Source organism: Streptomyces lateritius, from assembly GCF_014649715.1.
Taxonomy (GTDB): domain Bacteria; phylum Actinomycetota; class Actinomycetes; order Streptomycetales; family Streptomycetaceae; genus Streptomyces; species Streptomyces lateritius.
Genome location: NZ_BMTO01000001.1, coordinates 459047 through 515677, shown reverse-complemented (window position 1 = coordinate 515677; position 56631 = coordinate 459047). Strand labels below are relative to the sequence as shown.

46 protein-coding genes, 1 tRNA gene and 1 pseudogene are annotated in these 56631 nt (G+C 71.5%); 23 read left to right on the top strand and 25 right to left on the bottom strand.

Features of this window, described 5'->3' with window-relative positions:
* Positions 1 to 261: 261 nt before the first annotated feature.
* The 4 genes from IE136_RS02405 to IE136_RS02390 form a co-directional block, all read right to left on the bottom strand.
* Positions 262 to 1686 (bottom strand): alpha/beta hydrolase, encoded by a 1425-nt coding sequence (locus IE136_RS02405; RefSeq protein ID WP_189599260.1) that lies wholly within the window; start codon positions 1684 to 1686, stop codon positions 262 to 264.
* 106 nt (positions 1687 to 1792) lie between these two features.
* Positions 1793 to 2674 carry a helix-turn-helix domain-containing protein gene (locus IE136_RS02400; protein ID WP_158986269.1) on the bottom strand — a complete coding sequence of 294 codons (882 nt, stop codon included), beginning with the start codon at positions 2672 to 2674 and terminating at the stop codon, positions 1793 to 1795.
* A gap of 63 nt (positions 2675 to 2737) precedes the next feature.
* Positions 2738 to 3223: a DoxX family protein gene (locus IE136_RS02395; RefSeq protein ID WP_158986271.1), complete on the bottom strand. Its 486-nt coding sequence runs from the start codon at positions 3221 to 3223 to the stop codon at positions 2738 to 2740.
* A 112-nt stretch (positions 3224 to 3335) separates the two neighbouring features.
* A complete protein-coding gene (locus IE136_RS02390; RefSeq protein WP_373308974.1) occupies positions 3336 to 4034 on the bottom strand; it encodes a class I SAM-dependent methyltransferase in 699 nt (232 codons plus the stop codon).
* Positions 4035 to 4220: 186 nt separating this feature from the next.
* On the opposite strand from IE136_RS02390, the gene IE136_RS02385 reads away from it, so the two are divergent.
* Positions 4221 to 4490, top strand: a complete 270-nt coding sequence (locus IE136_RS02385; RefSeq protein ID WP_189599259.1) for a DUF6343 family protein — start codon at positions 4221 to 4223, stop codon at positions 4488 to 4490.
* 19 nt (positions 4491 to 4509) lie between these two features.
* Here IE136_RS02385 and IE136_RS02380 read toward each other — a convergent pair whose 3' ends face one another.
* The 3 genes from IE136_RS02380 to IE136_RS02370 all read right to left on the bottom strand — a co-directional run bounded on the left by IE136_RS02380 (position 4510) and on the right by IE136_RS02370 (position 6622).
* Positions 4510 to 4875: a tetratricopeptide repeat protein gene (locus IE136_RS02380; RefSeq protein WP_158986277.1), complete on the bottom strand. Its 366-nt coding sequence runs from the start codon at positions 4873 to 4875 to the stop codon at positions 4510 to 4512.
* Positions 4876 to 5014: 139 nt separating this feature from the next.
* On the bottom strand, positions 5015 to 5620 hold the full coding sequence (gene coaE, locus IE136_RS02375; protein ID WP_158986279.1) for a dephospho-CoA kinase: 606 nt from the start codon (positions 5618 to 5620) through the stop codon (positions 5015 to 5017).
* Between the two features lie 63 nt (positions 5621 to 5683).
* Positions 5684 to 6622: a PAC2 family protein gene (locus tag IE136_RS02370; protein ID WP_189599258.1), complete on the bottom strand. Its 939-nt coding sequence runs from the start codon at positions 6620 to 6622 to the stop codon at positions 5684 to 5686.
* A gap of 272 nt (positions 6623 to 6894) precedes the next feature.
* Here IE136_RS02370 and IE136_RS02365 point away from each other — a divergent pair, with 272 nt between their 5' ends.
* A complete protein-coding gene (locus IE136_RS02365) occupies positions 6895 to 7842 on the top strand; it encodes a right-handed parallel beta-helix repeat-containing protein (RefSeq protein WP_158986283.1) in 948 nt (315 codons plus the stop codon).
* A gap of 100 nt (positions 7843 to 7942) precedes the next feature.
* On the opposite strand, the gene rpsA is transcribed toward IE136_RS02365, so the two are convergent.
* Positions 7943 to 9448 carry a 30S ribosomal protein S1 gene (rpsA, locus tag IE136_RS02360; RefSeq protein ID WP_189599257.1) on the bottom strand — a complete coding sequence of 502 codons (1506 nt, stop codon included), beginning with the start codon at positions 9446 to 9448 and terminating at the stop codon, positions 7943 to 7945.
* Positions 9449 to 9794: 346 nt separating this feature from the next.
* Between rpsA and IE136_RS02355 the strand changes: the two genes are divergently transcribed.
* Entirely contained in the window at positions 9795 to 10622 is an 828-nt protein-coding gene (locus tag IE136_RS02355; protein WP_158986287.1) for a class I SAM-dependent methyltransferase, read from the top strand.
* A 79-nt stretch (positions 10623 to 10701) separates the two neighbouring features.
* The gene (hrpB, locus tag IE136_RS02350) at positions 10702 to 13311 is read left to right on the top strand and encodes an ATP-dependent helicase HrpB (protein WP_189599256.1); all 2610 of its coding nucleotides are present in this window, start codon (positions 10702 to 10704) and stop codon (positions 13309 to 13311) included.
* On the opposite strand, the gene pgfA is transcribed toward hrpB, so the two are convergent.
* The 3 genes from pgfA to IE136_RS02335 all read right to left on the bottom strand — a co-directional run bounded on the left by pgfA (position 13295) and on the right by IE136_RS02335 (position 16362).
* Positions 13295 to 14272 carry a cell envelope lipid trafficking protein PgfA gene (pgfA, locus tag IE136_RS02345; protein WP_189599255.1) on the bottom strand — a complete coding sequence of 326 codons (978 nt, stop codon included), beginning with the start codon at positions 14270 to 14272 and terminating at the stop codon, positions 13295 to 13297. The two genes, hrpB and pgfA, sit on opposite strands and share 17 nt — an antisense overlap.
* 12 nt (positions 14273 to 14284) lie before the next feature.
* A complete protein-coding gene (locus IE136_RS02340; protein ID WP_158986293.1) occupies positions 14285 to 14425 on the bottom strand; it encodes an SPW_0924 family protein in 141 nt (46 codons plus the stop codon).
* A gap of 164 nt (positions 14426 to 14589) precedes the next feature.
* Positions 14590 to 16362 carry a lytic transglycosylase domain-containing protein gene (locus IE136_RS02335; protein ID WP_189599254.1) on the bottom strand — a complete coding sequence of 591 codons (1773 nt, stop codon included), beginning with the start codon at positions 16360 to 16362 and terminating at the stop codon, positions 14590 to 14592.
* 193 nt (positions 16363 to 16555) lie between these two features.
* Here IE136_RS02335 and IE136_RS02330 point away from each other — a divergent pair, with 193 nt between their 5' ends.
* Positions 16556 to 17428: a DUF4184 family protein gene (locus IE136_RS02330; RefSeq protein WP_189599253.1), complete on the top strand. Its 873-nt coding sequence runs from the start codon at positions 16556 to 16558 to the stop codon at positions 17426 to 17428.
* A 120-nt stretch (positions 17429 to 17548) separates the two neighbouring features.
* Here IE136_RS02330 and polA read toward each other — a convergent pair whose 3' ends face one another.
* The gene (polA, locus tag IE136_RS02325; protein ID WP_229818617.1) at positions 17549 to 20203 is read right to left on the bottom strand and encodes a DNA polymerase I; all 2655 of its coding nucleotides are present in this window, start codon (positions 20201 to 20203) and stop codon (positions 17549 to 17551) included.
* 178 nt (positions 20204 to 20381) lie between these two features.
* Between polA and IE136_RS02320 the strand changes: the two genes are divergently transcribed.
* From IE136_RS02320 to IE136_RS02285, 8 genes are all read left to right on the top strand, one after another.
* On the top strand, positions 20382 to 22664 hold the full coding sequence (locus tag IE136_RS02320; RefSeq protein ID WP_158986299.1) for an FdhF/YdeP family oxidoreductase: 2283 nt from the start codon (positions 20382 to 20384) through the stop codon (positions 22662 to 22664).
* A gap of 75 nt (positions 22665 to 22739) precedes the next feature.
* On the top strand, positions 22740 to 23249 hold the full coding sequence (locus tag IE136_RS02315) for a PaaI family thioesterase (RefSeq protein ID WP_158986301.1): 510 nt from the start codon (positions 22740 to 22742) through the stop codon (positions 23247 to 23249).
* Between the two features lie 245 nt (positions 23250 to 23494).
* Positions 23495 to 24379, top strand: a complete 885-nt coding sequence (locus IE136_RS02310) for a trypsin-like serine protease (protein WP_158986303.1) — start codon at positions 23495 to 23497, stop codon at positions 24377 to 24379.
* A gap of 715 nt (positions 24380 to 25094) precedes the next feature.
* Positions 25095 to 26327 carry a branched-chain amino acid ABC transporter substrate-binding protein gene (locus IE136_RS02305; RefSeq protein ID WP_158986305.1) on the top strand — a complete coding sequence of 411 codons (1233 nt, stop codon included), beginning with the start codon at positions 25095 to 25097 and terminating at the stop codon, positions 26325 to 26327.
* A 102-nt stretch (positions 26328 to 26429) separates the two neighbouring features.
* A complete protein-coding gene (locus tag IE136_RS02300) occupies positions 26430 to 27359 on the top strand; it encodes a branched-chain amino acid ABC transporter permease (RefSeq protein WP_158986307.1) in 930 nt (309 codons plus the stop codon).
* On the top strand, positions 27356 to 29197 hold the full coding sequence (locus tag IE136_RS02295) for a branched-chain amino acid ABC transporter permease (RefSeq protein ID WP_373308973.1): 1842 nt from the start codon (positions 27356 to 27358) through the stop codon (positions 29195 to 29197). Before IE136_RS02300 ends, IE136_RS02295 begins: the two co-directional genes overlap by 4 nt.
* 3 nt (positions 29198 to 29200) lie before the next feature.
* The gene (locus IE136_RS02290; protein ID WP_158986311.1) at positions 29201 to 30229 is read left to right on the top strand and encodes an ABC transporter ATP-binding protein; all 1029 of its coding nucleotides are present in this window, start codon (positions 29201 to 29203) and stop codon (positions 30227 to 30229) included.
* Positions 30226 to 30942, top strand: coding sequence for an ABC transporter ATP-binding protein (locus IE136_RS02285; protein ID WP_158986314.1), 717 nt, complete (start codon positions 30226 to 30228; stop codon positions 30940 to 30942). The genes IE136_RS02290 and IE136_RS02285 overlap by 4 nt, the downstream gene beginning before the upstream one ends.
* An 81-nt stretch (positions 30943 to 31023) precedes the next feature.
* Here IE136_RS02285 and IE136_RS02280 read toward each other — a convergent pair whose 3' ends face one another.
* Positions 31024 to 31683, bottom strand: a complete 660-nt coding sequence (locus IE136_RS02280) for an ANTAR domain-containing response regulator (protein WP_158986316.1) — start codon at positions 31681 to 31683, stop codon at positions 31024 to 31026.
* Between the two features lie 94 nt (positions 31684 to 31777).
* Here IE136_RS02280 and IE136_RS02275 point away from each other — a divergent pair.
* A tRNA-Leu gene (locus IE136_RS02275) sits at positions 31778 to 31860 on the top strand.
* 84 nt (positions 31861 to 31944) lie between these two features.
* A pseudogene (locus IE136_RS02270) lies at positions 31945 to 32537 on the top strand (helix-turn-helix domain-containing protein).
* 20 nt (positions 32538 to 32557) lie between these two features.
* Here the strand turns inward: IE136_RS02270 and pyk are convergent.
* Both pyk and IE136_RS02260 read right to left on the bottom strand, forming a co-directional pair.
* Positions 32558 to 33994, bottom strand: a complete 1437-nt coding sequence (pyk, locus tag IE136_RS02265) for a pyruvate kinase (RefSeq protein WP_189599251.1) — start codon at positions 33992 to 33994, stop codon at positions 32558 to 32560.
* A 145-nt stretch (positions 33995 to 34139) separates the two neighbouring features.
* Positions 34140 to 34814 (bottom strand): SIMPL domain-containing protein, encoded by a 675-nt coding sequence (locus tag IE136_RS02260; protein ID WP_229818595.1) that lies wholly within the window; start codon positions 34812 to 34814, stop codon positions 34140 to 34142.
* A 137-nt stretch (positions 34815 to 34951) separates the two neighbouring features.
* On the opposite strand from IE136_RS02260, the gene IE136_RS02255 reads away from it, so the two are divergent.
* Positions 34952 to 36748 (top strand): bifunctional metallophosphatase/5'-nucleotidase, encoded by a 1797-nt coding sequence (locus IE136_RS02255; RefSeq protein ID WP_189599249.1) that lies wholly within the window; start codon positions 34952 to 34954, stop codon positions 36746 to 36748.
* Position 36749: 1 nt separating this feature from the next.
* On the opposite strand, the gene IE136_RS02250 is transcribed toward IE136_RS02255, so the two are convergent.
* The 6 genes from IE136_RS02250 to IE136_RS02225 all read right to left on the bottom strand — a co-directional run bounded on the left by IE136_RS02250 (position 36750) and on the right by IE136_RS02225 (position 44567).
* Entirely contained in the window at positions 36750 to 38162 is a 1413-nt protein-coding gene (locus IE136_RS02250) for a lysine N(6)-hydroxylase/L-ornithine N(5)-oxygenase family protein (RefSeq protein WP_158986324.1), read from the bottom strand.
* Positions 38159 to 39562 carry a pyridoxal phosphate-dependent decarboxylase family protein gene (locus IE136_RS02245; protein WP_158986326.1) on the bottom strand — a complete coding sequence of 468 codons (1404 nt, stop codon included), beginning with the start codon at positions 39560 to 39562 and terminating at the stop codon, positions 38159 to 38161. The genes IE136_RS02250 and IE136_RS02245 overlap by 4 nt, the downstream gene beginning before the upstream one ends.
* 150 nt (positions 39563 to 39712) lie before the next feature.
* Positions 39713 to 42205 carry an aminopeptidase N gene (gene pepN, locus IE136_RS02240; RefSeq protein WP_189599248.1) on the bottom strand — a complete coding sequence of 831 codons (2493 nt, stop codon included), beginning with the start codon at positions 42203 to 42205 and terminating at the stop codon, positions 39713 to 39715.
* A gap of 69 nt (positions 42206 to 42274) precedes the next feature.
* The gene (locus IE136_RS02235; protein ID WP_158986330.1) at positions 42275 to 43264 is read right to left on the bottom strand and encodes an asparaginase; all 990 of its coding nucleotides are present in this window, start codon (positions 43262 to 43264) and stop codon (positions 42275 to 42277) included.
* Complete coding sequence (locus tag IE136_RS02230; protein ID WP_229818594.1) at positions 43264 to 43668, bottom strand: chorismate mutase; 405 nt, start codon at positions 43666 to 43668, stop codon at positions 43264 to 43266. The genes IE136_RS02235 and IE136_RS02230 overlap by 1 nt, the downstream gene beginning before the upstream one ends.
* Positions 43669 to 43679: 11 nt before the next feature.
* Entirely contained in the window at positions 43680 to 44567 is an 888-nt protein-coding gene (locus IE136_RS02225; RefSeq protein WP_158986332.1) for a helix-turn-helix domain-containing protein, read from the bottom strand.
* Between the two features lie 80 nt (positions 44568 to 44647).
* Here IE136_RS02225 and IE136_RS02220 point away from each other — a divergent pair, with 80 nt between their 5' ends.
* Positions 44648 to 46393: a glycoside hydrolase family 35 protein gene (locus IE136_RS02220; protein ID WP_158986334.1), complete on the top strand. Its 1746-nt coding sequence runs from the start codon at positions 44648 to 44650 to the stop codon at positions 46391 to 46393.
* 227 nt (positions 46394 to 46620) lie between these two features.
* Here IE136_RS02220 and IE136_RS02215 read toward each other — a convergent pair whose 3' ends face one another.
* On the bottom strand, positions 46621 to 47418 hold the full coding sequence (locus IE136_RS02215) for a S1 family peptidase (RefSeq protein ID WP_189599247.1): 798 nt from the start codon (positions 47416 to 47418) through the stop codon (positions 46621 to 46623).
* A gap of 145 nt (positions 47419 to 47563) precedes the next feature.
* Here IE136_RS02215 and IE136_RS02210 point away from each other — a divergent pair, with 145 nt between their 5' ends.
* Both IE136_RS02210 and IE136_RS02205 read left to right on the top strand, forming a co-directional pair.
* Positions 47564 to 48457, top strand: a complete 894-nt coding sequence (locus IE136_RS02210; RefSeq protein ID WP_189599246.1) for a hypothetical protein — start codon at positions 47564 to 47566, stop codon at positions 48455 to 48457.
* Positions 48458 to 48573: 116 nt separating this feature from the next.
* Positions 48574 to 50418: an ankyrin repeat domain-containing protein gene (locus tag IE136_RS02205; protein WP_189599245.1), complete on the top strand. Its 1845-nt coding sequence runs from the start codon at positions 48574 to 48576 to the stop codon at positions 50416 to 50418.
* A 36-nt stretch (positions 50419 to 50454) separates the two neighbouring features.
* Here the strand turns inward: IE136_RS02205 and IE136_RS02200 are convergent, their stop codons facing one another.
* The 3 genes from IE136_RS02200 to IE136_RS02190 all read right to left on the bottom strand — a co-directional run bounded on the left by IE136_RS02200 (position 50455) and on the right by IE136_RS02190 (position 52649).
* A complete protein-coding gene (locus IE136_RS02200) occupies positions 50455 to 50877 on the bottom strand; it encodes a guanyl-specific ribonuclease (protein WP_158986342.1) in 423 nt (140 codons plus the stop codon).
* A gap of 130 nt (positions 50878 to 51007) precedes the next feature.
* Positions 51008 to 51883, bottom strand: a complete 876-nt coding sequence (locus IE136_RS02195) for an SDR family oxidoreductase (RefSeq protein ID WP_158986344.1) — start codon at positions 51881 to 51883, stop codon at positions 51008 to 51010.
* Position 51884: 1 nt separating this feature from the next.
* A complete protein-coding gene (locus IE136_RS02190) occupies positions 51885 to 52649 on the bottom strand; it encodes an SDR family oxidoreductase (protein ID WP_158986346.1) in 765 nt (254 codons plus the stop codon).
* 68 nt (positions 52650 to 52717) lie between these two features.
* Between IE136_RS02190 and IE136_RS02185 the strand changes: the two genes are divergently transcribed.
* Genes IE136_RS02185 through IE136_RS02170 form a run of 4 tightly spaced genes read left to right on the top strand, consistent with a single transcriptional unit; the run spans position 52718 to position 56212 of the window.
* A complete protein-coding gene (locus IE136_RS02185) occupies positions 52718 to 53545 on the top strand; it encodes an enoyl-CoA hydratase family protein (RefSeq protein WP_189599244.1) in 828 nt (275 codons plus the stop codon).
* A complete protein-coding gene (locus IE136_RS02180; protein WP_158986350.1) occupies positions 53542 to 54399 on the top strand; it encodes a CoA transferase subunit A in 858 nt (285 codons plus the stop codon). Before IE136_RS02185 ends, IE136_RS02180 begins: the two co-directional genes overlap by 4 nt.
* Positions 54396 to 55166 carry a CoA-transferase subunit beta gene (locus IE136_RS02175; protein WP_189599243.1) on the top strand — a complete coding sequence of 257 codons (771 nt, stop codon included), beginning with the start codon at positions 54396 to 54398 and terminating at the stop codon, positions 55164 to 55166. Before IE136_RS02180 ends, IE136_RS02175 begins: the two co-directional genes overlap by 4 nt.
* Positions 55163 to 56212, top strand: a complete 1050-nt coding sequence (locus tag IE136_RS02170; protein WP_189599242.1) for an NAD(P)H-dependent flavin oxidoreductase — start codon at positions 55163 to 55165, stop codon at positions 56210 to 56212. Before IE136_RS02175 ends, IE136_RS02170 begins: the two co-directional genes overlap by 4 nt.
* Positions 56213 to 56631 lie beyond the last annotated feature (419 nt).

Sequence of the window (56631 nt, the reverse complement as noted above, 5' to 3'; positions counted from 1 at the left end):
GCGCCCGCGGCGTCCGGTGCGCTGGGATCGCAAGGCGGAGGGTCGCCCTCGTGCTGGGCGTACTCGGGTGATCCCGACAACGCGGCGAGTACGCGTGCCAGGCGTCGCGGGCCAGGCGGGACGTCACGGGACACGGCCAAGCGAGGCGCCCAGGAGGTCTCCGGGCCGGCGGTCGTCCGGCGGTGATCGCCCCCGAAGCGGCGCACCACGCCTGGACCCCCGTCCCGGACGTGGCACGCCACCATGGGCGCTCGAGCGGGCCTACCGCAGCAGGAACTCCTGCGCGGCGCGGGCTCCCGCGTCGCTGCGGCTCTGCGTGGAGTGCCCGGCTCCCTCGAGGACGACCAGTTCGGCCTTCGGGTGCGCGGCGGCGACCTGGCGCGCCCACTCCACCGGCGTCGACAGGTCTCGGTCCCCGGCCAGCAGCAGGACCGGCATGGTCAGGGTGTCTCCGGGCGCCGGCCGGTTGGGCCGGGAGGCGGGCCAGGGAAGGCAGGTCCGTGGAATGCCCTGACCGCCCGCCGTCTCCCGCTGAAAGGGCCACACGTCCGCCGGCCTGATCCGCTGCACCGCCCGCTTCAGGGCCCGCTCCCGCCCCTCGACAGGCGCGGAGGCGTCGCCCCAGGGCCAGCGTGAGTCGGCGCAGAGCGTGGCGGCGTGCAGACCGGAGCTGAAGTCGGCCGGGGTCTCTCCGGACGACCCGGCGAAGCCGGTGACGAGCGCGTCGAGCCGCGACCGGTCGCCGCCGGCGGAGGCGTGCAGCGCGTCCAGGATGCCGTACCGGGGGTTGTCGAGTTTCGGGTCGATGATGCTGGCGATCACGAGCAGGTTGAAGAGGCCGACACCGTTGTCGTCCCGTCGCACGACCTTCGCCAGGTCGCGGGCCGGGTCGAAGCCGCAGCGCTGTTCCCGGCATGCGGTGCGCAGCACCTGGGCGGAGTGGCCGAGGGAGTCCTCGTAGAGGACCCCCGCTCCGTCGAGCGGAACGACGGAGTCCAGAACGAGTCGGCGCACCCGCTGCGGGTGTGCGAAGGCGTACTGGGCCGCGGTGAAGGTTCCGTAGGAGACCCCGTCGACCGTCCAGGACGGCACGCGCAGGGCGCGCCGCAGGTCCTCCAGGTCGGCCACGGTGTCGGCGGTGGTGTAGAAGTCGCGGTTCCGGCCGAGGCTCTCGGCGCAGGCGGTGACTGCGGCGGCCGTGGGGGCGACGGTGTCGCTGCCGCCGACCTCCTTCTGCAGCGCGGGACAGTCGATGGCCGTCCCTCCGGTGCCCCGCTGGTCGATCATCACCAGCCGGTACTGCGCGAGCGCCTCGGGGAGGCGGGAGCGGATCCTCGGGACGAAGGGGACTCCCGGCTGCCCGGGCCCGCCGGTGAGGAAGAGCAGGGTGCCCCGCGGGGCGTCGGCGTCGCCGACGACGGCGGCCTGGAGCTTCAGGGCGCCCGGTGCGGCTCCGCTCCGGTCCAACGGCACCGTCAGATCCGCGCAGGTCACATCGGGCTGTCCGGGGCACGGGCGGTGGCCGGTGAGGCCGCGTGCCGCCGCCGGCCCCGCGTCCGAGGACACGGCCGTGGGTGGTGCGGGCACGGGCGGGGCGCCCGCCGCGCTGCCCGGTGACGAGCCGACGCACGCGGCGGCCGTCAGGACGGCCGCCATCGACGTACAGGCCCGGCTCAGAAGGGTCATCGTCGTTCCCCCGGTCGTAGAGCGGGGTGCCGCCGCTGTCACGGCACCGGCCGGTGTCCCGGCCGGTGCCATCCTGCGGGCCACCCGCCCGCACGGCGTTGAAGATTCATGCTCGATCCGCGAGAAGGGCCCGTACGGCGCTTGGTGCGTGGCCCGTGCGGCTCCGGCAGGTCCGCGTCAGATGGGCCTGGTCGGCGAATCCGTAGGTGTAGGAGAGGGTCCGCAGGTTCCTCTCGCCCTCTTCGAGGGCGTACAGCACGCCCCGCAGCCGCAGCTCGGTGCGGTAGCGCGTGAGGGTCGAGCCGGTGACGGCGTGGAAGACCCGGCTGAGGTGGTGCGGGGAGGCCCCGACCGTCCGGGCCAGCTCCTCCAGGGAGAGGCCCAGCGCCGAGGGGCCGATGGCCAGGGCGGCGCAGGTGTCACGGACCAGACGCCCGTGCACGCGCGCGGTGGAGGGGCGGGCCGCGGCGTCCGAGCGCCAGTGGCCGGCGGAGGCGGCCACTCCGTCCAGCAGCCGATGGAGCCGTTCGGTCAGTTCGAAGGGTTCGGCGCCGCGCCGGGCGGCCGCCAGGAGCGCCCGGTGGTGCAGGTCGGTGGCTGCGCTGACGGTGAACCTGCGGGTGGCCGGCAGGCCGTCGAAACGGTCGGCGAAGAGCCGCTCGTCGACGCGGATCTCAGTGGACCGGTCACCGGGGCCGACCGGGTGGGCGACGCGCTGCTCGTCGCCGGGGCGGGTCAGATAGCCGCCGGTCGGATCGACGAAGAACTCCTCGCCCTCGATCCGCCGCAGGTATCCCCCGGACCGATTGAGGACCACCGTGTGCCCCTCCGCATGACCCGTCCCGCCGAACGTGGTCCGGTCCTCGCAGCAGAGGATGTCGTGAACGGTGATCCCGGCGGTCTCGATCCGCTGCCGGAGCGCCCCGCGCCGCTCCCGTACCGCCTCGTGGCGGAGCAACTCCGCCACGGTGTCGCGGTGTTCCGTCATCCGCGCCTCCCCCGTCGGGGGGCGGAGCCCCCGTGCGGGTCGCATCCCCCGTGCGGCGCCGCTTCACACCCGGCGCCGCAGGACCAGCGCGAGGAGCGCCTTGTTGTGGTGGCGGCGCGTCCAGGCGACCAGGACGAGCGGCACGGAGAAGAGGAGGGGCGTCAGGGCGTACTGGCCGTCGAAGACCGTCATCTGGGTGATGAAGGCGCCGATCATCAGGCCGGTGAGCGCGGTCGCGGAGGCGCTCGACAGGATCGGGATCACCAGGGCGACGGCTCCGGCGAGCTCCAGGGCTCCGACGGCGTACATCAGCCAGTCGCCCCAGCCGATCTCGTCGAAGGTCTCGGCGGCCGACCAGTGGCCGACGAGCTTGGGCGAGGCGCTGGGGATCGCGAAGGCCAGCGCGAGGAGGATCTGGAGCACCCGTACGGAGATGTCGGCGCGGCGGCCCAGCTTCTTGGCACCGTCCCTCGGGGCGGAGGCGGTGGTCGGGGCGGCGGTGACGGGCGTGGCGGCGGTCGCGGCCGAGGCGGCGATGTCGGTGGTCATGGTGTCTCCCTCTTGTCGGCGCGCGTGTCGGTGTCGCGCGTTCGCTTTCACAGAGGTAGACGGCCGGGACGCCGGAAACTCATCGCCGTTCCACGTCCCGACGCGACCTTTTTCAGCGGGACTTGGGGCGCGCCCTCACCCATGTGCCGTCGTCCGTCAGATAGGTGTCGACGGCGAGCCCCGCCTCTCCCAGATGGCGCTCGAAGTCCTTCTTGCTCAGCGGCCGGGACCGGAACGTCTGGGTCCAGCGCGCGCCGTCCGGGAAGTCGTACTCTGCGAGGACCGCGTTGACGCCGTCCCCGACCGGCTCCGCCGACACGATCCGCACCGTGCAGCCCGCCGCGTCCCGCCGTTCACGGGGCACGTCCAGGTGCCACTCTTCGCCCTCGCGTTGGATCAGTACGCAGCCGTCGTCGCTCACATGGCGTCTGCAGGTCTCCAGGAGGGCCTGCCGGGTGCGGTGCTCGGCGGTGTGCACCAGGTACGAGGCCAGCATCACCACGTCGAACCGCCGCCCCAGGTCGAGTGACTCGATCGGGCTCCGGACGGCCTCCACGTCGGGCACGCTCTCCCGGAGCGCGTGCAGCATCTCGGCCGATTCGTCCACCGCCGTCACGGCGAACCCCCGCTCGACCAGAGGCCCCGTCACCCGCCCGGCGCCACAGCCCAGTTCGAGCAGGGTGGCGCCGGTCGGCACGGCGGCCTCGATCACGTCGGGTTCGTTCCCGACGGCGAGCCGCCGGTACACGTCGACAGCGCACCCGTCCGGGGTGATGGCTCCGGGGCCCGTCCCTTGGTGTCCTTCACGCATGCGTCCGCTCATGTCCCCGGAACGACCCGGTTCGGACGACCGTTCCCTCAGTGGCGCCGACTGCCCGTACACCGCCCGTTCGAGTGAACGGGAACCCGGTGGGGCACGCGTTGCCGTGCGCCTCGCGGGTAGACCTTCTGTAGGCCTCGGGGACTCTCAGGGGGGCCGGCAGGAGATGCGACCGTCATGCGTACGGGGAGTGAGCCGTCGACCGCGCGCAGTCCCCTGCGCATGCGGTTCTGGCTGAGTCTGTGGGGTCTGACCTGGGCCGTCTTCGGTACGACGGTCTTCGCCCTGGTCGGCAGGCCGGGCTGGGCGGCGGCCTGCGGGGTGCTGCTGGTGATCGTCGCGGTCGACATGTTCATGGTTCTGCGCCACCTCCGCCAGGGCCCCCACTGGCAGCCGGGGCGGGACGTCCCGCCGTACGAACCCGACCACGGCGGCAAGGGCCGCTGAGGCGCGCGTACGCCCCCCGTCAGCCCGTGTCGAAGCGGGCGGCCCGGAGGTACTCCGGCTTGGGGTCGAGCGCGGCCGCGAGCCGGAAGTGACGCGTGGCCTGGTCGGGGCGGCCCGAGCGCTGGAAGGTGCGGGCGAGCGCGAAGTGCGCGTACGCGTTGTCCGGCTCGCGCTCCAGGACGAGCTCGAACTCGAGCTGGGCGGGTCGCAGTTGAGCCGCGGCGAAGAAGGCTCGGGCGCGCAGCAGACGGGCCGCGGTGTTCTCGGGGTGGGCGGCGATCACCGAGTCCAGCAGCTTCACCGCGCCACGGGGGTCCCGCGCGGCGAGCAACTGCTCGGCGGCGCGGAAGTCGATGACGTGTGTCTCCGGGTTCCTTTCGGCCACGATGGCATCCTTCCCCTTGCTCCGGCGGTACAACATCGGGCGCGGCGGCCGTATTCCGTACCGGAACCGGCCGGACGGTCCGACTCTCGCCTCCCCCACCCCTACCCCGCCAGGAGGGCGGCGGATCGACCGCGGCCGTTCAGTCCTCGGCCACGACCCGCCGCTCCAGCTCTTCCCACACCTTGCGCACCTGGGGTGCCAGCGCCTCCAGCGGCCCGTCGTTGTCGATGAGGAGGTCGGCCACGGCCCGGCGTTGCGCGCGCGTGGCCTGGGCCGCCATGCGGGCGCGGGCCTCGGACTCGGTCATCCCGCGCAGCCGTACGAGCCGGTCGAGCTGCGTCTCGGGTGACGCGTCCACGACGACGACCAGGTCGTAGAGGGGGGCGAGGCCGTTCTCGGTGAGGAGCGGTACGTCGTGGACGACCACGTCGTGCGGTCCCGCCGCACTCTCCAGCTCGGCGGAACGGGCGCCGACGAGAGGGTGGACGATGGCGTTCAGGGCTGCCAGACGGTCCGCGTCGGCGAAGACGATCGAGCCGAGCTTCTGGCGGTCCAGGGTGCCCTCGCCGGTCAGGACGTCGGTCCCGAAGGCCTCCACGACGGCCGCGAGCCCTGGGGTCCCGGGCTCGACGACCTCGCGGGCGATCTTGTCGGCGTCGATCAGCACGGCTCCGTACGAGACGAGCAGCCGCGACACTTCACTCTTGCCGGCGCCGATACCGCCGGTCAGGCCCACCTTCAGCATGAGCGGCAGCTTAGGTCCCCGGCCGGGTTCGCGCCCGACCGGGGCCGTTGGGGCCAGTGGGGGTTATGCCTCGCCCTCCCGCTCGGCGAGGAAGCGCTCGAACTCGCGGCCCAGCTCGTCGGCGGACGGAAGGTCGACGGGCTCGGCGACCAGGCTGCCGCGGGTGGCGGCACCGGCCACGGCGTCGTACTGGTGCTCAAGGCCCTGGACGAGCGCGACCAGCTCCTCGTCGCCCTCGCCGATCTGGCGCTCGATCTCGGTCTGGGTGCGACGGGCCTCGGTGCGCAGGACATGCGCGATGCCCGGCAGGACGAGCCCGGTGGCGGCCGTGATGGCCTCCAGGACGGTCAGGGCGGCGTCGGGGTAGGACGAACGCGCCACGTAGTGCGGGACGTGGGCGGCGACGCCGAGGGTGTCGTGGCCGGACTCGGTGAGGCGGTACTCGACGAGCGACTCGGCGCTGCCGGGGACCTGGGCCTCGTCGAACGGGCTGCGGTGGCCGGGCATGAGGTCCGTGCGGCTGCCGTGCGGGGTCAGGCCGACGGGCCGGGTGTGCGGGACCCCCATGGGAATGCCGTGGAAGTTCACCGAGAGCCGCACGCCCAGGCGCTCGACGATCTGGCGGACGGCTGCGGAGAAACGCTCCCACTCGACGTCCGGCTCGGGACCGGAGAGCAGCAGGAACGGAGCCCCGGTGGCGTCCTGGACGAGCCTGACCTCGAGGGCGGGGGTCTCGTACGCCGTCCAGCGGTCGCGCCGGAAGGTGAGCAGCGGCCGCCGGGCGCGGTAGTCCACGAGCCGGTCGTGGTCGAAGCGGGCCACCACCTGGTGCGGCAGCGTGTCCAGCAGACGGTCGACGATCTGCTCGCCGGTCTCACCCGCGTCGATGTAGCCGTCGAAGTGGTACAGCATGACCAACCCGGCCGACTCCTGCGCCAGGGCCATGTCCACGACGGCCAAGCCCTTCTGGTCCCATTCGTACAAATCCTGGGGATCAAGCACGATTACCGCTCCTCCTCGCGTTCCTAGGAAAGAACGTCCCACGGGGGAGCGACATTCCCTCGCGCCATGAATTTCCGTGCGGGCAGCGCCTCTTCGTCGGTCCGGCGGCACTCGCGCGTGAGCTCGCGACTGGTGCTCGCGGGAGCCGCGACTGGTCCAGACCTTGACATGACCATGAGCCCTCCCTACCGTCTCGGAGCAGCACGGGTTCACCATCTCGCTCATCGTCCACGTATGAGAACCCCACGGAAGGGCACCCCATGCGACCCCCCATGCGCGCCCGATCGCTGCTGCTCCCCCTGCTGCCGGCCCTGCTGGCCGTGCCCCTCGTCGCCGCCCCGGCCTCCGCCGCGACCATCGAGGTCTCCACCGCGGCCCAGCTCAGGACGGCACTGACGAACGCCCGCCCCGGTGACACCATCCACCTCGCCGACGGCATCTACACCGGCAACTTCAAGGCCACCACCCCCGGAACCTCCTCCGCCCCGATCACCCTCACCGGCTCCTCGCGCGCGGTGCTCACCGCCGGCGGCGGCTACGGGCTTCACCTCAGCGGCGCCTCGCACTGGACGGTCAAGGGCGTGACCGTGACCGGCGGCCAGAAGGGCATCATGGCCGATGCTGCGAACGGGGTGGTGATCGACGGGGTGACGGTGCACGACCTCGACATGGAGGGGGTGCACTTCCGCAACTCCAGCCGGAACGGTGTCATCAAGAACTCGCGGATCTACGACACCGGCAACGACGGACGCGGTATGGGCGAGGGCGTCTACGTGGGGAGCGCGAACACCCTCTCCGACAAGAGCGACAACGCGCAGATCCTCAACAACACCATCGGCCCGGACGTCGGGGGCGAGGCCGTCGACATCAAGGAGGGCACCACCGGGGCGAAGATCATCGGCAACACCTTCGACGGCCGTGGTCTGACCGGCGCCCATTTCGACGACTCCTGGGTGGACGTGAAGGGCAACAACGTCCTGGTCGAGAACAACACCGGCCGCAACACGACCAACAACGGCTACGAGACCCACACCCAGCAGAGCGGCTGGGGCTGCGGCACGGTCTTCCGCGGCAACCGGTCGGACCTGACGGGCGCGACGGGCTCCAGGCAGCTCGCCGTCAACGTCACCAACCAGAGCGCCGGCTGCACGACGACGGTGTACAGCTCGAACACCGTCACCGGCGGCAAGGGACTGACGAACATCGCCGTCACCCCCTGACCGGGCGGCGCGAACGGCACGACGCGAACGTCACAAGGCCCGCCCCCCCGAAGGGAGCGGGCCTTGTGCTTCTCAGCCTGTCAGCTGGTGGTCAGAGCGTTCAGCTCTGGCCGCCGGCCAGCTTCTCGCGCAGGGCGGCGAGAGCCTCGTCCGACGCCAGGGCGCCGGAGTTGTCGTCCGACTCCGAGGAGTACGAACCACCCGAGATACCCGCACTGGCGTTACCGGCGGCCGGGGCGGCAGCGCCCTCGGCAGCGGCGGCCTCGTCGGCCTCGCGGGACTTGATGACCTGAGCCTGGTGCTGCTCGAAGCGCTGCTGCGCCTCGGCGTACTGGGTCTCCCAGGCCTCGCGCTGGGTCTCGTAGCCCTCGAGCCAGTCGTTGGTCTCGGGGTCGAAGCCCTCGGGGTAGATGTAGTTGCCCTGGTCGTCGTAGGACGCGGCCATGCCGTACAGGGTCGGGTCGAACTCGACCGAGGCCGGGTCGGCACCGAAGGACTCGTTGGCCTGCTTCAGCGAGAGGCTGATGCGACGACGCTCGAGGTCGATGTCGATGACCTTGACGAAGATCTCGTCGTTGACCTGGACGACCTGCTCCGGGATCTCCACGTGGCGCTCGGCCAGCTCGGAGATGTGGACCAGACCCTCGATGCCCTCGTCCACGCGGACGAACGCACCGAACGGAACCAGCTTGGTGACCTTACCCGGGACGACCTGACCGATCTGGTGGGTCCGGGCGAACTGCTGCCACGGGTCCTCCTGCGTCGCCTTCAGCGACAGGGAGACGCGCTCACGGTCCATGTCCACGTCGAGAACCTCGACGGTGACCTCCTGGCCGACCTCGACAACCTCGGAGGGGTGGTCGATGTGCTTCCAGGACAGCTCGGAGACGTGCACGAGGCCGTCGACGCCACCCAGGTCCACGAAGGCACCGAAGTTGACGATCGAGGACACGACGCCGGAGCGGACCTGACCCTTCTGGAGGGTCGTGAGGAAGGTCTGGCGAACCTCGGACTGGGTCTGCTCGAGCCAGGCACGGCGGGACAGGACCACGTTGTTGCGGTTCTTGTCCAGCTCGATGATCTTCGCCTCGAGCTCCTTGCCCACGTAGGGCTGGAGGTCGCGGACGCGGCGCATCTCGACCAGGGAGGCCGGGAGGAAGCCGCGGAGGCCGATGTCGAGGATGAGACCACCCTTGACGACCTCGATGACGGTACCGGTGACGATGCCGTCCTCTTCCTTGATCTTCTCGATGGTGCCCCAGGCGCGCTCGTACTGGGCGCGCTTCTTCGAGAGGATCAGGCGGCCTTCCTTGTCCTCCTTCTGGAGAACAAGGGCTTCGATCTCGTCGCCGACCTTGACGACCTCGTTCGGGTCGACATCGTGCTTGATCGAGAGCTCGCGGCTCGGGATGACACCTTCGGTCTTGTAACCGATGTCGAGCAGGACCTCGTCCCGGTCGACCTTCACGATGACGCCGTCGACGATGTCGCCGTCGTTGAAGTACTTGATCGTCTCGTCGATCGCGGCGAGGAAGGCTTCCTCGTTACCGATGTCGTTGACCGCAACCTGCGGGGTGGTGGCGGTGGTCTCGGTGCTGCTCGTCATGTGGGAAAGGGCTCCGGTTACGGACAGAAAGTCGTAGGTACTGCTACGCCGTGAGCCCGTATCGCACTGAAGAAGCCGGACAGCCAATGAAGCGCCTTCCCGCACGAGCGGGGGACGCCTCGAAAACCGAGGGGACATACAACAGGTGCGAGCGCGGCCTGCTCCGTCTGAGGCGCGCAGGCCCGCAGCGCAACCTTTAGCATACGGGGGCGGCCGGACAGGGTCAATGCGCGAAGCGCGCACCCGGGGTGGATCCCCGCAAATCCGGCACAACTTACGTCTCCCCCGGCCGTGTCGGCCCGGGGCGGCACCGCCGCGCTGAGCGCAAACTACAACGACGGGCGAGATGAACCAAGAGTACGAACAGGAAGAAGGTCCCGGGTTCGAGCCCGAGGCCACCCGCCGTGACGCGGGTGACGCGGAGAGCAGCCGGGCCAGCCGAGGATGGTGGGACCGGAACGCGGACGAGTACCAGAGCGAGCACGGGGCGTTCCTCGGGGACGACCGGTTCGTCTGGGGCCCGGAGGGGCTCGACGAGGCCGAGGCGGGGCTGCTGGGCCCGGCCGGCTCGCTCGAGGGACGGGACGTCCTGGAGATCGGCGCGGGGGCGGCGCAGTGCTCACGCTGGCTGGCCGCGCAGGGGGCCAGGCCGGTGGCGCTCGACCTGTCGCACCGGCAGCTCCAGCACGCGCTGCGGATCGGCGAGGACGTGCCGCTCGTCGAGGCCGACGCCGGGGCGTTGCCCTTCCGGGACGGCTCCTTCGACCTGGCGTGCTCGGCGTACGGAGCGGTGCCGTTCGTGGCGGACCCGGTGAAGGTGTTCCGGGAGGTACGCCGGGTGCTGCGGCCAGGCGGCCGGTGGGTCTTCTCGGTGACGCACCCGATCCGCTGGGCGTTCCCCGACGAGCCGGGGCCCGAGGGGCTCTCGGTCGCGTCCTCCTACTTCGACCGCACTCCTTATGTGGAGCAGGACGAGCAGGGCCGGGCGGTCTACGTGGAGCACCACCGGACGATCGGCGACCGGATACGGGACGTCGTGGCTGGCGGCTTCCGGCTCGTGGACCTGGTCGAGCCCGAGTGGCCGGCGTGGAACAGTCAGGAGTGGGGCGGCTGGTCGCCGCTGCGCGGAAACCTGATCCCCGGCACTGCGATCTTCGTCTGCGAGCGCGACTGAGAGCAGTTTTGTCATATGAACCGACTGGCTCTGTGGACAGCCGGGCCCGCCCTCGGCGGCGACGTACGAGACTGAGTGCGTGATCCGAAACGACGCACTCGACCGTCTCCCCGTCCGCCATGCCGTCCCCGAGCTGCTGCGCGCGCTCGACGGGCGCGGCACGGCGGTGCTGCACGCGCCTCCCGGCACCGGCAAGACCACGCTGGTGCCGCTCGCGCTCGCGGGGCTGATAGGGGACGGGCCGCGACGGCGGGTGCTGGTGGCCGAACCGCGCAGGATGGCGGTCAGGGCGGCGGCGCGGCGGATGGCGTGGCTGCTGGGCCAGGAGGTCGGCGAGGCCGTCGGCTTCTCCGTCCGAGGCGAGCGCAGGACAGGGCCCTCGACCCGGGTCGAGGTGGTGACCACGGGCATCCTGCTCCAACGCCTGCAGCGCGACCCGGAGCTGTCCGGTGCGGACGTGGTACTGCTCGACGAATGCCACGAGCGTCATCTGGACGCGGACACGGCGATGGCGTTCCTGGTCGACGTCAGGGCGACGCTGCGTCCCGAGCTGAAGCTGATCGCCGCGTCCGCGACGAGTGACGCGGAGGCGTGGGCGGAGCTCCTCACGGTCCTGGAGGGGAGCGGTCCGGCGCCCGTGGTGCGGGCGACGGGAGAGGGGCACGGGTACGGCGTGCACTTCGCCGCTCCACCCGCGGGGATCCGGCCGTCCCACGGCACCTGGGTGGATCCGGCGCTCCTGCGTCATGTCGCGGCGACGGTACGGCTGGCGATGGAGCGGCACGAGGGCGACGTCCTCTGCTTCCTTCCTGGCACGGGCGAGATCGCCCGGACGGCGGGGCTGCTCCAGGGTCTCGACGCCGAGGTGCTGCAGCTCCACGGCCGGGCGCCGACGGCGGTGCAGGACGCCGTGCTGCGCGGGCGGGAGCCGGGGGGAGAGCGGCGGGTCGTCCTCGCGACCTCGGTGGCGGAGTCCAGCCTGACGGTGCCCGGTGTGCGGATCGTCGTCGACTCGGGACTGGCCCGGGAGCCCAGGACGGACCACGCGCGCGGGCTCGGCTCGCTGGCGACGGTGCCGGTGTCGGCCGCAGCGGCGACCCAGCGCGCGGGCCGCTCCGGGCGCGAGGCGCACGGCATCGTGTACCGCTGCTGGTCGGAGGCCGAGGACGGCCACCGACCACGCTTCCCCTCCCCCGAGATCAAGATCGCCGAGCTGGCGGACTTCGCGCTCCGGGTGGCGTGCTGGGGAGACCCCACGGCCGCCGGTCTCGCGCTGCTCGACGCTCCGCCGGCCGGGGCGATGGCGGCGGCCCGTTCCGTACTGACGGCGATCGGCGCGGTGGACGAAAACGGCCGGGTGCCGGAGCGGGGGATACGGATGTCCCGGCTGGGCCTGCATCCGCGCCTGGCCCGGGCCCTCCTCGACAGCGCGCCCGAGGTCGGCGTCCGGCGGGCGGCCGAGGTGGTGGCGCTGCTGAGCGAGGAACCGCCCCGGGAGTACGGCGACGACCTGGCGGCGGCCTGGCGTGCGGCACGACGCGGCGCGGACGGGTACGGAGCGCGCTGGAAGGCGGAGGCCCGACGCCTGGAGCGGTCGGCCGCCGACGCCGGTACGGCCCCGGCCGGATCCCGGCCGGGCGCGGGCGGCTCCAGGGCCGGCGGCTCCGACGCGGGCGGCTCCGCTTCCGGGGGCGCCGCGCACAGAGGGGACGACGCCGTGACCGGTCTGGTGACCGCGCTCGCCTTTCCGGAGCGGGTGGCCCGGGCGCGCGAGGGCAGCGGGTTCCTCATGGTGTCGGGGACGGGCGCCGAGCTCGCCGAGGGCTCGGGACTGCGCAGCGCGCCCTGGCTGGCCGTCGCCGTGGCGGACCGGACCGCGCGCAGCGCGGTGGCCCGGGTGCGGCTGGCGGCCGTGATCGACGAGGGCATGGCACGGACCGCCGCGGACCATCTGCTCCACACGGGCGAGGAGGTCCGCTGGGAGGAAGGGGACGTGGTCGCCCGGTCGGTCTCCCGCCTGGGCGCCGTGGAGCTCGCGGCGCGCCCGCTCAGGGACGGGGCAGACCCGGAGCTCGTGCGGGCAGCGCTGCTCGACGGGCTGCGGCGCGAGGGGCTCGGGCTGCTGCGCTGGAGCCGGGAGTCGCAGGAGCTGCGCCGGCGGCTCGGCTTCCTCCACCGGGTGCTCGCCGAACCCTGGCCGGACATGTCGGACGAGGCCCTGCTCGACCGGGCGGAGGAGTGGCTGGAACCCGAGCTGTCCCGGGCGGTGCGGCGGGCCGACCTCGGCCGGATCGACGCCGGCCAGGCGCTCCAGCGGCTGCTGCCGTGGGCGACGGGCGAGGCGGCCAGGCTGGACGAGTTGGCACCCGAGCGGATCGAGGTGCCCAGCGGCTCACGGATACGGGTGGACTACAGCGGCGAGCAGCCCGTCCTCGCGGTGAAGCTGCAGGAGATGTTCGGGCTGGCCCGGACACCCCGGGTGGCGGGGGTCCCGGTCGTGGTCCATCTCCTCTCCCCCGCCGGCCGGCCGGCGGCAGTCACCGCCGATCTGGCCTCGTTCTGGCGGGACGGCTACCGCTCGGTGCGCGCCGAGCTGCGCGGGCGCTACCCCAAACACCCGTGGCCGGAGGACCCCGCGGCCGCGGCGCCGACCCGCCACACCAGCGCGCGGCTCAGGAGGGACGGGTGAGGGGCGGCCGGACGGGATCGGCGCGCCTGCCGCGGGCCTCGAGCCACAGCGCGAGAGCGAGCAGGGCGAGACTCAGGACGACGAAGGTCCTCGGCAGATAGGAGGTCACGAGGAGGACGAGGGCGCGATTGCTCTTCACCAGCTCTTCGGTGCTCCGCAGGTAGTCCTCGCGCATCTTCACATGACCGGCGAAGGCGGTGACGGTGTCCTGGCCCATGAGTGTGCGGGCGTCGCGGAGCTCCTCCTTGTGGATCTCCTCGCCGTTGACGGGAGCTCCGGTGACCGGTTCGACCCAGAACATGCGCTTGGTGGTGTACCAGCGGGTGATGCCGGTCCGGGCGAGGAACTCGGCGGTGATGCCCTTGACGGGCATCGACTTGGGCATGGGGACCTTGGTCCAGGGAATGGTCTGCTCGAAGTAGTAGACCTCCATGCCCCGGAAGGTGCGGGTGCCCTTGTAGTGGATGGGGGCGGAGGCGCGGGCCTGGGCGTCGAAGTACTGGTAGTCCCGCTTCTCGGTGAGGAAGGGCCATTTGAACTCGATGCCCTCGCGGCGGACCGGGTCGCCGTCGACGGACTCGCCCGTGGCGTGGACCGGGTCCTGGCTGTGGGCGTCGAAGATGTACCGCTCGGGGATCTGGGAGACCATCTTGCCGTCGGGCCCGGCCACGTAGGAGAGCGAGTCCCAGACGACGACGTCGCGTCCCGCGTGGCGCTCGATCCGCTTCGACTCCTCCACGTTGCCTTTGAGGGTCTGGATGATCGTGAGCTTCTCGACCTGTTCGGCCTTGAGGGTGGAGTAGTTGAGAAGCGTCGCGGGCTTCGCCTCCAGGACGGTCACCTGGTACTGGTTCGGCGGGATCTTGACCGCCCGGGGGAAGACGTACCAGCGCAGAGTGGGGGCCATCGCGGCGAGACACACGGCGAAGGCGAGCAGGACGAGGCTGGCTCGGCGGCGCATGGACGGCTCCTCCTACTTCTGGGGGCCGGGGTCGGCGGTGAGGAGGGGCTGGGGCGAGGTGGGCCCGTCTGGCGGCAGGTCGACGAGGGCGAAGAGCAGAATGACGAGGAGGACCGGGACCATCCCGATGGCAGCGGCTACGAGGGCGCGCATGGTCGGCCTCCCGGTGCTCGAACTGATGCTGCGTCAGGGCGGGGGCACCGTAGCAACGCGGCCGCGAGATGAGAACACGTCGCACGCAGAACCCTGAACGCCGCCTCTCGGTCCGGGAGGACGGAGAGGCGGCGCGGGCAGAACAAGCGCGGAGCGGACCGGGGTCAGGGCGTCGGCGTGACCTCGGGCGCACCGGTCGAGGGAGCCGGCGTCGGGGTCGGTTCGGGCGTCGGCGTCGGCGTCGGCGTCGGCGTCGGTTCGGGCGCCGGGGCGGTGACCTTGAGCTCGATGGTCAGCGTGCCGCCGCCGGGCGCGGTCAGCCGCAGCAGGAACGTACCGGTCTGCCCGTCCGCGTAGATGTCGGGGAGGGTCAGGAGCCCGTTCGCGTCCGTCTTGAGGCCGGTGAGGGTCCGCAGGGGGGCGCCGTTCGCGTCCTTGAAGTACGGACCGTCGGTGCGCGTCCGCGGGGCATCGGCCGAGGTGATCATGGTGGCGGTGAGCCCGACCGAGGAGGCGGCCGCACCGTCGAGGGTCGCCTTCACCAGGACCCGGTCGGCGAACCGGCCCTCGGTCGTGGCGGTCAGCTGCTTGTCGTCGCCCCGGACCAGGGTGTCCGCCTGCCGCTCGGTGACGGTCGCGGTGAACGCGACCGGAGCCAGCGTCCGGCCGACAACCGTGGCGCGGACGGTGAAGGTGCCCGTCCGCTCCCCCGCCCTGACGGGCGGTGCGACGGCTATGCCCTTGGAATTGGTGGTGACGGTCACGTTCTTGGCCACACCGCCGAAGTTGGCGTCGGTGGAGCCGACGATCTCGAACCGGACGCCGAGGCCCACGACCGGCTTGCCCGCCGAGTCGAGCGCGGCGATCGTCGGCCGCACGGCGAAGACGCCGCCCGCGGTCGCCGTGAGGGTGCCGGTGCCGGCGTCCTTGATCCGCGTGACCTGTGCGCTCGCCGGCGGCTTCGTGGCCGGGTCGCTCGGCGAGGGGGTGACGGGCGTGGACGGCTTCGACGGGGACGGCGCGGGGGTGGAGGGGGACGGCGCGGGGGTGGTGGGCGCCGGGCGCGTCGGCCGCGGCAAGGTGTCGACGCGCGGGGTGTCGCTGCGGTCCCGCGGCAACTGGCCCGTGCCGTCCGGGACCTGGTGGGTGCCGCGCTTGTAGTACTCGAACCACGACAGCACCGTGTGCAGGTACTCGGTCGAGCGGTTGTAGCTGAGGATGGCCCGGTCCAGGTCGGCCTTGACCGCGAGGTCGCGGTTGTTGGCGCAGAGGTAGAGGCCGGCGGCCTGCGCCGCGTCGTAGATGTTGTTGGGGTCCTTGCGGCCGTCACCGTTGGCGTCCTGGCCCCAGGTCGCCCAGGTGGAGGGGATGAACTGCATCGGACCGACGGCGCGGTCGTGCGTCGCGTCCCCGTCGAAGGCGCCGTTGTCGGTGTCCGAGATGTTGGCGAAGCCGACGCCGTTGAGCACCGGTCCGAGGATCGGCGAGAGGGTCGTGCCGTTGGCGTCGACGCGGCCGCCGCGCGCCTGACCGGACTCGACCTTGCCGATGCCGGCGAGCAGCTGCCACGGAAGGTGGCACGCGGCGTCGCTGGCGGCTATGGACTGCTCCGCCCGCTTGTAGGCGGCGAGGACGGAGGCGGGAATGCCGGCCTCGGCGGGGCCGGTGACGATCGGCAGGTCTATGGAGGTGCCGGGCTTGTTCGGCGTGTTCAGCGGCGGCAGGTCCGTGTAGTACGGGGAGTCACCGGTCGCCGAGCCGTCGGGAAGGGTGGAGGCGTCACCGGCACCGACCGGCCGGTCGCCGCTCGCGTTGTCCGCGGGCGGCGGCGGGGCCGCACCGGGCCCCTGCGAAGCGGCCAGTGCGGCCACCGCCGCGGCCACGACAGCACCGCTGGTGGCTCCTCTGCGCAGCCGGCGGCCGAATTGCGCTGCCATACGTATGGTCCCCTCCCCGTCGACTGCACTCGCGCTCCCCGCGCGTGGACTCAGGAGACCCTATGACACCGACGGGCCCGCGAACACCGAGCCCTGACCGTCTTTCACGCTTTCGTCACCTCTTGGCCGCCCTCGGTACCGCCGACATCACTCGCGCATACTGGGCCGGACCGGTTCTCGAGGGGGAAGTTCCATGCCGTTCACGCTCAGTCATGCCGCCGCGGTGCTGCCGGCGCTCCGGAGGGACGGCACCGCGCGCGGGCCGCTGGTCGCCTCCGCGCTCGTGGCGGGGTCGTTCTCGCCCGACATGACCTACTTCGCGGCCACCGCGATCCCGGAGGCGATGGTCTTCGGCGACGTCACCCACTCTCCGGTGGGTATCGCGACGGTCGATGTGCTGATCACCGCGGCACTGGTGGCGGTGTGGCTGATGGTGCGTGAGCCACTGGTGGCCCTGTTGCCAGCGCGATGGCGGGGGCGGGTGTACGGGTTCGTCCGCGGCCGCTCCTGGCGCGAGCGGCCCGCGCCCGCGCTGGCCGCCTGGTTCTTCCTCTCCGCGGTGGTGGGGGCGACGACTCATGTGGCCTGGGACTCCTTCACCCACCTGGACCGCTGGGGCACGCGGGCCGTGCCGCTGCTCGGGGAGATCGTGGCCGGCTTCCCGGTCTATCTCTATCTGCAGTACGGCGGCTCGGCGTTGGCGCTCGGCCTGCTGGTGTGGTTCACCGCACGGGCGCTGAGCGCGAGCTCCGCGGCCGCGTCACCGCCGCCGGAGGTCCCGGTCCTTGGGCGGCGGGGGCGGTGGCTGGCCGGCGGGCTGATCGGGGTCTGTGTCCTGGCCGGGATCGTGCATCGCTGCCTGCGCTGGTACGCGTACTGGGGACGCGTCGAGACACCGCTGGACATCATCCCGACCGCGTGCTTCGGGGGCGGCGCGGGGCTCGCCGTGGGGCTGGTGCTGTACGGGGCGGGGATGCGGCTGCGAAGGACGCCTCCCGCGCCGGCCCGTACCCCGGCGCCGGCCGAGGATCGGGAGCCGGTGCGCTCCCGCCCGGGATCTCGCTGAACTCACCGGCCGGCGTGGAGCCGCAGGCCGCTTCCCCGCCCCCGAGCCGGCCGAAACGGGCCCACCGACACCCGCCGCCCCGGCCCCACCCCCCCCGGACGGGGGTGGGGCCGGGGCGCGTCAGTGTGCCGCCGACTCCCAGTCCGGACCGACGCCGATCGAGACGTCGAGCGGGGCGCGGAGGGTGACCGCGGAGGACATCTCCTGGCGGACGAGAGCCTCGACCCGCTCGCGCTCGCCCGGGACCAGTTCCAGGACGATTTCGTCGTGGACCTGGAGGAGCATGCGGGAGGCGAGTCCGGCGTCCCGCAGGGCCCGGTCGACGTTCAGCATGGCGACCTTCACGATGTCCGCGGCCGTGCCCTGGATCGGGGCGTTCAGCGCCATCCGCTCGGCCGCCTCGCGGCGCTGGCGGTTGTCGCTGTTCAGGTCCGGGAGGTAGCGGCGGCGGCCGAGCATCGTCTCGGTGTAGCCGGTCGCGCGGGCCTCGTCGACGACCCGGCGCAGATAGTCCCGTACCCCGCCGAAGCGCTCGAAGTACGTGTCCATCAGGGCGCGCGCCTCGCCCGCCTCGATGTTCAGCTGCTGGGAGAGACCGAAGGCGGACAGGCCGTACGCCAGACCGTAGGACATGGCCTTGATCTTGCGCCGCATCTCCGCGTCGACGGCGGACCGCTCCACGCCGAAGACCTGGGAGGCGACGGTGGTGTGCAGGTCCTCGCCGGAGGTGAACGCCTCGATGAGGCCCTCGTCCTCGGAGAGGTGGGCCATCACCCGCAGCTCGATCTGGCTGTAGTCCGCCGTCATCAGGGCGTCGAAGCCCTCGCCGACGACGAAGCCATGGCGGATGGCCCGGCCCTCGTCGGTGCGGACCGGCACGTTCTGCAGATTGGGGTCGGTGGACGACAGTCGCCCGGTCGCGGCCACGGTCTGGCTGAAGGTGGTGTGGATGCGGCCGTCGGCGGCGATCGTCTTGATCAGGCCCTCGACCGTGGAACGCAGCCGGGCCTGCTCGCGGTGGCGGAGCATGATCACCGGCAGCTCGTGCTCGGTCTGGCCGGCCAGCCAGGCCAGCGCGTCCGCGTCCGTGGTGTAGCCGGTCTTGGTCTTCTTCGTCTTCGGCAGGTTCAGCTCACCGAAGAACACCTCCTGGAGCTGCTTGGGCGAGCCGAGGTTGAACTCGTGGCCGACCGAGGCGTGCGCCTCCTTCACCGCCTGCTGCACCGCGCCGGCGAACTGCTGCTCCATGGCCTCGAGATGGGCGCGGTCGGCGGCGATGCCGTGCCGCTCCATCCGGGCCAGCAGCAGCGACGTGGGCAGTTCCACGTCGTGCAGCAGCTCGGTCGCACCCACCTCGGCCAGCTTGTCGCCGAAGGCGTCGCCGAGGTCGAGGACGGCGCGGGCCTGAGCCATCAGCGCGTCGGCCTCGGCGTGCTCGTCGGCGCCGAAGGCCAGCTGACCGTCGGCCGCGGCGGGGGCCAGCTCGCGGTGGAGGTACTCGACGGAGAGCGCGTCCAGGGCGAAGGAGCGGCGGCCCGGCTTGACCAGGTAGGCGGCGAGGGCGGTGTCCATCGTGATGCCCTCGATGTGCCAGCCGTGCTCGGGGAAGACCCGCAGCGCGTCCTTGGCGTTGTGCATCACCTTCGGCCGGGCCGGGTCGCCGAGCCAGCCGGCGAAGGCCCGCTCGTCGGCCTCGTCGAGCCGCGTCGTGTCGAACCATGCGGCCTTGCCGTCGGCCGCCGCGAGGGCCACCTCGCTGACGTTGCCGACGCCCAGCGCCCAGGTGGCGACGGTGGCGACACCGAGCGGCTGTCCGCCGTGCTGCTCCAGCCACGAGGCCAGCTCACCCGCGCCCAGGACCGTGCCGTCCAGCTCGACGCCCGCTTCGGGAGCCGGGGCCTCGTCCTCCTGCGCGCCGGGGTCCACGGCGAGCAGGCGCTCCCGCAGGCTCGGATTGCGGATCTCCAGGATCTCCAGGAAACCCTTGAGGGCCGTCCTGTCGTACGGTGCGCGCTCCAGGTCCGCGACGCTCCGGGGCAGCTCGACGTCCCTCACCAGCTCGGTGAGGTGGCGGTTCATCTTCACCGACTCCAGGTGGTCGCGCAGGGCCTGGCCGACCTTGCCCTTGACCTCGTCGGCGCGCTCGACCAGCTCCGCGAACGACCCGAACTGGTTGATCCACTTCGTGGCCGTCTTCTCCCCGACACCGGGGATGCCCGGCAGGTTGTCGGACGGGTCGCCCCGCAGGGCCGCGAAGTCGGGGTACTGCGAGGGGGTCAGACCGTACTTCTCCTGGACCTTCTCCGGGGTGAAGCGCGTCAGCTCGGAGACACCCTTGGTCGGGTACAGCACCGTCACGTGGTCGGTGACCAGCTGGAAGGAGTCGCGGTCGCCGGTGACGATCAGGACGTCGAAGCCGGCCGCCTCGGCCTGGGTGGCGAGCGTGGCGATGATGTCGTCGGCCTCGAAGCCGTCCACCGCGAACCGCACCGCGTTCATCGTGTCGAGCAGCTCGCCGATCAGCTCGACCTGCCCCTTGAACTCGTCCGGGGTCTTCGAACGGTTCGCCTTGTACTCGGGGAAGTCCGCCGAGCGCCAGGTCTTGCGGGACACGTCGAACGCGACGGCGAAGTGCGTGGGCGCCTCGTCGCGCAGCGTGTTCGCCAGCATCGACGCGAAGCCGTAGATCGCGTTCGTCGTCTGTCCGCTCGCGGTCGTGAAGTTCTCCGCGGGCAGCGCGAAGAACGCCCGGTACGCGAGGGAGTGCCCGTCCATGAGGAGCAGGCGGGGACGGTTTTCTTCGGTCTTCTTCGATGCTGTCTCGGCCACGCACACGATCCTGCCACGGACCGCTGACAATCCCGTCCACGCCCGGTTGCGGGCACCCGCTGTCGGTGGTCCGTGACAGGATCGAAGACGTACGCCACAGGATTACCGCTCAAGGGAGAGCGCGATGGTCAGCAAGCCGCCCGCAGGCGACCCGGTCCAAGACGCACCGCAGGTCGCGCCGCCCCAGCACGCGGCCGCCGGACTCCCCGCCGTCGGGCACACCCTCAAGATCGCGCAGGCACAGATGGGCGTGCGGCGTACCGCGCGGACCCTGCTCAAGGTCAATCAGAAGGACGGCTTCGACTGCCCCGGCTGCGCCTGGCCCGAGGCCGACAAGCGGCATGTGGCGGAGTTCTGCGAGAACGGGGCGAAGGCGGTCGCCGAGGAGGCGACGCTGCGCCGGGTGACACCCGACTTCTTCGCCGCCCATCCCCTCTCCGACCTGGCGAACCGCAGCGGCTACTGGCTGGGGCAGCAGGGCCGCATCACCCAGCCGATGTATCTGCCGGAGGGCGCCGAGCGGTACGAGGCGGTGACCTGGGAGCGAGCCTTCGCGGTCATCGCCGAGGAGCTGCGCGCCCTCTCCTCCCCCGACGAGGCGCTCTTCTACACCTCGGGGCGGACCAGCAACGAGGCCGCGTTCCTTCTCCAGCTCTTCGCCCGCGAGTTCGGTACGAACAATCTGCCGGACTGCTCCAACATGTGCCACGAGTCGTCCGGTTCGGCACTCAACGAGACCATCGGAATCGGCAAGGGCAGCGTCTCCCTGGAGGACCTCCACCAGGCCGACCTGATCATCGTGGCCGGGCAGAACCCGGGGACGAACCACCCCCGGATGCTCTCCGCCCTGGAGAAGGCCAAGGCCGCGGGGGCGCGGATCATCTCGGTCAACCCGCTGCCCGAGGCCGGCCTGGAGAAGTTCAAGAACCCGCAGACCCCGCAGGGCATGCTCAAGGGCGCCTCGCTCACCGACCTCTTTCTGCAGATCCGCATCGGCGGCGACCAGGCCCTCTTCCGGCTGCTCAACAAGCTGATCCTGGACACCGAAGGCGCCGTCGACGAGGAGTTCGTACGGGAGCACACGCACGGGTACGAGGAGTTCACGGCCGCCGCGCGGGCGGCCGACTGGGACGAGACGCTCGCCGCGACCGGCCTGACCCGCGGCGAGATCGAGCGAGCCCTGGAGATGGTCCTCGCCTCGCAGCGGACCATCGTCTGCTGGGCGATGGGACTCACCCAGCACAAGCACTCCGTGCCGACCATCCGCGAAGTGGTCAACTTCCTCCTCCTGCGCGGCAACATCGGCCGCCCCGGCGCCGGTGTGTGCCCGGTCCGCGGCCACTCCAACGTGCAGGGCGACCGCACGATGGGCATCTTCGAGCGGCCCGCGCCCGCCTTCCTCGACGCCCTGGACAAGGAGTTCGGGATCGTCTCGCCGCGCCACCACGGCCTCGATGTGGTCCGCTCCATCCAGGCGCTGCGCGACGGCGAGGCGAAGGTCTTCTTCGCCATGGGCGGAAACTTCGTCGGAGCCACGCCCGACACGGAGGTCACGGAGGCGGCGATGCGCCGCGCCCGGCTGACCGTCCACGTCTCGACGAAACTGAACCGCTCGCACGCGGTCACCGGTAGGCGCGCTCTGATCCTGCCAACGCTCGGGCGCACCGACAAGGACGTCCAGGCCTCCGGCAAGCAGTTCGTGACGGTGGAGGACTCGATGGGCCTGGTGCACGCCTCGCGCGGCAACCTGCCGCCCGCGAGCCCGCACCTGCTCTCCGAGCCGGCGATCGTGGCCCGGATGGCACGGGCCGTGCTCGGCGCCCGGTCGGCCACCCCCTGGGAGGAGTTCGAGAAGGACTACGCCACGATCCGCGACCGCATCGCGCGCGTGGTACCGGGATTCGACGACTTCAACGCCCGGCTGGCCGCGAACCCGGGCGGCTTCGCGCTCCCGCACGCCCCGCGTGACGAGCGGCGCTTCCCCACGGCCACCGGCAAGGCCAACTTCACCGCCGCGCCCGTCGAGTACCCGGAGGTCCCGGAGGGCCGGCTGCTGCTGCAGACCCTGCGCTCGCACGACCAGTACAACACCACGATCTACGGCCTCGACGATCGCTACCGCGGCATCAAGGGGGGCCGCCGCGTCGTGCTGGTCCACCCGCAGGACGCGGCGGCGCTGGGTCTGGCGGACGGGGCGTACACCGACCTGGTCAGCGAGTGGAAGGACGGCAGCGAGCGGCGGGCGCCCGGCTTCCGGGTGGTGTACTACCCGACGGCCCGCGGCTGCGCGGCGGCGTACTACCCCGAGACGAACGTCCTCGTGCCGCTGGAGTCCACGGCGGACGTCAGCAACACCCCCGCCAGCAAGTCCGTCGTCGTGCGTCTGGAACAATCACAGCCCGCCTAAGCGTTTGCTCAGGCGGATCAGTGATCAGCGGATCTGTTGATCAGCAGCCGTACGAAGACGAACGGAGCCGGGCCGATGGGTGAGCAGCAGCACGTGAAGTTCCCGCCGGAAGTCATCGAGGAGTACGCCGCACTCGGCGTGGACCTTCCCGCTCTCTTCTCGGCCGGGCACCTCGGCAACCGGATGGGCGTGCAGATCGTCGAGGCCTCGGCGGACAAGGTCGTCGGCACGATGCCGGTGGAGGGCAACACCCAGCCGTACGGACTGCTGCACGGCGGCGCGTCCGCGGTGCTCGCCGAGACGCTCGGCTCGATCGGCTCGATGCTGCACGGCGGCGTCTCCAAGATCGCCGTGGGTGTGGACCTGAACTGCACCCACCACCGCGGGGTCCGCAGCGGCCTGGTGACGGGTGTGGCGACGCCCGTCCACCGCGGGCGCTCCACGGCCACGTACGAGATCGTGATCACCGACGAGCACGACAAGCGGGTCTGCACGGCCCGGCTGACCTGCATGCTCCGCGAGGTCACGGCGAAGGACGCGGCGAACGTCCCGGACGCCGGGACGAGCACGGCGGCGGGCGCCTGACCGCACACGTACCTCACGGATCCCGCGCACCTCACGGATCCCACGTACCTCGCGGATCACGGCGAGGACGCACTCCACACGCGCGGCCCGGTACGGCTCCCCCGTACCGGGCCGCCGTCGTACCCGGCCCCGGTCCCCAACACCGATGTCTCCGGACCCTCTTGCCCCGCCGGGCGACACCCGCTTCACTGGCGGCCTCCCCCACAGGAGAACACCCGTTCCACTCACACACCGAGGGGTTCTTCTTGACCGCCGTACGCACCACGACCGTGGCGAGCGCAGTCGCCGCCGCGGCCTGCGCTGCCGTTCTCGCCACCGCGATCCCGTCCGCAGCGATCAACTCGTACAACGCGACCCCCGCACCCGAGCGCACCGAGGTCGGCGCGCTGGTCGCGACCTGGGACAACGACGGCGACCCGAGCACGCCCGACCGGGTCGACTGGGTCTGTTCCGGCACCATGATCGACGCGGACACCTTCCTGACCGCGGCGCACTGCACCACCGACTGGCCGGAGAACGTGCGGTTCTACGTCTCCCTCGACCAGGACGTGCAGGGCGGCCTCGACAAGGCGGCCGCCGAGCACCCGGGCGACCCGTCCGCCGTGGCACGGGCCGTGGCGGTCGAGGGCACCGCGCACAACCACCCGGCCTATCCCGGCCCGGCCTCCGACAACCACGACATCTCGGTGGTCCAGCTGTCCGCCGCGAAGCTGAAGGAGCGCTGGTCCTTCACGCCGGCGGCGCTGCCCAAGGCGGGCGCGCTCTCGGCGCTCGGCCCGCAGGGGCTGAACGACACCTCCTTCGTCGTCGCCGGTTACGGCACCCAGGAGGCCCGGCGAGGCCCGGGCGGCCACACCCATCCGGGAGGCGGTGTCCGGCTGAAGGCGCCCGTGACGTTCAACGCGCTCAACGACGCCTGGATCCGGCTCTCCATGAGCGCGCCACAGGGCAACGGCGGTGCCTGCTACGGCGATTCGGGCGGTCCCAACTTCGCCACGCTGAACGGGAAGCGGACCCTGGTCGCCACCACGATCACGGGCGACACGCCCTGTTACGCCACGAATGTCGTGTACCGCCTCGACACACCCGGCGCCCGGGACTTCCTGAAGCCGTTCACACAACTGCCGTAAACGGTGCGGCTGTTGTGCCTCCGCCCCACCCTCCCCTAGCGTGGCACCCGGGGCACTGTCGCCGCACACGCCGGCCAGGACCGCCTGTCGCGCGGCCCTGGCCGGCGGCTTTCCCGTGGCGAACGGCCCTACGACGCGAGGGCGAGGGCGGGCGCGACGGCAAGGGCGGAGCCGGGCACGCGGGACGAGGGCGAGGGCGGGACCGGGCACGAGGGGCGAGGGCGGGCGCGACGGCGGAAGCGGGACCGGGCGCCCCGCCCGCCCGGCCGTAACAGTGCGTAACACCCGCGCAACCCGGAAGCGGAGTGACGGGCTCAGCGCTTCGTCCGCTCAGATTTGAGCGCTTGTCCGCTATTCGGACACCGTCCATTCCGTGTCGACAGGTGCAAGATCGGCTCAAGCCCCTGAGCGGAACTGCACGTTCTCACTATGTGAACACCTCATTGCTGACCGTTATGCCCCATTTTGCCCACCCGCTGTCCACCTCCTCTCCCCCTCGCGATAACAAGACAGTCACATCCTGACCTCGCCGCTCCCCACCTCCTCCACCTGCGCTTAGAGTCACCGCCAGTCACCGCGCCGCCGGGCGCGTCCACTGCACGACCCGCATCACCAGTCATCCCAGTACGGCCCGGCATTCACCACGGCACCTCTTGCTACAGCTTCATCGGCACCGCCTCAGCTCGAGGGGGCCGCGCCAGGGAAAGGATTCTTCGTGCGACACCGTTCCTTGCTCATCCTCACCACCGCGATCACCGCGGGAGCACTCACCCTCACCGCCTGCGGTTCGCGCGACGACAAGGGCGGCGACGCCGCCGGCGGCGGCAACTCGACCGTCGTCATCGGCCTCGACGCGCCCCTGACCGGCGACCTCTCCGCGCTGGGTCTCGGCATCAAGAACTCGGCCGACCTCGCGGTCAAGCAGGCCAACAAGAAGCAGTACGTCAAGGGCATCACCTTCAAGCTCGAAGCCCTCGACGACCAGGCCCAGCCCTCCTCCGGCCAGCAGAACGCCACCAAGCTGGTCGCCGACAAGGAGGTGGTCGGCGTCGTCGGCCCCCTGAACTCCTCCGTCGCCGAGTCGATGCAGAAGGTCTTCGAAGACGCGAACCTGGTGCAGGTCTCCCCGGCCAACACCAACCCCGCGCTCAGCCAGGGCCCCAAGTGGAACACCGGTGAGAAGAAGCGGACCTACAAGTCCTACTTCCGCACCGCCACCACCGACGCCATCCAGGGCCCGTTCGCCGCCCAGTACGTCGTCAACAAGGCCAAGAAGACCAAGGCCTTCATCATCGACGACAAGAAGACCTACGGCGCCGGCCTCGCCGGCACCTTCAAGGGCGAGTTCGAGAAGCTCGGCGGCAAGGTCGTCGGCACCGACCACGTCAACCCCGACACCAAGGACTTCAGCGCCGTCGCGACCAAGGTCAAGAGCTCCGGCGCCGACGTCGTCTACTACGGTGGCGAGTACCCGGCCGGCGGCCCGCTGACCAAGCAGATCAAGGAAGCCGGCGCCAAGGTCATCGTCGTCGGCGGCGACGCGCTCTACAGCGCCGAGTACATCAAGCTCGGCGGCGCCGCGGCCAACGGCGACATCGCCACCTCGGTCGGCGCGCCGATCGAGACGCTCCCGTCCGCCAAGGAGTTCCTCGCCAACTACAAGGCCGAGAACTACAAGGACGCGTACGAGGCGTACGGCGGCTACTCCTACGACTCGACCTGGGCCATCATCGAGGCCGTCAAGAAGGTCGTGGACGCCAACGGCGGCAAGCTGCCCTCCGACGCCCGCGCCAAGATCGTCGAGGCGATGCAGACCATCTCCTTCGAGGGCGTGTCCGGCAAGGTCTCCTTCGACGAGTTCGGTGACACCACCAACAAGCAGCTGACCGTGTACGGCGTCCAGAACGGTGCCCACAAGCCGATCGAGTCCGGCACCTTCGGCGGCTGATCCGCCCCACCTCACCACCCAGCACCACCTTCGCCGCGCGGGGCGCCGTACCAAGCGCCCCGCGCGGTGTCACATCCGTCGAAAGTCTCGGAGGACAATGCGGTGAACGAACTGCCGCAGCAGCTGGTCAACGGCCTGCTACTGGGATCCATGTACGGGCTGGTCGCCGTTGGTTACACGATGGTCTACGGCATCGTCCAGCTCATCAACTTCGCCCATGGCGAGATCTTCATGACCGGCGGCTTCGGGGCCCTGACGGTCTGGCTCATGCTCCCCGGAGGCACCAGCCTCTGGGTCGCACTCCCCCTCATGATCATCGGCGCCATCCTGGTCGCCACGACCATAGCCGTCGGCGCCGAACGCTTCGCCTACCGGCCGCTGCGCGGCGGACCCAAGCTCGCCCCGCTCATCACGGCCATCGGCCTCTCGCTCGCCCTCCAGCAGGCCGTCTGGGCCTGGTACCCCGAGGCCAAGTCGGCCCGCACCTTCCCCCAGATCCCCGGCGGCCCGATCGAGCTCGGCCCGATCACCATCGGAACCGGTGACGTCTTCCTCGTCATCGCCGCCCCGATCTGCATGGCCTTCCTCGCCTTCTTCGTCATGCGCACCCGCATCGGACGCGGCATGCAGGCCACGGCCCAGGACCCGGACACCGCCCGGCTCATGGGCGTCAACACCGACCGCATCATCGTGATCGCGTTCGCACTCGGCGCCTCGTTCGCCGCCGTCGGAGCCGTCGCCTACGGCCTCAAGTACGGTCAGATCGACTACAAGATGGGCTTCCTCCTCGGACTCAAGGCGTTCACCGCCGCAGTCCTCGGCGGCATCGGCAACATCTACGGCGCCATGATCGGCGGGCTCGTCCTCGGCATCGCCGAGACCATGGCCACCGCCTACATCAACCACATCCCCGGCATGCAGCAGCTCGGCGGCCAGTCCTGGGCCGATGTCTGGGCGTTCGTACTCCTCATCGTCGTCCTCCTCCTCAGGCCCCAGGGCCTGCTGGGCGAGCGCGTCGCGGACAGGGCGTGACCACCATGACCACAACTTCCGAGAACACGACGGCCCCCGCCGCACCCGAGCCCACGCCCGCCAAGGCGACCGGACTCCTCCCGCTGCCCCTCACCACCGCCCGGGCCCTGATCCTCGGCGGCGGCGCCCTCACAGTGGTCAGCTGCTTCCTCTCCTGGACCTGGACGGCCGCCTTCCCCGGCGACCTCACCGTCTACGGCTACCCGGGCGGCCTCCAGTGGCAGGTCCTCGTGACCGGCCTGCTCACCGTCCTCTTCAGCCTCTCCTCGTACGGAGTCAAGGGCACTCGCTGGCTCACCCCCGCCGGCGCCGACGCGGCGCTCAAGTTCTCCGCACTCGCCTCCTTCGCCACCGCCTGGTACACGATCGTCGCGATCAGCGTCCAGCTCGGCGGCCCGATCAACCTGGAGCCCGGAGGCGCCGTCGTCGGCGTCGCCACCCTCCTCACCCTGATCGGCACCCTGGCCCTGCCCTTCGAACGTCCCGAACTCCACCCCGTGGACCCCGAGGACGACAGCTGGTCCCAGTTCCGGCACAAGGCCGCCAACGGCTGGCAGACCTTCAAGGCCTCCTTCGCCGCGGGCCAGGCCCGCACCTTGCGCCCCCTGCCCTCCGCCGTCGAGATCCTCATCATCACCGGCATCCTCGCCACCGGCCTCGGCATCTTCACCTACGGCATCGGCACCGAGTACGACGAGCTGTTCATCGGCTTCCTCATCACGGCCGGCCTCGGCTTCGCCGCACTCACCAAGTCCGGCCTCATCCAGCAGGCCACCCAGCTGACGGCGAAGCACCAGAACCTCACGATCGCCGGCGCCTTCATCGCCGCCGCCCTGTTCCCCTTCACCCAGACCGACGACCAGTACGCCACCATCGGCGTCTACATCCTGATCTTCGCGACGGTGGCACTCGGCCTCAACATCGTCGTCGGCCTCGCCGGCCTGCTCGACCTCGGTTACGTCGCCTTCCTCGGCGTCGGCGCCTACGCCGCTGCCCTCGTCTCCGGCGCACCGACCTCCCCGCTCGGCATCCACCTCCCCTTCTGGGCCGCCGTCCTCGTCGGCGCCGGCGCCTCCCTGATCTTCGGCGTCCTCATCGGCGCCCCGACCCTGCGGCTGCGCGGCGACTACCTCGCCATCGTGACCCTCGGCTTCGGCGAGATCTTCCGCATCACCATGATGAACACGGACGGCACCTCCGGTCCGGACATCACCAACGGCTCCAACGGCATCGCGTCCATCCCGAACCTCAACATCTTCGGCTTCGACTTCGGCATGGAACACTCCATCGCCGGATTCACCATCGGACGCTTCGCCAACTACTTCTTCCTCATGCTGCTGATCATGGCGGTCGTCGTCCTCGTCTTCCGACGCAGCGGCAACTCCCGCATCGGCCGCGCCTGGGTCGCCATCCGCGAAGACGAGACCGCCGCACTCGCCATGGGCATCAACGGCTTCCGCGTCAAGCTCATCGCCTTCGCCCTCGGCGCCTCCCTCGCCGGCGTCGCCGGCACCGTCCAGGCCCACGTCACCTACACCGTGACACCCGAGCAGTACCTCTTCGCCGGCCCCATCCCGCCCAACTCCGCCTTCCTGCTCGCAGCCGTCGTCCTCGGCGGCATGGGCACCATGAGCGGCCCCCTGGTCGGCGCGGCACTGCTCTTCCTCATCCCCAACAAGCTTCAGTTCATGGGCGACTACCAGCTGCTCGCCTTCGGACTCGCGCTGATCCTGCTCATGCGGTTCCGCCCCGAAGGCATCATCGCCAACCGGCGCAACCAGCTCGAGTTCCACGAGAACGCCGAAGCGCCCGCCACGCTCGCCAAGGCAGGTGCCTGAACCATGACCACCACCACCACGACGAAGGACACCGCCCCGGCGGTCCCCGAGCGCGAGCCCGTGCTCGACGCCCGCGGAGTCACCATGCGCTTCGGCGGCCTCACCGCCGTCCGCGACGTGAACCTCACCGTCAACAGCGGAGAGATCGTCGGTCTCATCGGCCCCAACGGCGCCGGAAAGACCACCTTCTTCAACTGCCTCACCGGTCTCTACATCCCCACCGAAGGCGAAGTCCGCTACAAGGGCAACGTGCTGCCGCCCAAGTCCTTCAAGGTCACCGACGCCGGCATCGCCCGCACCTTCCAGAACATCCGACTCTTCAGCAACATGACCGTCCTGGAGAACGTCCTGGTCGGCCGTCACACCCGGATGAAGGAAGGCCTCTGGTCCGCCCTCCTGCGCCTCCCCGGCTTCAAGAAGGCCGAAGCCGAAGCGGAGACGCGAGCCCTGGAACTCCTCGAGTTCATCGGCCTCAAGCACAAGGCCGACCACCTCGCGAAGAACCTCCCCTACGGCGAGCAGCGCAAGCTCGAAATCGCCCGCGCCCTCGCCAGCGACCCCGGCCTCATCCTCCTCGACGAGCCCACCGCCGGCATGAACCCCCAGGAGACCCGGGCCGCCGAAGAGCTCATCTTCGCCATCCGGGACATGGGCGTCGCCGTGCTCGTCATCGAGCACGACATGCGCTTCATCTTCAACCTCTGCGACCGGGTCGCCGTACTCGTCCAGGGCGAGAAGCTCCTCGAAGGCGACAGCCAGACCGTCCAGAGCGACGAAAGGGTCATCGCCGCCTACCTCGGCGAGCCCTTCGAAGGCGCGCCCGGCGAGGAGGAGGTGGCCGAGGTCGAGGCGGCGGAGGCCGCCGCCGAAGAGGCGACCGCGGAGGCGACCGCGGAGGAGGCGACCGGCACGGACGCCGACCCCGAGCCCTCCGACGCCGACGAGGCCACCGACGCCGCCACGGACAGCACAGAGACCGCGGCCGAGGACACCCCGAAGGCCCCCGGTTCGGGCAAGGAGAACGACGCATGACCGCACTGCTCGAAGTCGAGGACCTGCGCGTCGCCTACGGCAAGATCGAGGCCGTCAAAGGCATCTCGTTCTCCGTCGAAGCCGGCGAGGTCGTCACCCTGATCGGCACCAACGGCGCCGGCAAGACGACCACCCTCCGCACCCTCTCCGGACTCCTCAAGCCCGTCGGCGGCCAGATCAAGTTCGAAGGCAAGTCCCTCCGGAAGACACCCGCACACAAGATCGTCTCTCTCGGACTCGCCCACTCCCCCGAAGGCCGCCACATCTTCCCCCGGATGACGATCGAGGAGAACCTCCTCCTCGGCGCCTTCCTCCGCAAAGACACCGCCGGCATCAACAAGGACGTCCAGCGCGCCTACGACCTCTTCCCCATCCTCGGGGAACGCCGCAAGCAGGCCGCGGGCACCCTCTCCGGCGGCGAACAGCAGATGCTCGCCATGGGCCGCGCCCTCATGTCCCAGCCCAAACTGCTCATGCTCGACGAGCCCTCCATGGGCCTCTCCCCGATCATGATGCAGAAGATCATGGCGACCATCGCCGAACTCAAGGCCCAGGGCACCACCATCCTGCTCGTCGAGCAGAACGCCCAGGCCGCCCTCGCCCTGGCCGACCACGGCCACGTCATGGAGATCGGCAAGGTCGTCCTGTCCGGAAGCGGCCGGGACCTCCTCCACGACGAGTCCGTCCGAAAGGCGTACCTCGGCGAGGACTGAGCCCCCGGCTCCGAGAACGAGGAGGCCCGCCCCACAGCGTTGTGGGGCGGGCCTCCTTCTCGTCGTCCTCGTCCTACGGCACTACTGCTGGCCCTTGGCCGCCTTCTTCTCCTCGGCGTCCTCGATGACCGCCTCCGCGACCTGCTGCATCGACATACGACGGTCCATCGACGTCTTCTGGATCCAACGGAACGCCGCCGGCTCCGTCAGCCCGTACTGCGTCTGCAGGATGCTCTTCGCCCTGTCGACCAGCTTGCGCGTCTCCAGCCGCTGGGAGAGGTCCGCGACCTCCTTCTCCAGCGCCCGCAGCTCGGCGAAACGGGACACGGCCATCTCGATCGCCGGCACCACGTCGCTCTTGCTGAACGGCTTCACCAGGTACGCCATGGCACCGGCGTCCCTCGCCCGCTCGACGAGGTCGCGCTGCGAGAAGGCGGTGAGCATGAGGACCGGGGCGATGGACTCGCCCGCGATCTTCTCGGCGGCGGAGATCCCGTCGAGGACGGGCATCTTCACGTCGAGAATGACCAGGTCGGGGCGGTGCTCGCGGGCGAGCTCGACGGCCGTGGCGCCGTCACCGGCCTCGCCGACGACCGAGTAGCCCTCTTCTTCGAGCATCTCTTTGAGGTCGAGGCGGATGAGGGCCTCGTCCTCGGCGATGACGACACGGGTCGTCAGCGGCGGAACGTGCGACGCGTCGACGTCGTCTGCGGCGGGCTGGGGCGACTCGGGGGCGGTCACGGGGGCTCCTCGTTGCGGGGCGTGGCGCTGCACCGTGAAGCCTACCTAGTGGGCTTGGCCAGCGCGCACACGGTATGCTGCACGCGGTCACCCTGCCGGGTTGGTGGAACGGTATACACGGAGGTCTCAAACACCTCTGCCCGAGAGGGCTTGCGGGTTCGAGTCCCGCACCCGGTACTGGTTCCGAAGCGGACGTTCACCTTCGTGTGAATGTCCGCTTTTTGCTACGTGCCGCCAGGAAGCGTTGCGCAGAGTAGTCGCATGCACTTCCATGGCACAGAGGTGCGACAGCGAGCGCTCATCCTCCTCCGAGGCGGGACGAAGAACGCCGACGTGGCCCGCGAGCTCAACGTCCCCACGGGCACGATCAGCTACTGGAAGCACGTCGACCGTGCGAAGCGCGGCGAGTGTCCCGGGCGGCACAGCCCGAAATGTCCACGCTGCGATGGGGTGAGCTGAACGAAGTTGCGTACGCCTGTCTGCTCGGGCTCTACCTCGGCGACGGCCACATCAGGCCCGGGAAGAAGCACGAGCGGGCCATCGTCCTGGAGTCGTGGCAGCAACAGATCGTGAACGCACACCCGTGGGCGTTCATCCGGGGGCTGATCCACTCCGACGGATCCCGGATCGCCAACTGGATCGAGAAGATCATCGGTGGCCGGCTCAAGCGGTACGAGTACCCCCGGTACTTCTTCACCAATTCGTCCGCCGACATCACCGGGCTCTTCACCGCCGCCCTTGACCGTGTCGGTGTCGAGTGGAAGGCCACCGGCCAGTCGCGCACCGCGCGGAACATCTCGGTCGCGCGCAAGCCGTCCGTCGCTCATGGACCTGACGTGGGGCCCAGGTCCTGAGCCCGCGGTCGTGGTCGTGGTCAGGCGGCGGGGTTGTCGTCTTCGCCGATGTGGTGGACGCGGACGAGGTTGGTTGAGCCGGCGACGCCGGGTGGGGAGCCGGCGGTGATGACGACGACGTCACCTTTCCGGCAGCGGCCGATGCGGAGGAGTTCTTCGTCGACCTGGGCGACCATGGCGTCGGTGGAGTCGACGTGGGGGCCGAGGAAGGTTTCGACGCCCCAGGTGAGGCTGAGCTGGGACCGGGTGGCGGGGTCGGGGGTGAAGGCGAGGAGGGGGATCGGGGAGCGGTAGCGGGAGAGGCGTTTGACGGTGTCGCCGGACTGGGTGAAGGCGACGAGGAATTTGGCGCCGAGGAAGTCGCCCATTTCGGCGGCGGCGCGGGCGACGGCGCCGCCTTGGGTGCGGGGCTTGTTCCGTTCGGTGAGCGGGGGGAGGCCCTTGGCGAGGATGTCCTCTTCGGCGGCTTCGACGATGCGGCTCATGGTTTTGACGGTTTCGACGGGGTGCCGGCCGACGCTGGTCTCGCCGGAGAGCATGACGGCGTCGGTGCCGTCGATGACGGCGTTGGCGACGTCGGATGCTTCGGCGCGGGTGGGGCGGGAGTTGTCGATCATCGAGTCGAGCATCTGGGTGGCGACGATGACCGGTTTGGCGTTGCGCTTGGCGAGTTTGATGGCGCGCTTCTGGACGATGGGGACTTGTTCGAGGGGCATTTCGACGCCGAGGTCGCCGCGGGCGACCATGATGCCGTCGAAGGCGGCGACGATGTCGTCGATGTTGTCGACGGCCTGGGGCTTCTCGATCTTGGCGATGACGGGGAGGCGGCGGCCTTCCTCGTCCATGATGCGGTGGACGTCCTTGATGTCGCGTCCGCTGCGGACGAAGGAGAGGGCGATGACGTCGGCGCCGGTTCGGAGGGCCCAGCGGAGGTCGTCGACGTCCTTGTCGGAGAGGGCGGGGACGGAGACGGCGACTCCGGGGAGGTTGAGGCCCTTGTGGTCGGAGACCATGCCGCCTTCGATGACGCGGGTGTGGACGCTGGGCCCGTCGACGGAGGTGACTTCGAGGGTGACGCGGCCGTCGTCGACGAGGATGCGTTCGCCGGTGGTGACGTCGTCGGCGAGTCCGCCGTAGGTGGTGCCGCAGATGTGGCGGTCGCCGTCGACGGGTTCGACGGTGATGGTGAAGGTGTCGCCGCGTTCAAGGAGTACGGGTCCGTCGAGGAAGCGGCCGAGGCGGATCTTCGGACCTTGAAGGTCGGCGAGGACGCCGATGCTGCGGCCGGTTTCGTCGGAGGCCTTCCGGACGCGTTGGTAGCGCTCCTCGTGTTCGGCGTAGGTGCCGTGGCTGAGGTTGAGGCGGGCGACGTCCATTCCGGCTTCGACCAGTGCCTTGATCTGGTCGTATGTGTGGGTGGCGGGGCCCAGGGTGCAGACGATTTTGGCTCGGCGCATGGTTCGAGCCTAGGGCTTACCGGCGGGTAGAGAAGCGGCCTGGCATGACTGTTCAACAACCTTTGCGTGAAAGGTTATTGACAAGACTTGAATCTGTGCGGCGGGGTGCTCCGATGAGCACGTGAGGGGCCAGGACGAAGGACGGCTAGAGCTTCGGCGGGAGCATCGTGAAGCGGGCGGTGACCTCGGCGGTGACGGTCTGGCGCTGGGGTTCGAGGTCGAGCGGTGGGGCCTCGTCGATCGATTCCGCCGCGAACGCCATCCGGGTCCCGCCCATCAGCGCGGGTGGCGGGACCATGCCGGTGTCGGAGAGTTCGAGGAGGGCGGCGAGGCTCGTGCCGAGGGCCGCCGCGTAGGCGCGGGCGCGCTCGACCGCCTCCCCCACCGCTTTGCGGCGTGCCTCTTCGTACGCCGGGGATTCCGGGCGCAGGGCCCACCAGGGCCCCTCCACGCGGGTGAGTTCGAGATCGGCGAGGCGGGTGACCAGTTCACCGAGGGCTGTGAAGTCGTTGAGTTCGGCTGTCAGCCGGACGCCGCCCCGGTAGGCGCGGACTCGTTCGCCGCGTCCGTGGCGGCCGGTTTCGGGGGCGATGGAGAAGGCGCCGGTCTCCAGTCTCTCGACGGCGTCGCCGTAGGAGGTGACGAGTTCGGCGGCGAGGGCGTTGCGGCGGGTGAGATCGGTGAGGGTCGCTCGCCGGTCGGAGCCGCGTGCGGCCACCGTCACCGCGATGCGGGCGATCTCCGGGTCCACTTCGAGTCGTGCCTCGCCGCGCACCGCTACCTGCGGGGCTTCGGGGGTGGGGTGTTCGGTCGTCGTCACTGGGGGCTCCCTCGTCAGGCCGGCGGGTGCGGTCCGGAACACTTTCCCACTCCGTAACCCGAAAGGTCTGTTGCCCGGGTGGCGTCTGAGCCAGAATCTACGCGCGTTGTGCGCCATCGAACCACCAAGGAGATCACATGCCGCTGAACCGCCGGACGTTCCTGGAGAGCTCCGTCGCCGTCGGAGCCGGAGCCGCCCTGACGACGGGGGTCGCCGCCCCCGCGCAGGCCCATGGACGTCCCCCCAAGCCGGCCAAGCGGTACTCCTTCACCGTCATGGGCACCACCGACCTCCACGGCAACGTCTTCAACTGGGACTACTTCACGGACAAGGAGTTCGACGACAAGGCGCACAACGACGTGGGTCTCGCGAAGATCTCCACGCTGGTCAACCAGGTGCGCGAGGAGAAGGGGCGGCGCAACACCCTCCTCATCGACGCCGGTGACACGATCCAGGGCACCCAGCTGTCCTACTACTACGCGAAGATCGACCCGATCACGCGGACGGGTGGCCCGGTCCATCCGATGGCGCAGGCCATGAACGCGATCGGATACGACGCGGCGGCGCTCGGCAACCACGAGTTCAACTACGGCATTCCGGTGCTGCGGAAGTTCGAGGAGCAGTGCGACTTCCCGCTGCTCGGTGCCAACGCGCTCGACGCGAAGACTCTGCGGCCCGCTTTCCCGCCGTACAGCATCCACCGGCTGTGCACTCCGCACGGCCGGGACGTGCGCGTGGCGATACTCGGCCTGACCAACCCGGGCATCGCGATCTGGGACAAGGCGAACGTGTCCGGAAAGATGGTCTTCCCGGGTCTGGAGGAGCAGGCAGCGAAGTGGGTGCCGAAGCTGCGGTCGATGGGCGCCGACGTGGTCGTGGTCTCGGCGCACTCCGGTTCCAGCGGCACCTCTTCGTACGGTGACCAGCTTCCGTACGTCGAGAACGCGGCCGGTCTGGTGGCCGAGCAGGTGCCGGGCATCGACGCGATCCTGGTCGGGCATGCCCACACCGAGATCCCGGAGTACCGGGTGAGGAACAAGGAGACCGGTCAGGACGTCGTGCTGTCCGAGCCGCTCAAGTGGGGCCAGCGGCTGACCCTGTTCGATTTCGACCTGGTCTGGGGCAAGGGCCGCTGGACGGTGGAGAAGGTCGGCGCGCGGGTTCTGAACTCCAACACGGTGGCCGAGGATCTGGAGATCACCGGACTGCTCGCCGACGAGCACAAGAAGGTCGTCGCATACGTCAACCAGGTGATCGGGACGTCGACCGCCGCCATGGCCACGGCCGACGCGCCGTGGAAGGACGAGCCGATCATCGACCTGATCAACCATGTTCAGGCGGAGACGGTGAAGGCGGCGCTGGCCGGCGGCGAGTACGCCGCCCTCCCCGTCCTCTCGCAGGCGTCCTGCTTCTCCCGTACCGCCGCGATCCCGTCCGGTGAGGTCACCATCAAGGACGCCGCCGGGCTCTACCCCTTCGAGAACACGCTGGAGGCGCGTCTTCTGACGGGTGCCCAGCTGAAGGACTACCTGGAGTACTCGGCGAGGTACTACGTCCAGACCCCGGCCGGCGCGCCGGTGGAGCCCGCGAAGCTGACGAACGCGGGTGGCATCCCGGACTACAACTACGACGCGGTGTACGGCCTCACGTACGAGATCGACATCGCGCAGCCGGCCGGTTCGCGGATCGTGAACCTGTCCTTCGACGGCCGGCCGATCGATCCGGCGGCGCGGTTCGTGCTGGCGGTGAACAACTACCGGGCGAGCGGCGGCGGCGCGTTCCCGCACGTGGCGGGCGCCCCGCAGCTGTGGGCCGACTCGGACGAGATCCGTAACACGATCATTCAGTGGGTGCGGGCGAAGGGGACGGTCGACCCGGGCCAGTTCGCCTCGGTGGACTGGAAGCTGACCCGGAACGGCACGCCCGTCTTCTAGTTCAGCTCTGTGTGAGAGGCGTCAGCACCTGGCCCTGGGCCGGGATGCGTGGCGCCTCTCGCCGTTCCAGACCGAAGCTGGTGAAGGCGGTGCGGCACGGGAGCGGGTACGGCTCCTTGCCGGTGAGGGAGTTGAGGATGGTGGCGCTGCGCCAGGCGGCGAGCCCGAGGTCGGGGGCGCCGACGCCGTGGGTGTGCTTCTCGGCGTTCTGGACGTAGACGGAGCCGGTGACGGACTCGTCGAGGACGAGCCGGAAGGCGTCGTCGATGCGGGGCCGGTTGGCGGAGTCGTGGCGCAGGTAGGGGTCGAGGCCGGCGAGCATGCGGTCGACGGGGCGTTCGCGGTAGCCGGTGGCGAGGACGACGGCGTCGGTGGTGAGCCGGGAGCGGGTGGCCTGCTGGATGTGTTCGAGGTGGAGTTCCACCTTGGTGGTGGCGACTCGTCCGGCGGTGCGGATCTGGACGCCGGGGGTGAGGACGGCGTCGGGCCAGCCGCCGTGGAGGGTGCGGCGGTAGAGCTCGTCGTGGATCGCGGCGATGGTGTCGGCGTCGATGCCTTTGTGCAGCTGCCATTGGCGGGGCAGGAGTTCGCCGCGTACCCGTTCGGGCAGGGCGTGGAAGTAGCGGGTGTAGTCGGGGGTGAAGTGCTCCAGGCCGAGTTTGGAGTACTCCATCGGCGCGAACGCCTCCGTGCGGGCCAGCCAGTGGATCTTCTCGGCTCCGGCGGGCCGTGCCCGGAGCAGGTCGAGGAAGACCTCGGCGCCGGACTGGCCGGAGCCGATGACGGTGACGTGTTCGGCGGCGAGGAGCATCTCGCGGTGGTCGAGGTAGTCGGCGGAGTGGATGACGGGGACGCCGGGGGCGTCGGCGAGCGGCTTCAGCGGCTCGGGGACGTACGGTTCGGTGCCGACGCCCAGGACGACGTTCCGGGTGTAGGCGCGGCCGAGGGCCTCGGCTTCGCCGTCGGTGTCCAGCTGGGTGTAGTCGACCTCGAAGAGGGCGCGTTCGGGGTTCCAGCGGACGGCGTCGACCTGGTGGCCGAAGTGCAGGCCGGGGAGCCGGCCGCTGACCCAGCGGCAGTAGGCGTCGTACTCGGCGCGCTGGATGTGGAACTTCTCGGCGAAGTAGAAGGGGAAGAGCCGGTCCCGGGTGCGCAGGTAGTTGAGGAACGACCAGGGGCTGGCGGGATCGGCGAGGGTGACGAGGTCGGCGAGGAAGGGGACTTGGAGGGTGGCGCCGTCGATGAGGAGGCCGGGGTGCCAGTGGAAGGCCGGATGCTGCTCGTAGAAGGCGGTGGCGAGGCCGCCGGGGATGCCGTGGGCGAGGGCGGCGAGGGAGAGGTTGAAGGGTCCGATGCCGACGCCCACGAGATCGTGGGGGTGATCGGGGTCGCGCTGGGGTGTGCTGCCGGTCATCGGTCGGTGCCGCCTTCCACGAGGGTGATCAGGGTGTCGAGGTCGCCGGGGCCGGCGTGGGGGTTGAGCAGGGTGGCCTTGAGCCAGAGCCGGCCGTCTTCGTGGGCCCTGCCGAGGACCGCGCGGCCTTCGGTCAGGAGTCTGCGGCGGATCGCGGCGACGGCGGTGTCGTCGGCGTCGGTGGGCCGGAAGAGGACGGTAGTGAGGGTCGGGCGTTCGTACAGCTCGAGGCCGGGGGCCTTGTCGACGAGGTCGGCGAGGTGCTGGGCGAGCCGGCAGCACTGGTCGACGAGTGCGCCGAGGCCGGTGCGGCCGAGGGCGCGCAGGGTGACCGCCGTCTTGAGGATGTCGGGGCGGCGGGTGGTGCGCAGGGAGCGGCCGAGGAGGTCGGGCAGGCCGGCTTCGGTGTCGTCGTCGGCGTTGAGGTAGTCGGCGGTGTGGGTGAGGGCGGTCAGGTCGGCGGCGTCTCGGACGGCGAGGAGTCCGGCGGCGACCGGTTGCCATCCCAGTTTGTGCAGGTCGAGGGTGACGGTGCGGGCGCGGTCGAGGCCGGTCAGGAGGGTGCGGTGGGTGTCGCTGAAGAGGAGCGGGCCGCCGTAGGCCGCGTCGATGTGGAGGTCGGCGCCGTGGGCGGCGCAGAGGTCGGCGATCGCGGGGAGGGGGTCGATGCTGCCGGTGTCGGTGGTGCCGGCGGTCGCGGCGACGAGGAGGGGGCCGTGGAGGTCGGTGAGCGCCTCGTCGAGGGCGACGGGGTCGAGGGTGCCGTTGGGGGTGGGGACGGTGACCGGTTCGGGCAGGCCGAGGAGCCAGGTGGCGCGGTGGAAGGAGTGGTGGGCGTTGGCGCCGACGACGGTCTGGACGGCGCCGTGGCGCTCGCGGGCGAGGAGCAGCGCCAGTTGGTTGGCCTCGGTGCCGCCCGTGGTGACGAGGGCGTCGGGGAGGGGGGCGTCGGGGTGTGCGCGGGGGTAGACCTGTGCGGCGAGGGCTTGGGTGACCAGGGCTTCGAGGGCGGAGGCGGCGGGGGCCTGGTCCCAGGAGTCCATGGAGGGGTTGAGCGCGGAGGCGGCGAGGTCGGCGGCGGTGGCGAGCGCGAGCGGCGGGGTGTGGAGGTGTGCGGCGCAGAGGGGGTCGGCTGGGTCGGCGGCGCCGGCGGCGAGGGTGTGGACGAGGGTGTGGAGGGCTGCGTCGGCGCCGGTGCCGGTGTCGGGGATCGCTTCGCCGAGGGCCTCGCGCAGGCGGGCGGCGACGGCGTCGGGTCCTCCGGCGGGCAGGGGGCCGCCGCGGGTGACGGCTCCGTCGTGGAGTGCGGTGAGGACGGTGTCCAGGAGCGGGCGCAGGGCTGCCGGTCCGGAGGGGCCTCCGGCGAGGGGCGGGGAGTTCGGCGTGGGCGCGGCACACATGGCACCACCCTGCCGAGGGTTGCGGGGGTCTGTCCGGCGAGCGGGGGCAAGTAACCCGAACGGGGGACGGGGCCCGGGGAGAGGGCCCCGTCCGGTGGGGGTGGGCGGCCGGTGCGTCCGGTCGGGCGGCGGGCCGTGGCTGCCCGCCCGCTACGCGCCGCGGACGCGCAGTGCCCGGCGCAGGTCGTCGAGTTGGTCGGCGAGCTTGCGGTGGAGGGCCGGGATCATGGCGTTCTCGTTCAGGTGGGTCTCGCCGAGGGAGAGGGAGGCCGTGTCGACGGCGTACGCCGGGAAGGCGTAGCGGCCGGCGGCCTCGGCCATCGCGGGGCCGCGGCGGGCGCCGAGGGCGATGGCGGCGGGGTAGAAGCGGGGCACGTACTCCCGTACGAGTTCGGCCTGTTCGGGCTGCCAGAAGCCCTGTGCGGTCGCGGTGAAGAGGTAGTTGGACAGGTCGTCGGTGTCGAAGAGGCGGGACCAGGCGGCCGCCTTGGTCTGCGGGTCGGGCAGGGCGGCGCGGCAGCGGGCCGCCCCCTCCTGGCCGGTGGCGCTGGGATCGCGCGCCAGCTCCTCGTCGATCGCGGCTTCGTCGAGGGCGCCGAGGACGGCGAGGCGGGCGAGGATGCGCCAGCGGAGCTCGGGGTCGACCTCGGGGCCGCCGGGGACGGTTCCCTCGGCGAGCCAGGCGGCGATCGTGTCGGGCTGGGTGGCGCTGTCGATGAAGGTGCGGACGGCGGTCAGGCGCAGGCCGGGGGCATCGCCGTCCTCGGTGCGGCGGATGAGGTCACGGGCCAGGGAGGTGAGGAGGGCCAGCGCACCGGGGCGCTCCTCGGCCGGCAGGTAGCGGTCGGTGATCTGGGCGCGGGCGAAGGAGAGGACGCCTTGGACGACGGCGAGGTCGGTCTCCTCGGGGAGGTGGGTGTGGGCCGTCTCCAGGTAGGCGGCGGGCTCCAGTTCGCCGTCGCGGACCATGTCGCGCAGGGTGTTCCAGACGAGGGCGCGGGTGAGGGCGTGGGGGATGCCGGAGAGGCCGCGCAGGGCGGTCTCCAGGGAGGTCCCGTCGAGGCGGACCTTGGCGTAGGTGAGGTCGCCGTCGTTGAGGACGACGAGGGCGGGGCGCGGGCCGGGGAGGTCGACGGGCGCGGTCTGCGGCACATCGAGTTCCAGGCGCTCGCGAGGCACGAGCCGGCGGGCGTCGATGAGGTCGCGGTCGTAGACGCCGGCGGCGATGCGGTGCGGGCGGCTGCCGTCGTGGCGCACGGTGAGGGTGGTGCGGGTCTCGTCGCCGCCGAGTGTGGGGGTGAGGGCGTCGACGCCGGTGGTGCGCAGCCACCGCTCGGCCCAGCCGTGGACGTCGCGGTCGGTGGCGGAGGCGAGGTTGTCGATGAAGTCGGCGAGGGTGGCGTTACCGAACTTGTGGCGCTTGAAGTGGGTGTTGATGCCGGCGAGGAAGTCCTTCTCCCCCATCCAGGCGACGAGCTGGCGCAGGGCGGAGGCGCCCTTGGCGTAGGAGATGCCGTCGAAGTTGAGCAGTGCGGAGGCGGTGTCGGGGACGGCGTCGGGGTCGGGGGCGACGGGGTGGGTGGAGGGGCGCTGGTCGGCGTCGTATCCCCAGGCCTTGCGGGCGATGCCGAAGTCGATCCAGGTGTCGGGGAAGCGGTCGGAGCACGCTTCGTTGACGGTCTGGTAGCCCATGTACTCGGCGAAGGACTCGTTCAGCCAGATGTCGTCCCACCAGCGCAGGGTGACGAGGTCGCCGAACCACATGTGGGCCATTTCATGGGCGATGACCATGGCGCGGGTCTGGCGCTCGGTGACGGTGACGGCGGAGCGGTAGACGAACTCGTCGCGGAAGGTGACGAGGCCGGGGTTCTCCATGGCGCCGGCGTTGAACTCGGGGACGAAGGCCTGGTCGTAGGAGTCGAAGGGGTAGGGCTCCTCGAACTTCTCGTGGAAGCGGTCGAAGCAGGCCTTGGTGACGTCGAGGATCTCCTCGGCGTCGGCGTCGAGGTGGGGGGCAAGGGAGCGGCGGCAGTGGATGCCGAAGGGGAGCCCGGCGTGCTCGGTGCGGACGGAGTGCCAGGGTCCGGCGGCGACGCAGACAAAGTACGTGGAGAGGAGCGGGGTGGCGGCGGCCTTCCAGCGGCCGTCGGGCTGCTGTTCGGTGATGCCGTTGGAGAGGACGGTCCAGCCCTCGGGGGCCGTGACGGCCAGCTCGAAGACGGCCTTGAGGTCGGGCTGGTCGAAGGCGGCGAAGACGCGCTGGACGTCCTCCATGAAGAGCTGGGTGTAGACGTAGGACTCCCCGTCGGTGGGGTCGGTGAAGCGGTGCATGCCCTCGCCGGTACGGGAGTACCGCATGGTGGTGGCGACGCTCAGGACGTGTTCGCCCTCGGCGAGGGTGAGCGGGAGCCGATTGCCGTCGAGGGAGCCGGTGTCGAGGGGCTCGCCGTCGAGGAGGGCGGAGTGGAGGGTCTCGGGCTTGAGCTCGACGAAGGTGTCCCCGGCGGTGCGGGCGGTGAAGCGGATGACGCTGGTGGATTCGAAGGTCTCGTCGCCGGTGGTGAGGTCGAGGTCGACCGCGTAGTGCTGGACGTCGAGGAGCTGGGCACGGGTCTGCGCTTCGTCGCGCGTCAGTACGGGCATGGGGCCCATGCTGCCTGACGGTGCCGGGACGCGGCAGGGGGGTGTGAGGGACTGTCCGCCGGACAGCCGTTACGCGAGGCCGGCGCCGTTGAGGTGGGTGAAGGCGGCGGTGATGCGGGGACGGTCGTAGCCGGCGGGGCCGGTGACGCCGGTGGAGAGGAGGGCGTGGAGGAGGAGGCGGGCCTTGGGCGGATCCAGGGGGCCGGCGGGGATGAGACCGCGGTGCAGGACGTCGTACTCGGAGCCGGGCCCGCGGTAGGTGTGGGTGAGGGTGGCGCCGGCGCCGGTGCGGGAGGCGAGGACGACCGGGATGCGGGCGGCCAGCTCGGCCAGGGGCTCGACCAGGCGGTCGGGGACGTGTCCGGCGCCGAAGGCGGCGACGACGAGGCCGTCGAAGCGGGAGTCGACGGCTTCGAGGAGTTCGCCGCGGTCGCCGAGGGAGAGGGTGACCAGGGCGACCCGTACCGCCGGGTCGAACCGCAGGGGGCAGATCGCGGAGGGGGTGGCGGGGCGCAGCAGGATCCTGGGCTCGCCCTCGACGACCGAGCCGATCGGGCCGGCGCCCGGGGAGGCGAAGGTGGCCACGGAGGTGGTGTGGGTCTTGCGGACGTGCCGGGCCGCGTGGATCTCGTCGGCGAGGACGACCAGGACGCCGAGGTCGCGGCAGCGGGGGTCCGCGGCGACGGTGAGGGCGGCCGCCAGGTTGGCGGGGCCGTCGGCTCCCGGCAGGTCGGGGCGGCGCATGGCACCGGTGACGACGATCGGCCGGTCCGTCGGGCAGAGCAGGTCGAGCAGGAACGCGGTCTCCTCCAGGGTGTCGGTGCCCTGGACCACGACGACGCCGGAGCCCGCGGCCACCGTCTCGCGTACCTCCCGCGCGAGCGCGGCGAGGTCCTCGAAGGTCAGGGAGGAGCTGGGCAGTCGGCGGAAGTCCCGCAGCTCGACCTCCACGCCGGGGACGCCGAGGCCCGCCACCACCTCCGCCCCCGTCATACGCGTGGTGTCGCCGCCGCGTGCGGAGATCGTTCCTCCGAGCGTGAAGAGGGTGACGCGGCCCATCAGCGTGCTCCGTCCGTGACCGTTCCGTCCGTGCCGGCTCCGTCCGTACGGTCCGCGCCCGTGACGTCCGCGTTCGCCGCGGGTGCGGCCGTGCCGTCCGGGTCCGTTCCGTCCGCGATCGTCTCGTGGTGGCGGATGACCTCCGCGATGATGAAGTTCAGGAGCTTCTCCGCGAACGCCGGGTCCAGTTTCGCGCTCCCGGCGAGTTCCCGCAGCCGGGCGATCTGGCGGGCCTCCCGCGCCGGGTCGGCCGGCGGCAGCTGGTGCTTCGCCTTGAGGACGCCGACATGCTGCGTGCATTTGAAGCGCTCGGCGAGCATGTGCACGACCGCCGCGTCGATGTTGTCGATGCTCTCGCGCAGCCGGGTCAGTTCCGCCTGTACGGACTCGTCGATGTCGCTCATGAGCAGCGAGCTTAGACGGAGCGGGTGGCGATGGTCGGAGGGTGTTCGGGATCCGGGATCCGGTTGCTCCAGCCGCCCGGCACGGTCCTGGCCTGCTGTTCGCGGAAGCGGATCGGGGCGGTGCCGACCCTGCGGGTGAACAGCCGGGAGAAGTAGGCCGGGTCGTCGTAGCCGACCCGGCGGGCGACCGCCGCCACGGGCAGTTCGGTGGCGGCGAGGAGCTCCTTGGCGCGGCCGAGCCGGATGGAGAGCAGGTAGTCCTTGGGGCTGCAGCCGGCCGCGCGCCGTACGGCGGTGCGCAGCTCGGCCGGGGTCATGCCGTGCCGGGCGGCGTGCTCGGCGACGGAGAGGGGCTGGAAGGCGTCGCGGGCGAGGGCGGTCAGGACGGGGTCGCCGTCGGCGTTGGTGTCGGCGCGGGCGCGGCGCAGGGCGACGAGGAGTTCGTGGACGGCGGCGCCGGTCTCGACCTCCAGGAGCGGGTTGCCGCGCCGTGCGGCGCGGGCGATCCGGCCGATGGCGGCGCGCGGTCCCGCGGCGTCGGAGAGCGGGACGACCGGCCGGTCGGGCTCGATGTAGCCGAGTTCGGTGTAGGTGGCGGTGGCGGGGCCGCCGAAGTCGACGAAGCTCTCGTCCCAGCCGGTGCCGGGGTCGGCGGAGTAGTGGTGCGGTATGCCGGGGGTGAGCCAGATGAGGGCGGGTGCGGTGACGGTGGTCCGTCGCCCGTCGGGGCCGCGGTACCAGCCGCTGCCGGCGCTGACGACGACGGCCACATGGTGGTCGAGGGTGCGCGGGCCGACGGTGGGCAGGGTGCCGTGTTGCAGTCCGACGCCGAGACAGACGAGCCCGAGGCGGTGGTGGACCGGGCTGGGCGTGAAGTAGCGCATCCAGGTGTGGTACATCGGCTCTGGCTCCCTTACGTCCAAACAGCGACGATCTTTGTCCATGGACCGGTCCGCCGCCAGAGGGCGAGGGTGAGTCCATGAGCACGTTCGCTGTGGGTGACGAGGACTTCCTCCTGGACGGGCGGCCGGTGCGGCTGCTGTCGGGGGCGCTGCACTACTTCCGGGTGCACGAGGAGCAGTGGGGCCACCGCCTGGAGATGCTCCGTGCGATGGGGCTGAACTGTGTGGAGACGTACGTCCCCTGGAATCTGTACGAGCCGGAGCCGGGCCGGTACGGGGACGTGGGCGCGCTCGGCCGGTTCCTGGACGCGGTGGAGCGGGCCGGGATGTGGGCGATCGTGCGGCCGGGGCCGTACATCTGCGCCGAGTGGGAGAACGGCGGGCTGCCGCACTGGCTCACGGGCCGGCTCGGGCGCCGGGCGCGGACGGACGACGCGGAGTACATGGAGCATGTGGAGCGCTGGTTCCGTGCGCTGCTGCCGCAGGTCGTGGCGCGGCAGATCGACCGCGGCGGTCCGGTGATCATGGTCCAGGTGGAGAACGAGTACGGCAGTTTCGGCTCCGACCAGGGGTATCTGCGCCGGGTCGCGGATCTGCTGCTGGACTGCGGGGTGGGGGTGCCGCTCTTCACCTCGGACGGTCCGGAGGACCACATGCTGACGGGCGGCTCCGTGCCGGGGGTCCTGGCCACGGCGAACTTCGGCTCGGGGGCGCGGGAGGCGTTCGCGGCCCTGCGGCGGCACCGGCCGTCGGGGCCGCTGATGTGCATGGAGTTCTGGTGCGGCTGGTTCGATCACTGGGGCACGGAGCGTTCGGTACGGGACGCGGAGGACGCGGCGGCGACGCTGCGGGAGATCCTGGAGTGCGGGGCCTCGGTCAACCTGTACATGGCGCACGGCGGGACGAACTTCGCCGGCTGGGCGGGGGCGAACCGGGACGGTGCGCTGCACGAGGGTGAATTGCGGCCGACGGTGACCTCGTACGACTACGGCGCGCCGGTGGACGAGGCGGGGCTGCCGACGGAGAAGTACTGGCGCTTCCGGGAGGTTCTCGCGGCGTTCGCGGACGGTCCGCTGCCGGAGGTGCCGGGGCCGCCTCGGCGGATCGCCGCTCCGGCGGCCGGGACGCCGGCCGAGTGGGCTCCGCTCGGGGAGGTCCTGGAGGCGCTGGGCGACGAGGAGGTGGTGGCGCCGGTGCCGCCGACCTTCGAGGAGCTGGGCGTGGACCGGGGGGTGGTGCGCTACCGGGTGGAGATTCCCGGGCCCCGGCAGCCGTACCCGCTGTCGGTGAGCGGGCTGCGGGACCGCGCGACGGTGTTGGTGGACGGCGTCCGGGCCGGCGTGCTGACGACGGAGGACGCGGTGCTGCCGGAGCCGGTGGCGGGACCCGCGGTGGTCGAGCTGTGGGTGGAGTCGCTGGGCCGGGTCAACTACGGGCCGCGCCAGGGTGAGATGAAGGGCGTCACGGGCGGGGTGCGGCACGAGCGGCAGTACGTGCACGGGGTACGGGCGCGGGGGCTGCGGCTCGACGCGTTCGAGGCGGGGGCCGTGCGGAAGGTGCCGTTCCGTCCGGTGTCCGGGGACGGGGCACGACCGGGTCTGTACCGGGCGGCCGTGGAGGTCGCGGGGCCGGGTGACGCGGCGCTGTCCCTGCCGGGTGCGGGCCGCGGCTTCGTGTGGGTCAACGGGTTCTGTCTGGGGCGGTACTGGGACGTGGGCCCGCAGGACGCGCTCTTCGTGCCGGGACCGGTGCTGCGCGAGGGCGGCAACGAGGTGTGGGTCCTGGAGCTGGAGGGCGGCGCGGCGCGGGTGGTCCTCGCCTAGGTCATGTGGGCCGGGCCGGATCGGTGAGCGGCGTGCCGGTGCGTGCGATCGCGAGGCGGAGGAAGGAGTCCACGCGGAGCGTCGACGACCGACGAACGCAGCGAGCGTGCGGGCCAGGCGTCGCGAACCCGGCGAGTTCCACAGGACACCCTCCAGCCGTGGGGCGCGCGGCGCGTGTACGGGGGCGGGCCCCACCCCCGTACACGCACTACCTACGCGTCACGGGGTCACAGCGTCGCGGCGGCGGACTTGATCGCGGAGGCGAACGTCGAGACCTCGGTGTAGACGCCGGGGTAGCCGGGCCGTGCGCAGCCCTCGCCCCAGCTCACGATGCCGACCTGGATCCAGGCACCGGCGTTGTCCCGGCGGAACATCGGGCCGCCGGAGTCGCCCTGGCAGGTGTCGACCCCGCCCTCGTTGTAGCCAGCGCAGATCTCCTCGGAGGGGACGAGGGAGCTGCCGTACGCCGCCTGGCACGAGGCGTCGGAGACGAACGGCACGGTCGCCTTGCGCAGGTACCGCTGCTGCGCACCGCCCTCGCGGGTGGCGCCCCAGCCGGCGACGGTGAAGGTGCCGCTGTTGTACGCGGTCGTCTCGGCGATCTTGAGGGTGGGCAGCGAGTTGATCGGCGAGGCGAGCTTGATCAGGGCCCAGTCCTTGCCCGTGCCGTTGTAGCCGGGGGCCTGGAGGACCTTGGTGGACCTGACCTTGATGGCGCTGCCGCTCTGCAGGTCCACGACTCCGGCGGTGGCCGTGATGCTGGTGTTGTTGCCGGAACCGTTCACGCAGTGGGCGGCGGTGAGGACGATCTGCGGGGTCAGCAGGGAGCCGCCGCAGCCCATGGAGAGCCTGACCATCCAGGGGAACTCGCCCTGTGCGGCGCGGGTCCCGCCCACGACGGGGGTGGGCGCGGCGGAGGCGGTGGAGGGCTGGAGGCTGACCGCGGCGAGGACGACGGCGCCGGCCGCGGCGATTCTCTGCAGCGCGCGGACCAATCGGTTCTTCTTCAAGTGTCTGCCTTTCATGGGGGGTTGAGCCTTGATGGCATGCGCCCGTCAAAGCTTGGAGGGGATTATGGACAAGGGTTCGCGGGGGCCACAAGCACACGTTTTCGGCCAGCGCTTCGCCCGCCCCAGCGTCCTCGTAGAGTGGAGATAAGGGGGTGACGACGTGCCGAACGGCGGCGGAAACGGCGAAGTCGTGCACGGGTTCCCGCACCTCGACGCGGTCCGGGCCTCGATCACCGCGCTGTACCGGAGACTCTCCGCGGACGGGGTACGGCGGTACGCCACGAGCGTGGCGGCGGCGGACGTGGCCTTCGGCGACGAGGACGACCTCCACCTCGGGGCGCAGCGGGTGGCCGGGGCGCTCGTGCGCCAGCTGCGGCTGCCCGAGGCGCGGATGATCGTCAGCTTCCGCCGGATGGAGCACGCGGCGAGCGTCGAACTGGCGGCCGGTCCGGAGTACTTCGTCGAGCTGAACGACCGCTTCCGTAGCCACCGGAGGGACGTGGGGGCGGCACTGGCCCACGAGATCACTCACGTCCTGCTGCACCGGCTGGACCTCGGCTTCCCCGGCACCCGGGACAACGAGATCCTCACCGACGTGGTGACGACCTATCTCGGGGCGGGATGGCTGCTGCTCGACGCGTTCCGGGAGGACGCGCTGTCCCACCAGAAGCTGGGATATCTGACGCCGGAGGAGTTCGGGTACGTGCTGGCGAAACGGGCCGCGGCGTTCGGGGAGGACCCTTCGCCCTGGTTCACCAGCCCGCAGGCGTACGAGGCGTGGAGCCGGGGCCGGGAGGAGGCGGCGCGGGACGGGCGCCGGCCTCCGCTGGCGGGGGCTGGATGGGCGGCGCGGCACCGGTACGCGAAGGAGCGCCGCTACGGGCGGGCTGCGGCGGGAGTGTCGTACGCCTTCGAGGACGGCGGGCCCGCGACCAGGGTCTCCTTCCCGTGCCCGGTGTGCTGGCAGCGGCTGCGGGTGCCGGCCGGGGGGCGCGGGGGGCGGGTGCGGGTGCGGTGCCGGGTGTGCGAGTCGGTGCTGGAGTGCGACGCGTAGGGCAGCGCGTGAGGCGGGTGAGGCGCGTCAGGCCGGTGAGAGTGCGTCACCCCGGTGAGGCGCGTGAGGCGCGTAACCATTTGCGTCGTACGTGCCTTTCGGGTGAAAGTCGCTGGATGAGCACGCTGTTCGACGCCATTCTCGACGGGGACGAAGACGCCGTCGTCCGCGCCCTCCGGGCCGGGGAGTCCCCCGAGGCCGACACCGACGGGGAGACCGCGCTGTACCGGGCCGCCCTCGCGAACGAGGCCGGGATCGTCCGCCTCCTGCTGGCCGCCGGGGCCGATCCCGCACGGGGCAGCGGCGAGGGGGCCGGCGACCTTCCGCTGTGCGGGGCGGCGTGCGGCGGACACACCGAGGTGGTGCGGGCGCTGCTCGCCGCGGGGGCCCGGGCCGGCCAGGAGGAGGCGTACGGCTTCACGGCACTGGACTGGGCGGTACGGCTCGGGCACGCGGAGACGGTACGGATCCTGCTGGAGCACGGGGCGGACCCCGGGCGCCCGGGCAGCGACGGGTTGCCGCCCCTGGTCGCGGCGGCCCGACGCGGCTCGGCCGCGAGCGTGCGGGCACTGCTCGACCACGGCGCGGGCCACCTGGAGGACGCCCTGCGTGAGGCGCGGCGCTGGATCGGCGTGGATGTCGCGGGCGCGCTGCTGCGGGGGCTGCTGGAGACGCACGGCGCCGAACCGTACGAGGCGGTCGTCCGCCGCGTCGCCGAGGACGGCGGGGTGACCGTCGTGGTCGAGCTGCTGCGCGAGGACGGCGCGCCCGGCAGCGGCAACGAGCAGCAGACCGGTCACGCCGCCATCGCCACGCTGCTGGAGAGCGCGCTCGGCGTCCGGGTGTCCTGCGAGGAACTCGCCGGGCGGGCCCTGCGCTGCGGCGACCCCGGCCAGGACGACTGGACGGAGGCGGTCTCGGCCCTGGCCGCGCGCGGTGACGAGGAGACCTTCGCGGCGGCCCTCGCCTGGTGCGAGGCGGGCGAGGACGCCCTGCGCCGAGCCCTCGGCGCGGACGTCCTGGGCCGTCTGCCGGCCTTGGCGCCGAGGTCACTGCCGACGTTGCGCCGTCTGGCGCGGGAGTTCGCTCCGGGGGACGGGGAGGGGACAGGGCGGGCGCTCGCGCCGGACGGCGGTGGCGGCTCGGGGCAGGAGATCACGTCCGGCGCAGGGGCCGGGTCGGGGCGGGAGCCCGCGTCGGGCGACGGCCAGACGGCGGGGCGGGAGATCGCGTCCGGCGACAGCCACACGGCCGGGCGGGAGATCACGTCCGGCGACAGCCACACGGCCGGGCGGGAGATCACGTCCGACGACGGCCACACGGCCGGGCGGGAGATCACGTCCGGCGACAGCCACACGGCCGGGCGGGAGATCGCGTCCGGCGACAGCCACACGGCCGGGCGGGAGACCACGTCCGACGACGGCCACACGGCCGGGCGGGAGACCACGTCCGGCGACGGCCACACGGCCGGGCGGGAGCCCGCGCTTGCCGTCGTCACGGCGTTGGGGCAGATCGGGGATCCGGCGGCCCTGGACGAGGTGGTGGCGTTCGCCGGGCACGAGGACGCGGAGGTGCGGCGGGCGGTCGGCTGCGCGCTCACGGGGATGGTGCCGGCCGGGCATCCGAGCGCCGCCGCCGCGCTGATCCGGCTGAGCCGGGACCACGACTCCGGTGTGCGGGACTGGGCGACCCTGGCCCTCGCGGAGATCCCCGAGGACACCCCCGTACTCCGAGACGCGCTCGTGGCGCGGCTCGGCGACCCCGACCCGGACGCGGTGGCCGAGGCGGCGCGCGGCCTGGCCATCCGTCAGGATCGACGTGCCGTCGAGGCGCTGGCCGCGATCCTCGCGGACGGCGACCCGGAGGGCACCGCCCGCGAGACGGCCCTGGCCGCCGTCGAGTACGTCCGGGACCCACGGATCAGGACCCGCCTGGAGTGGACGGCTCCCCGATGCCGCTGACCCGGACGCACGGCCGGCGAAACCTGGCCGCGCGCCTCAGCAGTCGTGGTCGACGAGGTCGAACGAGGCGTAGTGGTCGGCGGTGTAGTAGTCCTCCTCGTACGACGAGCCGGTCACGATGCGCCGGGCGCCGCGCGTCGTCGCACCCGGCGTCTTGACCGTGTACTCGTGGTAGTAGCCCGTCGAGTGGGCCGGGAGTATGCCTTCGCGGTTCTGGAAGACACTGCCGTCCTGGCGGTACGGATACGGGCCGCCCGCGTCGATCAGGCGGAGGGTGTCGTGGGCCTGGGAGGGCAGGTCGGAGTAACAGATCTCGCCGACGGCGGCGACGCCCGACAGCGTGGCCGACAGGCCGGCCGGCGGTGACGCCGGGGCGGCCGTGGCCGGGGCTCCGAGGACGAGGGTGGAGAGGAGGGCGGCGGCGCCGCCGATGACGGTGAGGCGTGGGGGGATTCGCATGGGCAGCATGATGACGCGCGTAGACCCACCGTCGACAGTCCAACTCCGCTCAATTTTCCGGATGTTAACTTCTTCTGCCCGTTGTGGGGGCGGCGTGTGCGCCCGCCCACCGCCCCCAGCGGCGCAGGCCCTACGTCCCGTACACCGCCCCCGGCTCCTCCGCCTCGGCCAGGAGCCTCGACGCCGCCTCCCCCGCCTCCGCCGGAGTCCAGCGCCCGCCCTTGTCCGCCGTCGGGCCGGGCCGCCAGCCCTCCATGACCGTGATGCGGCCGCCCTCCGCCTCGAAGACGCGGCCGGTCACCCCCGCCGAGGCCGCCGAGCCCAGCCAGACCACCAGCGGGGAGACGTCCTCCGGTACGCCCTCCAGGCCCGCGAAGACCTGCTCGGTCATCCGGGTCCTGGCCGCCGGCGCGATCGCGTTGACCTGGACCCCGTACCGGCCCGTCTCGGCCGCCGCGACCAGGGTGAGTCCCACGATTCCGGCCTTGGCCGCCGCGTAATTCCCCTGCCCCATGCTGCCCAACAGGCCTGCTCCCGAAGTGGTGTTGACGATCCGCGCCGACACCTCGCGCCCCGCCTTGGCCTCCGCGCGCCAGTGGGCGACCGCGTGACGCAGCGGGAGGAAGTGGCCCTTCAGGTGCACCCTCATGACCGCGTCCCAGTCGTCCTCGTCGAGGTTGACGAGCATCCGGTCACGCAGGAAGCCGGCGTTGTTGACCAGGGTGTCGAGTCGGCCGTACGTGTCGAGCGCGGTGGCGATCAGCGAGGCCGCGCCCTCTCCCGTCGCGATGTCGCCGCCGTGAGCCACGGCCTCGCCGCCCGCCGCGCGGATCTCCTCCACGACCCGTCCGGCCGGTGACTCCCCGGAGGCGGCTCCGTCGAGCCCCACTCCCAGGTCGTTGACGACGACCCGCGCGCCTTCGGCCGCGAAGGCGAGCGCGTAGGCCCGGCCCAGCCCTCGCCCGCCGCCCGTCACGATCACGACGCGCCCTTCGCACAGACCCATGTCAGCTCTCCTTGTTGACGGTTGCGGCGTCCAGAAAGGCCGGGCGTTCCCCGCCCCCGTGCAGGAGCAGCGACGCCCCCGTGACGTACGCCGCCCGGTCGGAAGCGAGGAAGACCGCCGCCTCCCCCACCTCGGAAGGCTCGGCGAGCCGGCCGAGCGGGACGGTGGCGCCGACGGCGGCGATCCCGGCCTCGTCGCCGTAGTGGAGACGGGACAGCTCGGTGCGGACCATGCCGAGGACGAGGGTGTTCACACGGACGTGAGGAGCCCACTCCACGGCCATGGACCGGGCCAGGTTCTCCAGGCCGGCCTTCGCGGCGCCGTAGGCGGCCGTGCCCGGCGAGGGGCGGGTTCCGCTGACGCTGCCGATCATGACGATCGAGCCGCGCGCGGCGCGCAGCCGCTCGTAGGCGGCGAGGGAGACCGTCAGCGGAGCCGTCAGGTTGAGGGCGACGACCCGGGCGTGACGCTCCGCCTCACCCTCCCCCAGCAGGCGGTACGGCGTTCCGCCGGCGTTGTTGACGAGCACGTCGAGCCGTCCGTGCGTCGCGTCGAGTCCGGTGAGGAACGCCTCGACGGCGTGCGGGTCACGCAGGTCGAGCGGAACGAACTCGGCCGCGCTTCCGCCCTCTTCGACCGGTGCGTCGGGTGGCCTGCGCGCGCAGACGACCACCCGCGCCCCGGCCCGCAGGAGGGCCCGGGCGATGCCCGCGCCGACCCCTCGCGTGCCGCCGGTGACGACGGCGACCCTCCCGTCCAGCTCCATCGGCTGCTACCTTTCCTCATCAAGCAGTCACCTAACAAACGTTTGGTGGAAAGGTAGCTGATCCGCTCATGGGTGTCTCCACCTCCCGGCCGGACAAGGGCATCGCTCTTGTCACCGTCGACTTCCCGCCCGTCAACGCCCTCCCCGTCCAGGGCTGGTACGACCTCGCCGACGCCGTCCGCGCGGCCGGCCGCGACCGGGAGAACCGCTGCGTGGTGCTGACCGCCGAGGGCCGCGGCTTCAACGCGGGCGTCGACCTCAAGGAGATGCAGCGCGAGCACGACTCCGTCACGCGCACCGGGACCGACACGGACACGGGCACCGGCACCGGCACGGACACAGCCACGCGTACCGGCACCGGCCACACCGCCCTCATCGGCGCCAACCACGGCTGTGCGGAGGCGTTCGCGGCGGTGTACGAGTGCGAGGTGCCGGTCGTCGCGGCCGTCGGCGGCTTCTGCCTGGGCGGCGGGATCGGACTCGTCGGGAACGCCGACGCGATCGTGGCCGCCGAGGACGCCACCTTCGGGCTGCCGGAGCTGGACCGGGGCGCGCTCGGCGCGGCCACCCACCTCGCCCGGCTGGTCCCGCAGCACCTGATGCGCGCGCTGTACTACACCTCCCGCACGGTCACCGCCGCCGAACTGCACGCCCACGGCTCGGTCTGGCGGGTCGTCCCGCGCGCCGGACTCCTCGACGCGGCGCTCGAACTGGCCCGGGAGATCGCCCGCAAGGACGGGTCCCTGATCCGGCTCGCCAAGGCGGCCATCAACGGGATCGACCCGGTGGACGTGCGCCGCAGCTACCGCTTCGAGCAGGGCTTCACCTTCGAGGCCAGTCTCAGCGGTGTCGCCGACCGGGTCCGCGCCGGCTTCGGAAAGGAGCGACCGGCATGAGCGACAAGACGATGACGCCCGAGGAGGTGGTGGGTCGGCTGCGCAGCGGGATGACGATCGGCATCGGCGGCTGGGGCTCGCGCCGTAAGCCGATGGCGCTGGTGAGAGCGCTGCTCCGGTCCGAAATCACCGATCTCACCGTGATCTCCTACGGCGGCCCGGACGTCGGCCTGCTCGCCGCCGCCGGACGCATCCGCCGGCTCGTCGCCGCCTTCACCACCCTGGACTCCATCCCCCTCGAACCGCACTTCCGGGCCGCCCGTGAGCGCGGTGCCTTCGCGATGACGGAACTCGACGAGGCGATGTTCATGTGGGGCCTGCACGCCGCCGCCAACCGACTGCCGTTCCTCCCGGTCAGGGCCGGGCTCGGTTCGGACGTGATGACGGTCAACCCGGAGCTGCGGACGGTCCGGTCGCCGTACGCGGACGACGAGGGCGGGTACGAGGAGTTCGTCGCCGTCCCCGCCCTGCGCATGGAGGCGGCCCTCGTCCACGTCAACCGTGCCGACCGGCTCGGCAACGGCCAGTACCTCGGTCCCGACCCGTACTTCGACGACCTGTTCTGCGAGGCCGCCGACACCGCGTACGTCTCCTGCGAACGGCTCGTCGACGGCTTCGGGAGCGACACCGTCCCGCAGACCCTTCTCATCGGGCGGCACTGCGTCACCGGCGTCGTGGAGACCCCGAACGGCGCCCACTTCACCTCCTGCGTACCCGACCGCGACCGTGACGAGCCCTTCCAGAGGATGTACGCGACGACGCCCTGGTCCGTGTTCGCGGAGCGGTTCCTGTCCGGCAGGAGCGAGGACGACTACCAGCGGGCCGTTCAGGCCTGGCACGAGGAGCAGCGATGACAGGAGCAGCGGCGCAAGGAGCAGCGGCGCAAGCGGCGACGCTGATCAGTCGCTCGGAGTACTGCGTCGTGGCCTGCGCCGAGGCGTGGCGCGACAACGGCGAGATCCTCGCCGCCGCCATGGCCCCGGTCTCCTCCTTCGGCGCCCGGCTCGCCAAGCGCTCCTTCGCCCCCGAGCTGCTGCTCACCGACGGCGAGGCGATGCTGGTCGGCCTCGACGGAGAGGTCGAGGGCTGGCTGCCGTACCGGCGCCACCTCACCATGGTCACCGGCGGCAAGCGGCACGTCATGATGGGCGCGAGCCAGATCGACCGTTACGGCAACCAGAACATCTCCTGCGTCGGCGACTGGTCGAGGCCCGCCCGCCAGCTCCTGGGCGTCCGCGGGGCGCCGGTCAACACCCTCAACAATCCGGTGAGTTACTGGATCCCCCGGCACTCGCCCCGGGTCTTCGTCGAACGCGTCGACATGGTCAGCGGCGTCGGCCACGACCGCGCGGCCGCCGCCGGCGCCACCCGCTTCCACCGTATCCCCCGGGTCGTCTCCGACCTCGGCGTCTTCGACTTCGAGACGCCCGACCGCTCGATGCGGCTCGCCTCCCTCCACCCGGGCGTCACCGTGGACCGGGTCAGGCAGGCCACCGGCTTCGACCTGGTGATCGGCGACGACGTCCCGTACACGCGCGAACCGACCGCCGAGGAGCTGCGGCTCATCCGGATGGTCATCGACCCGGACGGGCTGCGCGACCGCGAGGTCACGGCGTCATGAGGACGGCTCTCACGGAGCTGACCGGCGTCCGGTACCCGATCGTCCAGACCGGCATGGGGTGGGTCGCCGGCCCGCGGCTGGTCTCGGCGTCGGCCGAGGCGGGCGCGCTCGGCATCCTCGCCTCGGCCACGATGAGCGTCGAGGAACTGCGGGCCGCGGTCCGCGAGACGAAGAGCCGTACGGACCGGCCCTTCGGGGTGAACCTGCGCGCGGACGCGGGCGACGCCCGCGAACGGGCGCGGATCATCGTCGACGAGGGGGTGCGGGTCGCCTCCTTCGCCCTCGCCCCCTCGCGGGAGCTGATCGCGGAGCTCAAGAACGCGGGGGTGATCGTGATCCCGTCGATCGGAGCGCGGCGGCACGCCGAGAAGGTCGCGGCCTGGGGCGCGGACGCGGTGATCGTGCAGGGCGGGGAGGGCGGCGGGCACACGGGCGAGGTGGCCACCACGGTACTGCTGCCGCAGGTGGTCGACGCCGTGGGCATCCCGGTGATCGCGGCCGGCGGTTTCCACGACGGGCGCGGTCTGGTCGCCGCGCTCTCGTACGGCGCCGCGGGCATCGCCATGGGCACCCGTTTCCTCCTCACCTCCGACTCGACCGTCCCCGACGCGGTCAAGGCGCGCTATCTGGCGGCCTCGGTCAAGGACGTCACCGTCACCACGGCCGTCGACGGACTGCCCCACCGGATGCTCCGTACGGAGATGGTCGCCGCCCTCGAACGGGCCGGCCGCGTACGGGCGTTGGCACAGGCGGTACGCCGGGCGGCCGGTTTCCGGAGGCTCTCGGGCCTGTCGTGGTCACGGATGATCCGCGACGGGCTCGCGATGAAGCACGGCAAGGACCTGTCGTGGAGCCAGGTCCTGCTCGCCGCGAACACCCCCATGCTCCTCAAGGCCTCCATGGTCGAGGGCCGCACCGACCTCGGCGTCATGGCCTCCGGACAGGTGGCGGGTCTGATCGAGGACCTCCCGAGCTGCGAGGAACTCGTCCGCCGCGTCATGTCCGAGGCCTCGCAGGCGCTCCGCACCCTGCCACCACCTGGGTGAACCCTCATCCCCCGCAAGGGAGTCCCCGGCCACGGCCCTTTCGAGAGACGTGTCGAGAAGCGCACTGCTGAGCGCGGCGACCGCCACCACTCCGGCGACCGACGTCACCACCGCCGCCGGGCCGCGTCCGGGCACGGTCGTGGACCTCCGTATCCCGCTGGAGGTCCAGTACGACGGAACGGACCTTCTCCCGACTCGGCCGGCCCCCGATCTCCCGTCCCGTCACCGACAACGGCCTGCTCGGCCGACTTCTGGAGGCGACCGGCTCCCGCGACCCGGTCCGCTGGTAGGAGATGCTCGGCTGTGGCGGCGTTCAGGACAGCGCCTGCACCGAAGTCCGTGCCGGCTACGGCAGCCTCTACGCCTACCCGACGAAGGGGCCTGACCCTGGCGCCGCACGACCTGCTCAGGTTCCACGA

What these genes read in the sequence shown, in the direction of transcription:
- IE136_RS02290 (WP_158986311.1), top strand. Translation starts at nt 29,201, where the DNA reads ATGACCACCACCACCACGACGAAGGACACCGCCCCGGCGGTCCCCGAG.
- IE136_RS02235 (WP_158986330.1), bottom strand. Translation starts at nt 43,264, where the DNA reads ATGGGCCGCGTCACCCTCTTCACGCTCGGAGGAACGATCTCCGCACGC.
- IE136_RS02195 (WP_158986344.1), bottom strand. Translation starts at nt 51,883, where the DNA reads ATGGGTCTGTGCGAAGGGCGCGTCGTGATCGTGACGGGCGGCGGGCGA.
- IE136_RS02250 (WP_158986324.1), bottom strand. Translation starts at nt 38,162, where the DNA reads ATGACCGGCAGCACACCCCAGCGCGACCCCGATCACCCCCACGATCTC.
- IE136_RS02245 (WP_158986326.1), bottom strand. Translation starts at nt 39,562, where the DNA reads ATGTGTGCCGCGCCCACGCCGAACTCCCCGCCCCTCGCCGGAGGCCCC.
- IE136_RS02220 (WP_158986334.1), top strand. Translation starts at nt 44,648, where the DNA reads ATGAGCACGTTCGCTGTGGGTGACGAGGACTTCCTCCTGGACGGGCGG.
- IE136_RS02170 (WP_189599242.1), top strand. Translation starts at nt 55,163, where the DNA reads ATGAGGACGGCTCTCACGGAGCTGACCGGCGTCCGGTACCCGATCGTC.
- IE136_RS02285 (WP_158986314.1), top strand. Translation starts at nt 30,226, where the DNA reads ATGACCGCACTGCTCGAAGTCGAGGACCTGCGCGTCGCCTACGGCAAG.
- IE136_RS02320 (WP_158986299.1), top strand. Translation starts at nt 20,382, where the DNA reads ATGGTCAGCAAGCCGCCCGCAGGCGACCCGGTCCAAGACGCACCGCAG.
- IE136_RS02190 (WP_158986346.1), bottom strand. Translation starts at nt 52,649, where the DNA reads ATGGAGCTGGACGGGAGGGTCGCCGTCGTCACCGGCGGCACGCGAGGG.
- IE136_RS02395 (WP_158986271.1), bottom strand. Translation starts at nt 3,223, where the DNA reads ATGACCACCGACATCGCCGCCTCGGCCGCGACCGCCGCCACGCCCGTC.
- IE136_RS02180 (WP_158986350.1), top strand. Translation starts at nt 53,542, where the DNA reads ATGAGCGACAAGACGATGACGCCCGAGGAGGTGGTGGGTCGGCTGCGC.
- pepN (WP_189599248.1), bottom strand. Translation starts at nt 42,205, where the DNA reads ATGCCCGTACTGACGCGCGACGAAGCGCAGACCCGTGCCCAGCTCCTC.
- IE136_RS02215 (WP_189599247.1), bottom strand. Translation starts at nt 47,418, where the DNA reads ATGAAAGGCAGACACTTGAAGAAGAACCGATTGGTCCGCGCGCTGCAG.
- IE136_RS02330 (WP_189599253.1), top strand. Translation starts at nt 16,556, where the DNA reads ATGCCGTTCACGCTCAGTCATGCCGCCGCGGTGCTGCCGGCGCTCCGG.
- coaE (WP_158986279.1), bottom strand. Translation starts at nt 5,620, where the DNA reads ATGCTGAAGGTGGGCCTGACCGGCGGTATCGGCGCCGGCAAGAGTGAA.
- IE136_RS02185 (WP_189599244.1), top strand. Translation starts at nt 52,718, where the DNA reads ATGGGTGTCTCCACCTCCCGGCCGGACAAGGGCATCGCTCTTGTCACC.
- IE136_RS02365 (WP_158986283.1), top strand. Translation starts at nt 6,895, where the DNA reads ATGCGCGCCCGATCGCTGCTGCTCCCCCTGCTGCCGGCCCTGCTGGCC.
- rpsA (WP_189599257.1), bottom strand. Translation starts at nt 9,448, where the DNA reads ATGACGAGCAGCACCGAGACCACCGCCACCACCCCGCAGGTTGCGGTC.
- IE136_RS02255 (WP_189599249.1), top strand. Translation starts at nt 34,952, where the DNA reads ATGCCGCTGAACCGCCGGACGTTCCTGGAGAGCTCCGTCGCCGTCGGA.
- IE136_RS02400 (WP_158986269.1), bottom strand. Translation starts at nt 2,674, where the DNA reads ATGACGGAACACCGCGACACCGTGGCGGAGTTGCTCCGCCACGAGGCG.
- IE136_RS02200 (WP_158986342.1), bottom strand. Translation starts at nt 50,877, where the DNA reads ATGCGAATCCCCCCACGCCTCACCGTCATCGGCGGCGCCGCCGCCCTC.
- IE136_RS02230 (WP_229818594.1), bottom strand. Translation starts at nt 43,668, where the DNA reads ATGAGCGACATCGACGAGTCCGTACAGGCGGAACTGACCCGGCTGCGC.
- IE136_RS02225 (WP_158986332.1), bottom strand. Translation starts at nt 44,567, where the DNA reads ATGTACCACACCTGGATGCGCTACTTCACGCCCAGCCCGGTCCACCAC.
- pyk (WP_189599251.1), bottom strand. Translation starts at nt 33,994, where the DNA reads ATGCGCCGAGCCAAAATCGTCTGCACCCTGGGCCCCGCCACCCACACA.
- IE136_RS02175 (WP_189599243.1), top strand. Translation starts at nt 54,396, where the DNA reads ATGACAGGAGCAGCGGCGCAAGGAGCAGCGGCGCAAGCGGCGACGCTG.
- IE136_RS02335 (WP_189599254.1), bottom strand. Translation starts at nt 16,362, where the DNA reads ATGGCAGCGCAATTCGGCCGCCGGCTGCGCAGAGGAGCCACCAGCGGT.
- IE136_RS02390 (WP_373308974.1), bottom strand. Translation starts at nt 4,034, where the DNA reads ATGCGTGAAGGACACCAAGGGACGGGCCCCGGAGCCATCACCCCGGAC.
- IE136_RS02205 (WP_189599245.1), top strand. Translation starts at nt 48,574, where the DNA reads ATGAGCACGCTGTTCGACGCCATTCTCGACGGGGACGAAGACGCCGTC.
- IE136_RS02315 (WP_158986301.1), top strand. Translation starts at nt 22,740, where the DNA reads ATGGGTGAGCAGCAGCACGTGAAGTTCCCGCCGGAAGTCATCGAGGAG.
- IE136_RS02340 (WP_158986293.1), bottom strand. Translation starts at nt 14,425, where the DNA reads ATGCGCGCCCTCGTAGCCGCTGCCATCGGGATGGTCCCGGTCCTCCTC.
- polA (WP_229818617.1), bottom strand. Translation starts at nt 20,203, where the DNA reads ATGGACGGGCACTCCCTCGCGTACCGGGCGTTCTTCGCGCTGCCCGCG.
- IE136_RS02405 (WP_189599260.1), bottom strand. Translation starts at nt 1,686, where the DNA reads ATGACCCTTCTGAGCCGGGCCTGTACGTCGATGGCGGCCGTCCTGACG.
- IE136_RS02355 (WP_158986287.1), top strand. Translation starts at nt 9,795, where the DNA reads ATGAACCAAGAGTACGAACAGGAAGAAGGTCCCGGGTTCGAGCCCGAG.
- pgfA (WP_189599255.1), bottom strand. Translation starts at nt 14,272, where the DNA reads ATGCGCCGCCGAGCCAGCCTCGTCCTGCTCGCCTTCGCCGTGTGTCTC.
- IE136_RS02385 (WP_189599259.1), top strand. Translation starts at nt 4,221, where the DNA reads ATGCGTACGGGGAGTGAGCCGTCGACCGCGCGCAGTCCCCTGCGCATG.